The following is a 56917-nucleotide window of genomic DNA, read 5'->3' on the forward strand; positions in this document are numbered from 1 at the left end:
GTGGCCATTCTGGGCACAACCATCAGCCCCTATCTTTTCTTCTGGCAGGCCTCGCAGGAGGTGGAAGACGAAAGGGAGAGCGCGTCCCGCCAGCCTCTCGTTGATGCACCGGAACAGTCGAAGGGTGCCATCCATCGCATTCGCTGGGATACCTATGTCGGCATGGGCTTCTCGAGCCTGGTCGCCCTGGCCATCATGGTGACGACCGCTGCAACCCTGCATGTGGCGGGGAAAACAGACATACAAACATCGGCTCAGGCAGCAGAGGCGCTCAAACCGATTGCCGGCCAGTTTGCCTTCACAATCTTTGCGCTGGGCATTATTGGAACCGGCCTGCTCGCAATCCCTGTCCTGGCGGGATCGGCAGCATATGCCTTGGGTGAAGCCCGCAAATGGCCGATTGGGCTTGCGCGCAAGCCGAAGGAAGCAAAAGCGTTTTACGCAACCATTGCAGCGGCGACACTCATTGGCATTCTCGTTGATTTTTCGCCCATCGACCCCATCAAGGCATTGTTCTGGAGCGCCGTCATCAATGGCATCGTATCCGTCCCGGTCATGGTGATGATGATGTTGATGACGGCCAGAACCGACATCATGAAGAAGAACACCGTAAAGGGTCCGCTTTGCTGGATAGGCTGGCTCGCCACGGTCGTTATGGCTGCTGCCGTGATTGGCATGGTTTTGACTTCGTTCTTGTGATTGGTTTAGCGCATGCGGTGACTTATTCCAAACTTGAAAAGCGGAATGCCTCCGCACAAATTGCTGCGGAGGCACTCGTTTACGTCAAGGCAACATCATAAATTATTTAGCGGAATGCTTATGGGCTTCCGTTGTTGACTTATGCGCTTTTTCGCTGTGATCATGCGCCGCCGTTGAGTGATGCTTGGCCTCTTCGTTCTTGCCATGGGTGTGGGCATGTGCGGCTTCACGGTGATGGTGGGCAGCAGCAGCATGATGCCCTGCTGCGGTATGATGATGTTCATTTGAGGGATGGTTGGTAGGCATATTATCCTCCTTGGTTTCCCTTGGTCATGCCAAGGCATGACTCAACCCCTCAATCAGATGGTAGTTCCATCACTTTCTCGCAGCGACGCTCAACGCGACTGAATTGCGCGAATGGTAATCGCACCTTTGAGCCAACGTTTTCCCTATTTGCTCTGTCAAGAATGAATGGCTGGATAGAAGGCAAACGATCGGATAGGGGGTCGACCGCCGAAAAAATGTTCGGGTGAACGCAACATCTAACAATGTAGACCTTTGAGATAATCTTCCAGATCAATCCCGGAAGAATAACCTCGCTTCTCGCGCTGACTTTGTTACCACCCGCCATCAACGTAAACGCCACGTCATTTGCGTGGTTATGGCAAAGGTGATCTGCTGCTTCCAGTTCTCCCTTGAAAAACCGAGATATCGGGGAAATACCACGACGTAGCTTGGTAAGTTTTTACGCGGCCTGTGGCAGCCGCGACGTAAAGGTTGCCCGCGTGATCGCGACAGTCGTCCCGTTAGGACTGCTGTCGATGTTCATTTGAGCATCAAGCTGCTTCACCAGGGCTTGCACAATAGCCGTTCCCAATCCACCAACACTTTCAGCTTCGAAAATTGTGTTCTTGCCGATCCCATTGTCGGAGACGGTCAGTTTCCAGTCGGCCTTTGCGATCTCGTAGGTGACCATGATGGCATCCCCATCTTTGCTTATTGGGAAGGCATATTTGATGGCGTTGATAACCAGTTCAGTCACGATCAATCCAAGACTGACAGCCTTGTCTGATCCAATCGAAGCCTTGTCCGATGTCGACTCAACGCTGATAGGCTTAGTCTCTCCGATCATCGAAGAAGCCAGACTACTGCACAGTTTTGACAGATACGAGCTGACTTCGATCTGGTCGATGCCATTGAACGTGTGCAAATGGCGTTGAACCTCGGCCACCGACATCACCCGTTGATGTGCATCCTCAAGATGCAATCGCGTCTCGTCCGACGTGACGGCCCGCGCTTTCAGCAGCAATATGCTTGCTATGATCTGCAAGCTGTTGGCGACACGGTGCTGCATTTCCTGAAGCAGCATGTCTTTTTGCCGTAAGAGCTCTTCGGTCTGTTTTAGAAGATCGTCCTTCTCCCGCTCAATCACACGGCGTTCTGTCACATCGGTAAAGGCAAGCAGGATCGTTGAAATGCTCGTATCGTCGTAAAGTACTTTGCGGGCATTGAGGAGCATGGTCCTCCTGCCGATATGAGGAAAGTCATGCTCCACCTCGAAACCATCCATCGCTGTTTTCTCGGGGATGATGGTTTCCAGAAGAATTCGTAGGGCAGGGATGTCCCATTGCCCGTCGCCGAGTGAGTAGAGCAACTTTCCATGCGTATGTTCAGGATTAACCATGAACGCAGCGTAAAATGAGCGGCTCGCAGCCAAGACATGAAAGTGATCGTCGAGAACGACAAACGGTTCAGGAATCGTATTGACGATTGCCTGGGCGAGTTTCTGCGCATCTTCAATATTCTGAAGGTTGATCATGAAACAAAGTCGAACCGATCTGGATGAAATAGCGCGTGTCAAATTCTCTGCCTATATGATCCCTAGGGATGATAGACCGTTCCTCTCCCGATGTCGCGAAAGCATTTCAATGGAATGATCACTCTTTCACCGCGGCGGCAAACTGGCGATTATGGGAGCGAGGCCTGGGAGTATCGAAGGATGAAGTTCGACGATGGCTCAACCAGACCTCTGCCACGAGTAAGAACTCCCAAATCTCACTCCCGGTACTATATAAACTAAAGTATTCGCTAAACGTTCCAATACCCAGGTGCGATGGAAGCTGAAGTCTTCGGCATCGGATGTGAGGTCGGAATTCCTCGAAGAAGGCATGTCGAAGTTTGTCACATGTTGCGGGTCGTCATACTGGCTTGATGGTGACGTTGAAAAACGGCTTCTGGAACAAGACTTTTCAAGCCCACTGTGTCTTATCTTAGTGCTTGTTTTCTCGTTCGGAACAAAACTACGGCAAAGGCATTCAGCTACATAAGTGAAAGGAGCGTTCCCATGCCGCGTGCCAATTGGAAGGGATACCTGAAGATTGCAGAACTGACCTGTCCAGTTGCGCTTTATACAGCTGCATCCACGTCGGATCGTATTGCTTTTCATACATTGAACCGTTCAACGGGCCATCGCGTCCGACGACAATATATTGACAGTGAAACGGGAAAACCCGTCGAAACGGAGGACCAGGTCAAAGGTTACGAGGTTGGAAATGATGATTACGTTGTGCTCGAGCCGGATGAAGTTGCGTCGGCAGTTCCAGCCAGCGACAAAACGTTGCTGATTGATGTTTTTGTCAAATCCGATGGCATTGATGATGTTTATTTGGACAAGCCCTATTATTTGTCACCGTCTGACACGTCCGCGATGGAAGTCTTCGATTTGATCCGGGAAGGGATGAAATCAGCAAAGTCTGCTGCTTTGGCATGCACGGTGCTATTCCGGCGAATGCGCACCATACTCATTCAGCCTCACGGGCGTGCACTAATCGCCACGACCCTTAATTTTGAATACGAGGTTCGTTCGGCCAAAGAAGCTTTCGGCGTCATTCCCGAGATGGAAATCAGCAGTGAGATGCTGGATTTGGCTATACACATTATCGAGACAAAAAAAGGCACGTTCGATCCGCACAGATTTGATGACCGCTACGAGGCTGCGCTTGGCGAAATGATCAAGTCGAAGCTGGAGGGCAAAACGATCAAGCCTCCAAAAGCGGCCAGCGAAGGCAAGGTGGTTGATCTCATGGAAGCCCTGCGACAGAGCGCCGGCATGAAAAAAGCCGGATCAGCGCGCGCGAAGTCCGCAAAGCCAACAGCGTCGGGGCGAAAGAAGGCGAGCTGACCCATGGCCGTATTGGAAACATACCGCCAGAAACGTGATTTTGCGAAGACACGTGAACCGAAGGGTTCAAAGGCAAGAAAGTCCGGCAACAGTTTTGTCATTCAGAAACATGACGCTACTCGTCTTCACTATGATTTGCGGCTGGAGATGGATGGTGTGATGAAAAGCTGGGCTATTACGCGCGGTCCCAGTCTTATGCCGAGCGAAAAGCGTCTTGCCGTGCATGTGGAAGATCATCCGATCGAGTACAATACATTTGAGGGCACCATCCCCAAGGGCGAGTATGGCGGCGGCACGGTCATCATCTGGGACAAGGGATATTGGACACCTGTCGATGACGCGGCCAAGGGGTATCGGAAAGGCCATCTCGAATTCGAGCTGCACGGCGAGAAACTGCATGGACGATGGCACCTTGTGCGGATGCAGCGCAGGCCAAAGGAAAAACGGGAAAACTGGCTGCTTATCAAGTCAGACGACGATGCCGCGCGAAAAGGAGGTGAGCCGGATATACTCGAGGAGCGTCCAGAATCGGTAAAATCTGGCAGGGAGATTGATGACGTGGCCGGACAAGCGCCGGGCTGGTCATCCAAAACAGGAAAGATCAACAAAAAGAAGAAAGAAACAATCTCGAAAAAACCACGGAAGTCAAAGATTGAAAATATCGATCTGGATCCGTCCAAGCTGAACGGAGCCAAAACGGGTTCTCTGCCCCGTTTTGTAGTGCCTGCACTGGCTACGCTGTCGCAAAAGCCGCCTGTCGGCGACCAATGGATTCACGAAATCAAGTTCGATGGCTATCGGTTGCAGGCGCATATCCAGGCAGGAAACGTGAAGCTGTTCACCCGAAGCGGGCTGGATTGGACTGCGAAATTCGGCAAGCAACTGACAGCGGCGTTCCAGGCACTGCCAATCGGGAACGCTCTCATCGATGGCGAACTCATTGTCGAGACCGCATCTGGAGCGTCAGATTTTTCCGCTTTGCAGGTGGCACTCAGCAATGGGGAAACCGACCACTTTCGCTTCTATGCCTTCGATCTGCTTTATCTCGATGGCTATAATATTAAATCCGTCCCGCTCATCGGACGAAAAGCGCTTCTGCAGCGGATCATCGGCGTAGATGCTGGCCTGATCAACTACAGTGACCACTTTGACGAGGCGGGCCATCTTGTTCTGTCGCATGCCTGCCGTCTCAGTCTTGAAGGCATTGTCTCCAAACTGCGCGATGCACCCTATCCATCCGGTAGGGGGAAAACATGGATCAAATCCAAATGCTCGTTGCGGCAGGAATTTGTTATTGCAGGGTTTACGTCGTCATCAACGTCGCGCAAGGCAATTGGCTCGCTCGTGCTTGGGGTCTATGCAAAAGGCAAATTGCAGCACGTGGGGCGTGTTGGAACCGGTTTTACCACACGTTTGGCAGAGGAGCTCTTTCGCCAGCTGAGCGGGCTTCGTATTGATAAGAGTCCGTTTGCTGAAAGGCTCGATGCCCTTGAAAGCAGAAATCTCCGCTTCATCAGACCGGTCCTCGTGGCGGACGTCGAGTTTCGTGGATGGACCGCTGATGGAAGTCTACGCCACGCTTCGTTCCGCGGACTGCGGGAGGACAAGCGTGCAAAGGACGTCGTGAGGGAAACACCCAAAATGTATGGCACATCAAAGCAACCGAAACGCACCGTGACACTCACACATCCTGACCGCATCTACTGGCCGGATGCGGGTGTGACCAAGGAAGGTCTTGCCGACTATTATACGGAAGTATGGCGCTACATCGAACCTTTCGTTGTTGGCAGACCGTTGGCGCTATTGCGCGGGCCTTCCGGCACCGACAGCCAGCTATTCTTCCAAAAGCACGCATGGAAAGGTTTGAACGAGCATATCGATCTGATCAAGGATCCGAAGGAAAAGTCAGGGGAGCCGCTGATCAGCATCAATGACCTCGATGGGCTGATTGCCCTCGTTCAGTCGGCGGTCCTTGAAATCCATCCATGGGGCTCGACAGTCAAGGATTGGGAACACCCCGATATGATTGTCATGGATCTTGATCCCGGTCCTGAGGTTGAATGGCAGGCCGTCATTGACGCCGCCCTTGAAACCAAAACCCGACTGGAACAATTCGGGCTTGCACCGTTCGTCAAGACTTCAGGGGGAAAGGGTCTGCATGTGGTTGCGCCACTCCTGCCGAAGGCGACATGGCCAGCTGTAAAGACTTTCACCAAAGCAGTTGCCGAAGCCATGGCAACTGATGCTCCAGATCGTTATGTCGCAACAGTTACCAAATCCAAACGGCAGGGTAAAATCCTGATCGATTACCTGCGCAACCAAAGAGGCGCGACAGCGGTGGCACCCTATTCGACGCGAGCACGTTCTGGCGCTCCTGTTTCCATGCCGCTCGACTGGGGGGAACTTGATCTTTCAATTGGGCCTGCCTATTTCACCGTCAATAACGCCGTTGCACGCATCGGCGCCTTGTCCAGCGATCCATGGCAGGATTTTCGTAAATCCGCCAAACCGCTGCCCGCGGCAAAAACAATGCGCATGAAGGGCTGATACTCCTCTAGATCCCAATATGCGATCAACGTTTCTTCGAGCCCTTGCTTTCGGATGCCAGACTTTTCTTCAGCGCATCCATGATATTCACCACATTGCTCGCCTGTTGGGGCTCTGCCTGAGCTTTTGGATACTTCTTTCGTCCCTTCTTTCTTGCGCTGATGATGTCGAGCAAGCGCTCCTGGACGGGATCACTGAGCAGGGAAGCATCCCAGGATCTGGTCCGCTCCTTGATGAGCTCGGTCATCAGTCCTAAAGATTTTGCCTCGATTTTCCGGCTTTTCACGGCATCGAAATAGTCCTGCTCGTTGCGGACTTCGTCGCCATAGCGAAGGGTCCAGACGACAATGCCCCTGTCACGCGGCTCCAGCATGACAGCACGTTCGCGGCGATAAAGCACAAGGCGTGAGATGCCGACTGTCTTCGTAGCGGCCATGGCATCTCTGATAACCGAGAAAGCTTCTTCGCCGACGGGATCATCGGGCAGGAGGTAATGAGGTTTGTCGAGCCATATCCACTCAAGGCTACCGTGGGGCACAAACATATCGATGTTTATCGTGCGTGTGCTTTCCAGGCCGATCGCCTGCAACTCCTCGTCTTCCAGTATGATATATTCGTCTTCGCCGCGCTGATACCCTTTGACCTGCTCGTCATCGTCGACAGTTTTCCCGCTGACTGAATCGATATATTCACTGACGACGCGGTTCCCGGTTTTGCGATTGAGCGTGTGAAAACGGACTTTCTCATTGTCGGTCGTTGCCGGCATCATCGTCACCGGACACGTGACAAGCGAAAGCTTCAGATAGCCTTTCCAGAAAGTGTGCGTGGCCATAGCGGTACTCCGGCAATTATCAAAAACGACTAGGTATCCGATCGGTTCCAAAACCACTTGGTAATCAGCGCGACGCGATCGGCCATGCCCACGTCCTGGGCTGACTTGTTCATAGCCAGTAGATAGACGCAATATCAACCCAATTGAGACCGACGAACGTTCCTGCCACCGCGACACATTTCGCAATGATACAGATTCGTCCGTTTTATTGCGTCGACTTCAAATCGGATTTTCGCGCAAAGATTGGCACCAATCCACATCTTGCCTATCCTGTATCAAGGGTAGGTTCAGTATCCCTTCATGACTACATTCTTTTGATTTCCTCCGCAATTTAAAACATACTCGGCTCATCTCTCGAACGACTGTGGGCATCCTCTGGTTCGAGAGCTTTCATGCCAAGTTACGTACCTTTGGTTCACGAGCCCAATAACGTTTGGATGCAGCCTCCACGAAGCCCTTACTTGTCTCCACAACGCCTTCATCAGGTGTTATGCCCGCCTTATCAAGTAGTGGCTTGGAGTCGGCCACGTATCCAATAGCTTTCAGATGACTGAAGGCGTCCCTCACCCATTGAACTGCTGCTCCGTCCCTTAATAGAGTTTCCGTTGCGGCTTCCGTAGTCAGAACCGCTACTGCATCAAACAATTGCGAGGGTGAACCCTGCAGCTGGCCGTCAACTTTGATTTTCTTGCCATCCGATAGCGTTGGTCCACCGATCTTCGGAGCGATCAACACCAAGGTGGCTCCGGCTTTCTCGACTGTTTTCCTGAGGGTCGTCAGAGCTGCTGCGTCTGTTCCATCCGCTATAAGTACCGCGATCGTTCGACCAATCAAAGTCTCCTTCATATTGCCGTGGATACTCAGGGCAGGTGAGGAGCCCATGTCGATAGGCGCTCGTGCTGCCGCGTTTTTTTGAGGGAGCTTTATGCCCAGACCGTCCGCGACGCGTTTCGCCAAATCCTCGTCGACGTTGCGCAAATTGGCCACCATCCGTGGCGGAACCTGCTCTAGAGCCACCTTCGACAACTCGAAGACAAATGACGACGCAATATGAGCTTGTTCCGAGGGCTGTTGTGAATGCCAGAATAGCCTGGGCTGGCTGTAATGATCGGCGAATAGTTCGGCGCGAACGCGCAGTTTATCACCCTGTTCGTCATGCTCTGAACGTCCTTCGAACGTGCTGAATCCCGTTACCGGACATTCGCGGGGCCCGCCGTCCTCATTGTGGTTGGCAAGACTATTGGGCTCATAATTTGCGCGTCCCTTTGGAACGTTCATTTGCATCTGTCCATCGCGTTGAAAATTCATGACCGGACATTTCGGCGCATTGATTGGCAACTGATGGAAGTTTGCAGTCCCGAGGCGGGATTTTTGCGTATCCAAATAACTGAATAACCTGCCTTGCAGGAGCGGATCATTGGAGAAATCAATACCGGGAACAATGTTGGCCGGGCAATACGCGACCTGTTCGGTTTCCGCGAAGAAATTGTCAGGATTCCGGTCGAGAACCATCTTCCCGACGAGCTTGATCGGGACGACTTCCTCCGGAATGAGCTTTGTTGCATCTAACACATCATAAGGCTGAGCGTCAGCAAACTCCTGATCAAACAGCTGCAGCCCGAGTTCCCATTCCGGATAGTTGCCGGAATGGATGGACGCCCAAAGATCGCGGCGATGATAGTCATTGTCTGCCGCCTGAAGTTTCAGTGCTTCGTCCCAGACGGTCGACTGAAGGCCAAGCTTCGGCTTCCAATGGAATTTGACAAAAGTGGATTTTCCCGACGCGTTGACAAGCCGGAACGTATGGATGCCGAATCCTTCCATCATGCGCAATGACCGAGGGATGGTGCGATCGGACATGGCCCACATCAGCATGTGTGTGGTCTCCGGCATAAGCGACGCCCAATCCCAAAATGTGTCGTGTGCGCTGCCAGCTTGCGGGAACGCACGATCAGCTTCCATCTTTACCGCATGAACAAGATCCGGAAACTTGATTGCATCCTGAATGAAGAATACGGGAATGTTATTGCCAACGAGATCCCAGTTTCCCTCCTTGGTGTAGAATTTGACGGCAAATCCTCTAACGTCACGCGGGGTGTCAACTGAACCCGCGCCGCCGGCGACTGTGGAGAATCGGGTGAATAGTGGTGTTTTTTCACCTACGCGCTGAAACAGGTCGGCTTTCGTAATGTCAGCCAATGACTCATAGAGTTCGAAGTATCCGTGTGCAGCAGAGCCTCGGGCATGGACAATGCGTTCTGGAATACGCTCGTGATCAAAGTGAAAGATCTTTTCGCGAAGGACGAAATCCTCCAGCAGCGTTGGCCCGCGTTCGCCGGATCTGAGACTATTCTGATTGTCAGTGACGCGAATGCCCTGATTTGTCGTCAGATGATCCGCGGCCTCGTGAGGGCCTTTCTCCGGAACATGCTGATGTGTCTCGCCGCCATTGCCTTTATCCGTGTCGAATGTGCTGGTCATGGGAAAATCCTCCGCGCTTGATCGAATACAATCTAACGACGGATGGAGGGGATGGTTCCTGATGGTGAACACAAAGAGAGAGCGACATATCACTGCACAGTTCGGCGAACAATCTCGCCTTCCACGGGTATCTCACAAACCGGAAGCGAGGATTGTCCTCTTGGTAACCCCGCATCAACATAGAGATTGGTATGATTTGAAAAAAGAGGGCCGGATGGGGCTATACGGGGAACGAATATCTGTGGGCCGCTTGTTGCACGGGAGAGTAATAACTTAGAAAATGTGACCCGGATATGGCTTTTCAAGAAGAGGCATGGCAGTTGCCTTCATCTTCACCTGCCAGGTCTCGTGCTGCACTTAATGCGGCCGTTTGGCTTATGATTAACGCAATGGTAACGGTCAAATCACGAATGTTGTTTTCGATCATCTATTCGTAATAAGTATGATCCTATGCAAACGTCGTTGAGACCGGCCGGAGGCGGGCAATCGCATCGCGTGGTAACGTCCCGATAACGACGGTCTTCTTCAGCTTTTCAGCAAGATTAATGACGTGCTAACCGGCACGACACGTCCTCCCTGTGAATGTCGCATGACAATTTATTCTGACTTGGTTTCAAATGGTTGAACAGCAGTGGATGAGGTGGGGCATAGACTGCTTGTCGAGGTAGGGATTAACCGAGCCTCGCGCCGAATCCGACGACAATCCGGTATGGTTCATCTGTACAATGCGCATTGTCATAATCAAGCCGCTTGCGCGTTGGGAGGCGCGCTCTACTTGCATTCAGAAATGAAAAACCCCGCCGAAGCGGGGTCGATGGCAATCCTCGATATTTTTACCGATGCTTGCGGTATCCACCTACGTAGTGGCTACCCTTACCATGGCTATTATAGCCGCCGACGCGGTGGCTTCCTTTTCTGTTTGCTGCTTCCGCGGCACTAGCCAATACCATAGCTGAGATGGCCAATGCAGTTGCAGCAACAAACATCATTTTTGCAGTTTTCAATTTGTATCTCTCCGACTCTTTACTGAGTGCGAAATTAAGCTCGCATGTTTATAGGGAGGGATTCAAGTATCCGGATTGCCGCAAATTAAGAGTTAAACCCGTTCCAGTCGTTTACAGTGCCCTTGCTGCGCTCGACGTTACGGTGGCAAACGCGGTTTAGCCGCGTGTCCTGAACGTTGCAGCTGGCTTACAGTCTTGGAACCCTCGTGTCTCCCCAACGTTACAGGGCAGGAGGAAATAACAATGATGCATGTAGCTATTGTCGGTCCGCTGACGGACTACGAATATGAAACTCCGGAATTGCGCCATGCACATTGCATGGAGACCATGCGGGAAAGGTTTCTGGATGAGGTGTCGACGAGCGATATCCGTGTGATTGCCGATGAGGCAGAATTGGCCGGCTGGACTTATCGAGAGGTGCAGCGGGCAATAGATGCGCTTGTTGCAGAGAAATCAAAGCAGGCTGGCGCGGAACCGTGCTGATGCGAAAGTTTCCGTTTGAATCGGTCACGGTTGAAACCAAGAAAATTGGTGCCTATCGGAACATCACCTCAGTTGAAGAAGCTGCGGAGTTTCTGCTGACCGATTGGCCAGCTCGCCACGGTCCGACATATTTGGCTGCAAGACAAGTGAGCCTCGATACAATGGAAGGCACACGTACAATTGACGAGGCAAGGGCGGCTTTTATAGAAGCAGCGAAGGCCGCGGATATTTTCATCCGGGAAGGGAATTAGAGTTCAGAGCGCGTTCGTGTTAGACACTGTTTCTGAGGTTACTACTTCGGCGGCATGAAATACCGTGAGCAAACGATCATGTTCTTCGACGAAGTTCATAATGTCTCCATCGTCGTAGTTTTTCTCAATCAGATCGCCGATTTTGTTGGCGGCAAAATTGCGAACCATCCGAATCTTTTCTTCGCGAGTAGCCGTGCTTTTCACCTATGCTTGTGGGTAAAAGACAATTTCCATAGGTGAGTTTGATTTTCAAGTGACATTTGAGGCCACAGCCTAAATCCGGACCAACCGCTGTCGTGTCTTTGCAAACACCTTCCATATTAACTGTCAGATTTATGTAGATCACCATAGCAACGTGTTTTTCAATTTGCCCTGCGAACGGCAGGGTGACTATTCTGCCCGGTCGAAATTACAGCGGATTGTAAGAAGGGCAGACTCTACCGAGTAATGGAATGCCAGTTGCCAAAGGCTGTCGCGCAGTGCAAGCCGTTCAGCGTTGCCATCGGCTCAGACGAAGACACGATCTACGTGGCGAAGACGCACGAAGGTGAATTGCTAGCTGTGAAGGTCAGCCAGTTCGATTGAACCATTAATTTGCTCAATTCGCACCAATCGCCTAATCGGTTTATACAAGCTGAAATTGTGAAGAGCTTGGTCTGGCCCTGTAAGTGGTCCTTTCTGAAGTGCGGCTTTGAAGCGATAAAGAATCTTGAGAATGCCAAGCAAAGGACGCAAGCTCAAAGAGCTTGTCAGGAAACTGCCTCAGGTAGACGTGTCTGTACCTCGGGCTAACGGCTCCGCTCCTCGGCGGCGAGCTCAAATACATAATCCTGCAAGGATATTGATCCACGTTCCACTTCATCCAAAACCGGGAAACTTCCATCCATGGTCAATGCTGTCATGCCAACGTAGGACTTGGCGGCAGTTTTTGAGAACCCTATGGTTTCGAAAGATTTTGTCCATTGGTCGCGTGGGGTGGTCACAACATTGATTGGTTTTGCAAGCGCATTTGCAAAAGTTGCAGCAACGTCGGCCGGGGTGTAGCGTTTGGGACCCTCTACATAATGAGGCCCGGTCCGCTCTGCGGTCTGGATCAGAAGACCTGCTGCAATCCGACCGATATCCTGGGGAGCCACCATCGGTAGCTCAAAATCTGAAGGAAAAAGAGTGTGGATCACACCTTGCTCGCGAGCAGTTTGCAAAGAAGCGTCCCAATTGCTCATGTAATAGGCGGCCCGAATGATGCTGACGGGAATTTGCTTCGTCTTCAAACCTTGCTCGAGATCAAAAAGCGTACCCAAATCGCCGATGTGTTCCCCGGCCTGTGCACCGTAGGTTGATTCAGCCACGATCTTTTCGAGGCCAGAATCGTCCAGTGCAGCCAGAATGGCTGATATCGTTCTTCTCTCTTCAAAATCCGTATTGGTTGCTGGATCAGCCGGTGGGTTTAGGAGAAAAAGACGTTTGCCGTTGCGAAAGATATTCCGCAAACCGTCGACATCATGGATGTCAGCAACCGCTATTTTGGCACCTTTTCTGCGGAGGCCATCCGCTTTGGCAGGATCACGCGCCACCACTGTGACGGACTTTTTGCTCTCCAACAGAGTTTCGGCAACTGCAGACCCAATGTGACCGGTTCCACCAAGGACGATGTACATGTGTTCTCTCCGACATGAATAAAGACCGTTAAAGCATAACCAATAGATCGCATGGAGGTTCCTGTGATTTGGGCTGTAAGAACCAATTCATTGAATGGACCTATATGGCCGGCCAGGCATTCACGGTGAGGGCGATCACCACAGGTTCTTCCCATCGATGACAGTCACTGGCCACTCAGCGGCTTCAAAATTGTCGAAAAGACGCGCGTTGACACAGATTCGTCTTGTCTTCCCGTCCCAGCTTCCGTCCTTTTTGAACGCGGGGCTGTCGGCATACAGATCACAGCCGCACGCGCTACAGAAATGGTTTGCCACTTTCTTCGAATTCCAGCGATAGACAGCGTCGCTGTCGGCCTGTACGACCTTGAACTTGTCGGGCGTGTAATAGGCATAGAAATGCCCTCGCTTCGAGCAGAACGAGCAGGTGCAGCGCGTCAGCGCCTCGGGCAGTTCGCCGTCGATTTCGAATGCATTGCGTCCGCAATGGCAGTGCCCGATCAGGGTCATCATACTCTCCTCGTCGCGTTCGATGCGCTATCCACGCGCTTTGCTACCCGGTCGCAAAGCGGCAGCCACTTGCCGTCGCGCCACCATTCCCATGTGATCGTCTGGGTGCTGCCACCCGCGTCGAATACGGTGCGGGCACGCTCAGTCGCGCCTTCCAGCAGCCAAGTTCGGCTATCGGTAGATAGAGCATAATGCCGATAGAACCCGTGATTCTCGAAGGTTCGCGCGAAATAACCTTCAGTGCCGGGTTCGATGCCCACGATGCTCATGGTGTCGAAGCCCGCCCCGCCGATCTGCGCGCGCTCATCCTGAATGAGAAAGAAATCGCCTGTATGCCAGCGCGCGGTATGGGTGCTGATCCAAGGGACGCCATTGGCTTTGGGCTCGGCACCCGATTGATCGGTTCCGCCGAACGACGTACCTTCGGCGTGCCATTCGCCCAGAAAGACCGAGAGCGCATCATGCGCGCTCCCACGGACCGGTGTCACTTCGCGGTCTTCGTTTGTCATTATTCGCTTCCTTTCGAAACGGTCGTCGTCAAATCTCCCGAATCCCGTCAGGCGCGGCGAAAAGCTTGGAAGCATGTCCGCAACTCCTCGGTGAAGAGCTGCGGAACTTCGAGCGCGGCGAAATGCCCGCCCCGATCCAGCTCGTGCCAGTAGAACAGCTTGGGATAGACTAGGGGCGCCCAGCTACGTGCCGCCGGAAGATCGTTCGGGAATACGCTGACCCCCACGGGCAACTCGACGCGGCCCGGATTGTTGTGCATGCCCATAAGCGCTGCCTGCTCAAGGTAGATTCTTGCCGACGACGCGGCGGTATTTGTCAGCCAGTATAGGGTAATTTCGTCGAGCATCGCATCACGGTTCAGCGCATTCTCGGGTCGCCCGGTATTGCCGGTTCCCCAGTTGAAGATGTCGTAAATCCAGGCGCATTGTCCAACAGGCGTGTCGGCGAGCGCGGAACCGATTGTCTGCGGGCGAGTCGATTGAAGTTGCAGGTAGGCTGAATTTCGCTCGCGGAATATTTTCCAGGCTTCGAGGGCGCGCTTCTGGTCATGCAGCAGCTTCGCCGGGATCTCGTCGGGAATAGTCTGCGCAAAGTTGAGGTGAATCGCGGAGAGTCCGGGCGGACTCTGCTGCGCCATCGCGGTCGAGACGAACGCGCCGAAGTCGCCCCCTTGCGCGACGTAATGTGAATAGCCGAGGCGCTGCATCAGCTCGACCCACGCACTTGCAATGCGCTCGACGTTCCAGCCGTGCTCCGTCGGCTTGTCGGAGAAGCCAAAGCCAGGCAGCGAAGGGATGATGACATCGAACGCGTCCGCCGCCGTGCCGCCATGCGCGGTTGGATCGGTCAAAGGGCCAATCACGTCACGGAATAATAAAATCGTGCTCGGCCAACCGTGCGTAAGGATGATGGGCAGGGCATTCTCATGACGGGATTTGACGTGAATGAAATGAATTCCAAGTCCATCGATCGATGTCTTGAACTGCGGCCATGCGGCGAGGTCTGCCTCGCACTGCCGCTAATCATAGGCAGTGCCCCAGTAGTCGACCAGTTCTTGTAAAACTTCGAGCGGGACGCCTTGATCCCATCCTGCGCCAGTCTCCCGGTCAGGAAAACGAGTTCGAGTGAGACGCGCGCGCAAATCGTCCAGCGCCGATTGCGGCGCATGATAAGTGAAGGGAACAATGCCAGCAGCACTCTGTGCAAAAACAGGGGTAAACGACAGAAGACTCGTCGCTGCAATCCCGAACAACACATCCCGGCGCGTCACCCATGCCGCCTTCACTGCACGTATTCCAGTTTCGGATACCAGTCTGTCCCGCGCCCGCCGGGCGTCAGATCGAGTATGGTCCATAAGGGTGTGGGGTCGGGCGCGCCGTGTGCGTCCTCTCCGGGATCGGCTGTGTCGCCGGACTCGCCCGCCCAGAAATGGCGCACCTTGTTGCCGTCCTTCTTCCACACATCAAGCGCCGGCCATTCGCTGCCGTCGGGAGCCAGACCGCGATAGTCCTTGGCAAAGTCATCGCCGACACACTGGTAGAACTTGAGATTGCGCCATCCCCGCTCGCGCGCAAAAGCAAGCTGTCGGGCAACAGGCGAGCGTCCGATGACCACCAGTGCGACGCGCTGTTCAAGATCGACTGCAGGTATATCCCATGAACCGAGCAACGATGTGCACATTGGGCAGGGTCGATCGCGCTCCGGCCCGTACATCCAAAAATAGGTGACGAGGGTATCATGTCGACCGAACATTTCGGCCAGCCCGGACGTCGTTCCTTGCTCGTCGAGGAATTCATAAGAGCGCGCCTCACCACCAAGCGGCAGCGCCCTACGTTGCTTTGCAACCCGTTCGATATGACGTCTGAGTTCGATTTCTTCGACGAGCAACGCCATGCGTGCCCTACGGTACTCAGCGCTGTCGTAGGGATATGGCTTCGCTGATTTCTCCGCGAGTTCTATAGCGGATGTGAAGCCCGCTACGTTTGGGCGCTCATCAACGCTGGGTGTTGAAACGTCTACCACAATAAGTTCCTCCCTGCGGTGAACGACAAACCTGACTGCGCGCATTTAGCTTAAATGCCGCGCCTGCAACACGGAGGCAAAAAACGTGTTCAGTGTATCGCTTGCACAGGAAACGCGATGTACGAACTTTCGTTCCGCATTTGCGCTCTTAATGAAAGAAGCGGACCGTCGTGGCATTACCCATGCTGGATATGGCCGCGTATACATCAAGTTTCGCTGTCACTGTCCGTCTGCTTGGCTGGAACAACTAGCAACACATCGAATGCGCCCCTCCCGACGGCAGGGCGCTTTTTCGATGTCGACGACAACAGTGGAAGAGAGGGAGAGATCCGACGGGACGGAATGAGTCCGGACTGATCAGGAGAGAGTTCCGTCCGAAGCAGGGCCCGATGTAATAAGGTTTCAATTTTTTGGGTGTTAAACCCAGAACACCAAAACCCTGCTAAAGTATTTCGTCGGTTCGATCGAATAATCCGGTATGTCAAACAAGGCGAATGGCGCAGGGCTGCGAAGCAATTTACAGCATTCACGAGAAAGAAGGCAGCTATGCAGCCTTCTTTCTGGTCGGAATGACAGGCAAGCATGATTATTACCAATCCAGAAGACCTAAATGCACACTACAACGAGCTATTTAGGCTTGGTGACATCGAAGCTTTAATTCACTTGTATGAGCCAAGTGCGGTCCTGTGCCCTTGTCCAGGGCATCCACTCACCGGTCATTCCGAGATCAGGAAACAGATGAATGCCTTGCTGAGCTTACACGGTGCGTTGTCTGCCACCCAGCTATCATGCGTTCAACAAGACGGCGTCGCGCTGATTCATGCCAGTTGGTCTTTCAAAGGCAAAGACGCAAAGGGCAACCCGATAGAAATGGGAGGGATTTCCTCGAAAGTGGCTCGACGAGGATCGGACGGCACCTGGCGTTATGTCATTGATATGGGGGCTCTCATTTAGCGGCGGTCTGGTAAATGAATTTCTTTGAAACGCCCCATCGAAGATCATGGTCTTCACCGTAGCGAATTGGTCGATTGTGTAGGGAGTGTATGCTGATCGCAATTTGTTGACATGCCTGCCCCTATTTGCAGGGGCAGGCAATTTCCAACTATTTTTTCCAACGGCCTTCATATTTGAATTCTGGCGCGGCCTTTAGCTGATCTGCCGTCGCCGCCATTGTCGCTGTCCATTTTTTGTCGTTTTCCGAATATGAGACTTTAACGGCTGCCGGCGCCACGATGACATATTTTTCACCCAAGCTCAGAATGCCGCCCACGGAAACGATGTACCCCCCCAACTTGCCTTCCGAAAGGATAAGATCCTTGATTTCACCGATGGTTTTGTTCTGCCCATCCACAATATTCAATCCCAAAAGGTTATACGATAGAATATCAGTCGGCTGGGCTGTAACAAACGTTTCGGTGGCGGTTGTCGTTGCCGTTTGGGCACCTGCCATGGAAATCATCGAGGTGGCCAATGCCATTGCAATCAAAATACGGCGCATAGTTTTCTCCTGCTTATTACGAAGGTTCATGCCTTCGCAGGAACTAACGGCACTACCGCCATTAGGTTCCCCGTATGATCGGTAGCTTTGAGATGCAGAAATGGATGAGGTAGTTTATGCTTCCCCTTCGTCGCGGTCTGCAGTGTCTCGTCACACCGAGCAATATTGGCGCCACGTTTGTCGCAAATGCTGAACGAATTTATTCTTCTTCTATTTATTGAACGGTCCAAATTTTCTATGCAAGAGAAATGCAAAAAAGCCCCAGGAGAAAACCAGGCCGACGAGAATTAAAAGAATGATGAAGCTCATGAACAACATAGAATGACCAACTATAATTTGAAGAGCTGCGGAAAACTAGGGTCAGGACCCATGAATATGATCCTTCGCGAGAGGAAAACATCGGACTTTCAACCCTAAAAAAGCCGGATGCAATCGCGGTCATCCATACGATCATGAAAAGGCTTATTTCTTGATGCGGCCCCAGGGGCCCTACAGTTTCGTCAGGCAAGCAGGTTGTTCAGGAAAAGGGTTTTCGGCCTTCAACGATCGGGGTAATCTGGCCATCTTCCATGTGAAACACTCCGCTTTGGCCACCTTGACGGGCAAAATCTGTTTCAAGCTCGCCCCATCTGCCCAGGAAGATTCCACAGGTACTGCAGTGGATCGGAGTATCGGAATTGGCATTGGACGGAATATCCAGATAGATCGTACCACAGTCCTTGCAATCAAGCTTGTGGTCAAGGTTCAATACCATAACAACCTCCAACAATGAACGGTTGGCAACGACTGTATTCCGAACCATTGAATTTTCAATATTCTTTTGAAAACCAGGTAACCGGAGAAAGAATGAGACGGAGTGAGGCTCGACCAGGGGTGTGTGGGGACTGCTGTGTCGAGCCTCACGTTGTACACTGGAGAGTGACAACACCATAGTGTTGCCGCGAAGATATGGATTTTTAAAGGATAGCAATGTTGGCAAAATAAAAGCCAAGTGCGCTGTGTCGACAGTTGTCGTGCCTGATTCACCTTCTCGAGCGAATGTGCTGACTTCCGACAGGAGTGATATTCGGCTTAACTCTCCGGAACAACTCTTTCGGTTATTCATTTAACGCGTATGGAAAAGCTGTCATTTGACCATGTGACAATAAAATCATGGCGCACCGGGCAGATTGTCGTCGTTAGCAACGCACCTGATGCACTTGCCTCGCTTGAGCATTGGCCAAGCTGCACCGGTGATAATTATGCAATTGCTTGTGATGCGTGCCGAAAGTCAATTAACGGCGAACTCTCTGCTGATAGCGTGCGGCGTGCTTTTGTCGAAGCTGCCCAGGAAGCTCAAATTATCGTGCTGGAACAGACAGGAGCTCAACTCATAGAGATTGCCATTGCACATAAGATTTCATCACACAAACCAAATGAGCAGCCGTGAATGCCCTGGGATGGATAAGATATTTAACCTGAACGCATTTTAGGATTGTCGGGAATTGCGACTTTTTGCATTGAATCTTTTGCAATCTGGTACATCCATGCAACACGGCAAAGAAGCAACGAGGCTTCACAGACGGAAAAGGGACAGCGTAACCATCCATATTGAGGAACCGTTGCAAGGCCGATACGTTTCTGTGAGAACGCTTAGGAGCACATTAGATGAAGCATTCCATCGGACCCGAGGGAATCCGCGACGTGGTTCACCACCGGCCTTTCTGAAGGCTTTCAAAGCGCCAACACAGAAGATGAACAGACGTGAAGGGAATAAGATTGCAGAACGCATAAGTCTGCATCGCACCAACCTGAAAATGCAGGTTGCAGGATGACGCCTGCCCGATTCAGTGATTGCCTTGCAAGACTTGGCGTGGATATTGATGATATCGTCAAAAATCTGGAATGCGATCCGGCGCTGATTCAGACTTGGATCAATGCCGAGCGAAGGATTCCGCTGGCAATATCGGCTTGGCTGGAGACCAGTGTCCGGCGAGGCCGCCTGACAAATCCGCCGCGCTTTTGGAACAGGGGCGGCTACTCCCACCGCGTCAGCTGATCAATTTGCACAGAAAGGGGACTATATAAGTCGTGGGGTAAGCATGGCATGAGCGTTATGACACGCCACTCCAATGGCTAGTACTGCCCGGAATAAAAGGACATTTGCGTGAGTGCCCCACAATTTTATATAGTCCCCACAGAAGGACATTGCCTCCATGACGAATTCTCATCCCAACGTTTTACTTGAAACGCCCCGCCTGAGGATGCGGCTTTGGCGTCTCGAAGATCGAGAGGCATTTCACGCATTGAACGTCGAGCCCGATGTGCAACGATATCTGTCCCCTTTGACACGTGCAGGATCGGATCAGATGCTGGATCGTATAGATCGGCAGTTTGATGACTGCGGATGGGGCTTTTGGGCGCTGGAGGAAAAGAGTGCAGGTCAACTCATAGGCATGTGCGGGATCGCACCCGTCACATGGGAAGCGCCATTTGGACCGGCCGTCGAATTAAGCTGGAGACTTTCATCGAAGTGGCAAGGCAAAGGGCTCGCCAGGGAGGCTGCGGAGGCGTCGGTGCATTTCGGATTGGTGATGCTGAAGCTCGAAAGATTAGTCGCCTTCACCGCTCCAGCTAACACCGCATCCTGGGGGTTGATGGAGCGCCTTGGCATGCAGAAAGTTGGCAGTTTTGACAACGCCCCACTCCCTGAGGGGCACCCGTTGAAGACGCAGGTCCTTTACGAGATCAAACGGGTTATTTGAACCTGAAGTTGAAAGAGGCAAGGACGCTGCGACCGTCGCATGCGAAAGATCTGCTCGAACTCTGGAGCTGGCATCTCTCGGCGACGGCAGCTTGGACGACTGAGTTGATTCAACGATTTGAGGCAGGGGACCATAAAAAGTTGTGGGGCAATTGCCGCGTCAGGTACGGTTCTGTTGGATCCGGCACGTAGGAACGTCAGTGCTGTCATTTTAAAAAGCGGTGTTTAGGCGACACCCTACTCTCAATCATCTATTGCCCCACAACTTTTTATGGTCCCCTAACTGCGAGCACATTAAACCGGAAAGGTCAGCGCGCCCTGTCGAGAAACACACGGACCATCTTAGTCGTGGCTTCGGGGTTTTCTTCCATGATCCAGTGACCGGAATCGGGGATAATGCCCTCAGTCACGTCGGTTGCCGCTGCGCGCATCACGGTTGCCATCATCGGGCCGAACGACTTCTCGCCACCAATCGCCAGGATCGGCATGGACAGCTTGCCGCCGGCAGCGAGGAGGGCCCGGTTGTCGGCCGCATCCTGATCGAAGGCGGCGAACTGGGCGAAGCCCGAATGCATGGCGCCCGGAAGGGCGTACAGCTTGGCATAGTGCTCACGCGAAGCCTCGGTAAAGTGGCTCGGAGTGGCCGAGAATTCGTTCCAGAAGCGATCGAGATAAATGCGTTCGCGGCCAGCAACGAGGCGTTCCATATCCGGTCCGCCGAAGCGGAAGTGCCACAGCAACGGGTTTTTCAAGATCTCCTCCCACGGCCCAACGCCAGGCACGGGCGCATCGATCAGCACGAAGCGATTGACCCGCTCGGGATACTGGGCTGCGAAGGCAAAGCCGACCATGTTGCCGATATCGTGCGCGACCAGATCGGCGCGATCGATCTTGAGCGCATCGAGCACGCCGGCCACGTCGCCGGCCTGGGTCTTCTTGTCGAAACCGGCTTCCGGTTTAGAGGAGAGGCCAAGCCCACGCAGATCGGGAACGATGACTTTGTGATCGCGGGCAAGGTCACTCGCCATCGGCGCCCACATATCGCCGGTCTCACCATAACCATGCAGCAGAACCACTGCCGGTCCGTCACCACCGACGCGAACATGGATGGTCGCGCCGTTGGTCGTGATCTCCTGTGTCTTGAAAGTATCCGGAAAGTCCGGAACCTGAGCGCTGGCGGGCACTGCGAGAGCGAGTATTCCCAGAGCAAAGACGAATTTCAGCATTGTCTTATCTCCCACCTGGCGGGAAGGCGGTCGGTGCGACCGTCGCTATCAACCCCGTTGGTCAGTTATGACTATCACCGGCATGACGTTCGGAATAGACATTCAAAGATGGGCCTAAATTCCGGAAATTCCGAACTGGCCTGCCCCCGAGTGGCGATCCGGGTTCAATGCTAGTGCAGATTTGGTCTGATTGCCATCACTGGCGTTGCTAAGTGTGCATCGCGTTTCAAAAGCCCTCTACGCCCACGAACGTAAACGCGCCGTCTACTTTCATGAGCGTGGTGAGATCCGTGATCGATCACTCGACAATTAACATCAGTACTGGTCCCTTTACTCAATGTGTCCTAATATGCCGGATATATGACATTTAAGACACGAATTTCTTACTCTATCTTCAGGGCTCCACACTCAAAAGGTACGGCGCTGATCACAGGCGCATCGTCTGGCATCGGTGCGATCTACGCCGACCGCTTGGCGCGCCAAGGCTACGATCTGATCCTCGTGTGTCGCACGGCAGTTAACCGTAAGAATGAGCCGGTAAATTGGGAGGCGGCCCGCAGTTTGCGAAGGTACAAACCAAATGGTTGAACTCGTAGAGGATCAGAATTGGTCGGTTATCGTCTAGGGATAAATCTGGCCAGTTTGAACTATGCCAACGGCAATTTTCTTTCAAAAGTTGCATCGCATCCGTCCTGGTAACCAGCTCGCCATTCCGACCAATCCTCTGTATGGGGAAAATATGGATTTGGAGCAGATAAATCGCTGCTGTCAGGGTACCGCATCAACCCCGAATTATAGCCGATCGAATAAGCGCAGGACCCGCGAACGCCACCCGTTCCGAATGCCCATTTGAAAAACTCACGCACCTGGATTATCTGCACAGCGATCCACATCTTACAGCCATTTGTCAAATTGGAACGTGTCATGCTTTCGTGACGCATCTTGCGGCGCTCGAGGCGCCATCAAAAGTCCGTTCCTCTTGCAATAACACAGGACGAAGTGTTTGGTTCCTTTGGGTGGCGAGTTGATATCAACATCTATTCAGCACTGTTGGTTCGGCTAATTTCATTTATTTTTCTGATAGCGATCAATCGCCTAACCCCTGACGAGCATCGCGCCATAGTGGTTAAACCGGCATCCGACTTAAGATTTGATAGTCGGGATCGATTTTGCAGCACTCGCGTTCCGGTAGGGCGCCAATGAAGTAGTTCGCTTCATTATTTGTAACCCTCTACCAAAGGACATTCGTAGTCATGAAGGAAGCATTGATTACAGTTCTCGTTGTCGAAGACGAGATCCTTATTCGTATGGACATTTCAGAAGCGTTGGAGAGGGCAGGATTTGGTGTATTGGAGGCGGGTAATGCAGATGAGGCGATTGCGATATTAAATCAACGCGATGATATTCGTGTTCTCTTTACGGATATTGACATGCCGGGAAGCATGGACGGCCTTAGACTCGCGGCGGCCGTACGGGATAAGTGGCCGCCTATAGAGATTATTGTCACTTCCGGCCATCAGCAAATGACTGATGACAACCTCCCAGTGGATGGTCGTTTTTTCGGCAAGCCTTATCGACCTGGGCAAATCATAACGGCGGTACGTGAGTTGTTGAGAATGGAATAGATATCGAACTTTACATCGCTTACTATTCCCTATCGATCCTATATGGATGTTGACGGTGGCCATCGCGAAATATAAATCGGAGACTGGTGTAGCTTGAGCGGTCCGGTGTTTCCGTCCGGCTTGATTTCCAAGAAATGGATCGATTGAGATGGTCACGCGTAAAAAACCGTCGGTTGTCAAAACTGGGATTGCCGGATTAGATGAAATCCTTCGCGGTGGATTGCCTTCATCCAATTTCTACATTTTGCAAGGTGCTCCGGGGTCTGGTAAAACCACGGCCGCATTGCAGTTCTTGCTTGCCGGCGTTGAGAATGGTGAGCGCTGCCTGTACGTCAGCCTTTCCCAGACAACCGCCGAACTTAAATCAATAGCTGTTTCTCATGGCTGGTCACTCGATGGCATCCAGATCGAGGAGTTATCGGCATCTGATGCTGTGAATGGTGCATTGGATCAGTCAATCTTTCAAACCACAGAGCTTCGCCTTGACGAGACACGATCAGCCGTCGAAAAAGCTATCGAAGAACACAAACCCCATAGGCTGGTCTACGATTCACTCCTGGAAATCCGCTTGATAACAGGTGACTCCCCGCGTTTCCGTCGGGAACTGCTGGCTTTCAAATCGTTCCTTGCTCGCCATAGTGTAGTTGCCATGCTTCTGGACACCCAGACAAATGGCTCGGTTGAACGCAGCGGCGAAGAAGTGGAAGGTATCGCCCATGGGGTGATCCGGTTCGACAAATCGCTTGAAGAATATGGCGGAGTGCGTCGCCAGGTTGAAGTCAGCAAAATGCGTGGAGTTCCAGTCGCCGATGGCTATCACGATATGGCAATTCGCGAGGGCGAGGGGGTAATTGTCTATCCAAGGATCATTCCGGGAACGGCCTCCGAAAACGGCAAACCGCAACTCATCAAATCGGGTGTCACTTCGCTTGATGAGATGTTCGGCGGTGGACAGGAGGCGGGGACCACTACGCTCGTGATCGGCCAGTCGGGTACGGGCAAATCCACGATGTCCTCCCTGTACGCTACCGCGGCCCTGAAGCGCGGCGAAAGCGTAGCGCTCTTTCTGTTTGAGGAACGCCTCGAAACTTTTTTTCGGCGCTCCGAAGGGCTGGGCATGGATCTGCGCCAGTTTCACAAGGACGGCCAGCTGATCATTCGGGATTTCAATCCCAACGAGATTTCGCCAGGCGAATTTGGCAAGATCGCGCAAGACGTGGTTACGCGTGAAAAATCTCGCGTGGTGGTAATAGACAGCTTCACGGGCTACTTGAATTCACTCCCGCATCGCGAGAAAGCCGTGCGAGACATTCAATCCTTGTTGAAATATCTCGCCCGATCAGGTGTTTTGACCATGTTGATCGTCGCGCAACATGGATTGCTGGGTCAAAACGTCGGGATTGATGTTGACGTCAGTTTTCTCGGTGACACCGTGCTTCTGTTGAGAATTTCGGAACACGAGGGAAAACTTAGACGCAGTATTACGGTGGTGAAGAAACGCCATGGTCCGCATGACCTCGATGTCAGAGAACTCCTGATCGAGAGTTCCGGTGTTAGCGTCGTGTCCTACAATCCCCTGCCAGAGGCATAATGAACGCCAATACTCACGGCGAGCTGGATTGGGTGCTTGTTCTCGCGCCCTATAGGAAGGATGCGGCCTATATCGAGATGCTGCTCGTCGAGCACGGGATAAATACAAGAATCTGCGCCAAAACGGATGATCTCACCGATCTCCTGAACGGGGTACCCGCCGTTATTCTGGTTACTCACGAGTCACTCACATCTCAGACAATCGATACCATAGCAAGCCATTTGTCGCTTCAGCCTAATTGGTCTGACCTGCCGATCTTTATTCTGCTTGATCGAAAAGCACCGCAACCCCGCATCCGAGCTGAACTCGAGAAGCGATGGCCACAGGCAAGACAACTGTTCTTTCAAAGGCCAGTGGTGGCCCTCGAACTGGTGAGCGGTGTCCAGTCCGCACTTCTTGTCCGGTTGCGTCAGCGGGACGTCAGAGACTTTATCGCGCGCGAGAGGGAACTGCGTTTCGAACTTAACCATCGCGTCAAGAATATTCTTGCCAGCGTGACGTCCATATTTCGCATGACCAGCCGTGGTGCTGATACGATCGATGCCCTCACCAAGGATTTCGAAGGTCGCTTGGCAGCTTTGGCTAACGTTCACTCCGCAGTTTTCGAACAGGGAGGCGACACCGTCGCCCTGAGAGGGATCGTTGACCTCACTTTGAAGCCTTACAGCACTGACACGATCAAGAGGTTTCGCGCCGAAGGTCCTGATCTCATGCTCACTCGAGATGCAGGTACGACACTAGCACTTTGTCTGCATGAACTCGTCACTAATGCCATCAAGTATGGGGCGCTGTCGACCGCGGAAGGGCGAATAAGCATAATTTGGGAAATTACCGCCTCTCAACCGCAGATGTTAAGGTTGGAGTGGAGCGAGAGTGGTGGACCTACGGTGAAAGAACCAACCAGAGCAGGTTACGGCACCCGGTATATCCGCTCGGCTCTTGCCGCTGTTTTCGGAGAAAAACCCGTTGTAACGTTTGAATCACATGGACTGCGGTGTATTGTAGCCGGGCCGGTTTCAAACGTCATGGCAAAGGGCTGAAACTCACTTTTGGACTATCGGCGCCTGGGTTTGTTCCCACGTTTCATGTCTCGAATATTGAGAAAATCTGATCCTGAAGGCGGTTGGCGCAGATTTCCGGTTTTATCCTTACGCGGCGGCCCCATATAAACTTTTCTGACGGCCGTCGAAGATGCCGAACAAGGCTCATGCTCCGAGAAGCGACAGGGAACAAGTTGTACTTCCAAACATTCCTGTGCATGGAAAAGCTGTTGTTTGACCATATCACTGTCAAATCGCCGCGTACCGGTCGAATTGTAGTCGTTCGGGACGTGAAACACGCACTGACATTGCTGTCGGAACATTGGTTCAGGCATCGCAGTGAAACGCACGGTATTGCCTGTGAGGCCTGTCGCGAGGCCATGGAAGGGAAGACAGCTGCTGAGAATGCCCGCTTCGCTTTTATCCAAGCCGCTCAGGAAGCGCAGATTCTGGTTTTAGAGCGGACCGGTCCGCAATTGGTCGACACAGCGATTGCACACATGATTTCGGCACACAAACCCAATGAGCAGCCCTGAGGGGATGTGGAAAACGTATATTTATGGATGCCGCTTGCCAAGCTGGTGCTCTAAATTATCAGGCTACGGGTAACTTCGAGGCGATTCCATTCATGAATGAAAATACTGATCCGGAACGGAGCCGCCGATTCTCCCACGTAGAACTCCTGGTTTGTCGGAGGCTGTACCCGCATTTTTTAACAATGAAACAAGCCCTGCCGCACCGATCGATGATCGCCATAAAAAGCAGTGTTATCAATTGGGCTTGACCAGGTCGCGCCACAAATGGACCGATACTGAAATAGACCGACTGGGTGTGTTATATCCGGCAACGCCCATAGGCGAAATCAACAAGGAGTTTCCCTTTGCAAACGAGTCCATGTTGCGAAGTCAAGCCAACAGGAACGGGATCTACAGATCTTCCACGCGGTGGGAGTGATATGTGCCGTTTCATATATTAGGTCAGAATTTTTTACCCCGGATGCCAAATATTCCCCCCGAACGTATAAAAGCGATCTTCCTCCATTGAGTGAGCAGCGCCGAAGCAATCTCCATCGCTTGGCCTTCTTCAGAAGGGTGGGGCGATACGGGATCTTTCCCCGGACGCACCCGAGGGTGCGCCCGGGGGTATCCCTGCAAAGATTTAGTGCTTGTTGTTGATGGCTATCCGTTTAGCGGATGCCCGCGCTTTGGCAGATTTGGGCACTAAAATGGTTAGAACACCATTGGCGTATGATGCTTCGATTTTGTCTTCCTCAATTTCATGACCAACCGTTATACGCCGTTCGAATAGCCCGTAATGACGTTCGCTGAAGTGCCTGCGCGCATCGTGGTCTTCGGACTTACGTTCGCCCCTGATACAAAGAACACCATTTTCGAGGAGAACGTCGATATCCTGTTCCTCAAGACCGGGAACCTCGGCGACTATACGCAGATCCTTATCTGTCTCATTGACCTCAATTGACGGCCAGACATCGTTTCTGCCAGGCAGACGGCCCAACAGGGACGGCGCATCAAATCCATGAAAAACCTCGTCAAACAGACGATTCACGTTTCGATGCAGGGCAAGAAACGGATCCAGACCTTCATTCCGGTAAGGATCGGGAGCCTGATTGTTTCCACGGCTCCATGGCATGAGATCACGTACACTCATCATCTATTCCTTTCCTCGTGATATATGTCGGGTCAAACGCATCTTTCTATGCGTTGGGTGTGGACCTGACAGCCTTTGTCGCGGGCGCAGTGCTTCGGGATGAGGTACCGATGGCAATCCGCCGCGGTTTCATATCTTCCGGAACTTCTTTTTTCAGGTCGATGGCAAGCAGACCCTTGTCCAGTACCGCACTTGTGACAGTTACATGGTCGGCAAGCTCGAAGCGATGCACAAAAGGCCTGAGTGCAAGACCGTGATGGAGATAATTGAGGTTTTCGGTTTCTGCACGTGCACCATTCACCACAAGCATGTTCGGCTCATGCGTGATGGTAAGGTCGACATCGGCAAAGCCGGCAACCGCAATGACAATACGATATGTTTGGTCACTCAGCTTGATGATGTCGTATGGGGGCCATTTGTCGGAGCCTTGCGGCTGCCCCGAATTCTCCAGCAGGTTGAAAATGCGGTCAAAGCCAATGCTCGACCGATAAAAGGGAGAAAAATCGACGTTGCTTCTCATGACTATATCCTCCTTTTGAGCAACATAGAAATGAGGGAGCGCCAAGAAGCAGCGCTCCCTGACTAACCCGGCCCTGATTCAGCGGCCAGGAAAAAATATGGGAATGACGGCGATACCAATCAAGAGCCCTTTTCAATTTACTCATTCGATGAACATGGAGAGCCACATCATCGTGAAGAGTACGCCAATGGCAATGACCAGAGTTACCTGAAGGTCGCTCATGTTGACCTCCAAACATGTTCAGCTTTTTGCGGATCGAAATCGATGGTGCGTGAATCCGCCTTTGCCGCGCCTTAAAAGCTCCGCCAAACGTGGCGACTTGTCACCTTGCGGCGAAATTGGCGCGGATACCTGACTCCTTATCTGTTTAAAAAGTTCAGGGCTTGCCGGTTTTTCGATTTGCGTTTGAAATTCTTGTCCTCTCATTATTGTTACTCCCTTGAGAATAACGGCAGCGTCTCGTGGGCAAAAGCCAGAAACGGTTTCTGCACGGATTGGATTGCAAAAAATATAATTTGCGCGCTGAGAATTTCAAGTTTGTTGTAAGCAAGTACCTAGACGAGAGGTTGTTGCGCTGAATGGAATGCTTCCAGGGGACGCTGTAGTCCCGTTCGTCTTTCGGGACGGTGCATCGCGTGCGACTATAATAAGTCACTACTGCTCGTTGCGGCGATCCAGGAATGTCCTGTGACGGAATACAGCTAATATGAGGGTTAAGGCGTGTTACGTCTTCGGCTTTACTACCTGGGTATGGTGTTGTAATCTCTATTGCTACCGAATCTGGCGATCTTTTTTATCGCACTTTTGAACAGTTGAGTGTCTTATACCCTCAGTGGTGCCTTCTAACTCGGCTATTATCTAATGTGCCGAGATGGGTTCTCTATATGCCGGATCCTCCATGCTTTTTATAAGTTTGATCACACTGTTAATTCTCGTTGGGCTGATTTTCGTCTGCGGATTTTTTGTATTCCTCTGGCACAGACATTTTGGGCCTTTCGTCAGGCAGAAGGCGCTCTCTGTGGGACCCGGTCAAAAAGCTTCCTTGGTCCCCAAGCAACCATATCACCCATGATGATTATAGCGATGAACGAGTCGTCACGTCAGGGAATCCGGCCAGACGTGTTGGCCAAAACTGGAACCTATTGCCGCCATTCCCGTTAGGAACTGCGAAGGCAAGAACCTTCGTCATGAACAGGAGAATACTATGCGTCGTATTTTGATTGCAATGGCATTGGCCACGTCGATGATTTCCGTTGCGAGCGCCCAGACAGCCACGGCAACTGCCACCGAAACCTTCGTAACGGCGCAGCCAACTGACGTTCTTTCCTACAATCTCATTGGATTGAATATTGTCGATGCCCAGAACAAAACCATCGGCGAAATCAAGGATTTGATCCTTTCGGAAGGCAAGTTGGCGGGTTACATCGTTTCTGTGGGCGGCGTTCTCGGTCTAGGTGAAAAATATGTCATCGTGGCGCCGTCAGCAGTTAAAGTTTCCTATTCTGAAAACGACAAGAAGTGGACCGCCGGGATGGCCGCGACGGAAGACCAGCTGAAGGCCGCACCCGAATTCAAGTATGAAGGCCGTTGGAAGAAATAGTCAAATTTTGTCTCCCCCGCACCGGCGCGGGGGAGACCATTTGATGGTTGGTGTTGGTTTATCTCATCCGTTTGACTGGGGGATGGGTCTTTTTAAACAATTGGGTTCCTGAATGTGTTTCCGGCCACGACAAATGGGATTCATTGAGAATATGTTAAAGCCATTGCTGAACCTGCAGACGCAGTAGCGTACATGTTACAAATCTGGCTGCATTTAAGCAATTTTATTGTCTTTGAACCGGACGTTGAATTTAGCTCAGGAATGCGTAAAGTCCAACAACTTTTGCGGCACAACGGGCGCAAAGTCGACCGAAACGCTCGATACAAATCAACTTTAAGGTTGAATATTCTTTATGCCGATTACCAGCAACGCATTTGTCCGCTCGACAACGATCTTCCTTCTCGCAGGCGCAATAGCCCTGATAGCAATCGTCGGCGCCAGTGTTTGGCTCGCGCAAAGAACACAGCAAAATGCTGATGCAATCCTGGCAGTAAGGGAGATGCGCGCCGCGTTCGGAGATCTGCGCACCAATGTGCAGGAACTCGAAACGGGACAGCGCGGATTTCTTCTGACAAATGATGAGCAATATCTGGCCCCATATAGCGCTGCGCGCGACAGAATCTTGCCCGCGCTGCAGAATGCCCGGCAACTGGCTGCGGCATATCCGGCCATGGACGCACCACTGCAAGACCTTTCTGGGATAATCGATGGAAAACTAAAGGAGCTGGACGCGACTGTCGCCATGCAAAAGCAGGGGCGTGGTACGGACGCACTTGCGATCGTTCGTTCGAACGAGGGAAAAGTGCTGATGGATCACGCGAGAGCAGGTTTCAACGTGCTTTTCGCACAGGCAGATCAGCGTCTCAATGAACTTGGCGACGAACTGCGAGCCAGCGCTTTGGCACTGCGTTGGGTGACAATTGTAGCAGCCATAGTCATTCTGCTGATGGCGGGCGGATCGGTCTGGACTGTCGTAAATTATACCAAAGATCTTGCGACCTCGCGCAATGAGGTCGATCTTTTGAACGCCAGTCTTGAAGTACGTGTGCGCGAACGCACGCAGGATCTCAGACGCGCGAACGAAGAGATTCAAAGATTTGCTTATATCGTTACACATGACCTACGTGCACCTCTGGTGAATATCATGGGCTTCACAAGCGAATTGGAAGCGAGCCTTCCTCCCATTCATCGCCTGATCGAGCGGGTGGAAAAGGAGGGCGATCCGGAACTGACGCGGGAAGCCAAAGCCGTTGCTGTAGAGGACCTGCCGGAAGCAATTGGTTTCATCAAGACATCGACCAGAAAAATGGATGCTCTTATCAATGCGATTTTGAAACTCTCCCGAGCGGGGCAGCGGCCCTTGAAGCCAGAAGTGATTGAATTGAATTCCTTGTTGAGATCGTCAACCGAGGCGATTCAGCATCAAATTGCCGAGGCCAGCGGAGCGATCGATTGGGACATTCACTCACCGCCGTTAGTATCGGATCGCCTCTCGTTGGAGCAGGTGTTCGGCAATCTTTTTGACAACGCAATCAAATACCGCGATCAAACAAGACCCTTGCGCCTACGGGTAAAGGCGTCCGCTGCCCAACATAATCGCATCTTGATCGAAGTCGCCGATAACGGCCGTGGGATACAAAAGCAGGATCATGAGCGCATCTTCGAACTTTTTCGACGTTCCGGATCGCAGGATCAGACAGGCGAGGGGATCGGACTAGCCCACGTCCGTTCAGCCATTCGCAATCTTGGCGGTGACATCACCCTCGAATCCATGCTTGGTCAAGGTACGAAATTTTTCATAACTCTCTTCCCCGCGATCTTGCGACCGTCATCAGGAGCACTGCAGCGTGAGCAACAAACCAGAAGCTGTAACCATCATCATGATCGAAGATGATGAGGGCCACGCCCGCCTTATCGAAAAGAATATTCGGCGCGCGGGTGTCAACAACGAGATCCTGCCATTTTCGAACGGTACTGACGCACTTGCCTTTCTCCTGGGGCCCGAAGGGTCCGGCGAGACAAAAGCCGGCCGGTCATTCCTCGTCCTGTTGGACCTTAATCTCCCGGACATGACCGGGATCGACATCCTGGAACGTTTGAAGACCAATACGCATCTGAAGAGATCACCTGTCATTGTTCTCACGACCACTGACGATCAGCGGGAGATCCAGCGCTGCTATGATCTTGGCGCCAATGTTTACATCACCAAGCCGGTTGATTATGATGGTTTTGCCCATGCGATCCGCCAGCTTGGCCTGTTCTTTTCAGTCATGCAGGTTCCCGGAACCGCTTGATATGCTTAATCATCAACACCGAATACTTTATATTGACGATGACGTAACGCTTGTGCGTCTCCTTCAGAAGGCGGCTACACGTCGCGGCTATGAATTTGTTCACGCCGCCAACGCTGAAGAGGGTATTGCCCTGCTCGAGCAAGGTAATATCGATGTGATTGCGCTCGACCATCACCTTCCAACCGGAACAGGTCTTGAATTGCTCTCGTCACTCAACAAACGTAACCACGCACCACCTGTTGTCTATGTTACCGGGTCCGCGGAAATGTCGGTTGCAGTGAGCGCGCTCAAGGCCGGTGCCTCTGATTATGTGGCCAAAACAGTTTCCGAGGACTTTTCTGAGCTGTTCTTCAGCGCCATTGAACAAGCACTGGTGCGCGCACGCCTGACCAGAGAAAAGGACCGCGCGGAACAGGAGGTGCGGGAAGCACGGGATAGGGCCGAATTATTGCTGAGCGAAGTCAACCATCGCGTCGGCAACAGCCTGTCGTTGGTGGCAGCTTTAGTCAGAATGCAAATGACGACCGTGACCGATCCGGCGGCGATCGACGCTCTTGCCGAGACGCAGGCGCGCATCATTGCCATAGCCGGGGTCCACCGACGTTTGTACACTTCAAATAATGTGGGATCGGTCAATGCTGACGAATACCTTGCGGCGCTGGTTGAGGAGTTGGACACCACAATGAGATCTGCCGGACACACTGCCGTCGTGCGTCTGCAGGCAGATCACATGATGATAAACACGGACAAGGCCGTGTCGCTTGGCGTTGCCGTAACCGAGCTTGTCACCAATGCATTCATATATGCTTACGAAACCTGTGCTTTTGGCGAGATTCGGGTCAGACTCGTTCGCGCCGCGGAGAGCACAGCAGTTCTGGTGGTGGAGGACGACGGGATAGGCTGGAACGGAGAGGGGGCTGCGAAGGGAACAGGACTTGGCAGCAAAATAATCAAAGCCATGGCAACGACCCTGGGCAGTCGCATTCAATACGAAACCATGACACCCGGCACGCGAGCCAGTCTGGAATTTCGCCTCTAGCATTATTGTGCGCACGCTCCCAGTGGATGACGCTATAATCTTTGCCTTGGCAAAGTGCCCGGTTCACCAAGGTCGCGAACCGGGCTGGAAGCTCCGGGATGAAGGTCCAAAGCTAACGAACTAAGGGAGAAAGCCAAAACTACCTTCGTTCGTTGAAATAACTCCAAATCTCTGAAATGGTTCCCCAGCCAGTCAAGTGCTTGGCGCGGGTGGCGGGGCGACCGCGAGACGGAGTGGGTTATTCGTCGAGTCGCGCCAAGCAACTGACGGGGTGTCAGCCCAACTATAAAACGGATCAAACACTGAATTGTTCCGCCGCCTCGCAACAGTCAACGCCCCTCAACTTTGTCGTTGTCCCTTGCCGGCTCCAAGCCAGGCGCTGCAAATAGGTTTAGGGAGGATTAAAACTCTGCGCAGTATTGCCTCCACTTTGGACCTTGTGGGAACCGGCAACGCGTCTTCATTGCATTACCGGAATGCTCACGCGGTTTCAACGCGGTTTCGTCCGCCGCTTTTCGCGCGATAGAGTGCTTTGTCCGAAGCCTTCATGACGGCATCAATGTGATACACACTTACGCACAGGACTGCCACGCTGGCGTTTACCGTTACACTGATTCTGTCGTTTCTTAACTTGTGTTCCGCTGAAGCGATCTGGGATCGGATCCGTTCGGCATAATCGACGGCTGTGCTCAGCGGCGTGTTGGGCAGAAGAAGATAAGGTATATGCCAACTATATCCTCCAGACCTACCAGCGTCGAAATGTCGGTAGCACTCTCTTCGGAAAAGTTGTCGATGACCTTGAGGAAACCGGCCGAATAGGATTGATCCTTCTTGCCTTAGGCAACAATCCCAATCGCGGTTTCTACGAACATCAAGGCGGCAGGCAACTCCCTGCTGAACCTCTGACGCACGGGTCTGTGACCGTGGATCAGGTCGCGTACGTTTGGGATGGCAGGCCACACTTTCGGGAGGAGAGAGCGATGGCACTCACCAGCAAAATTGGTCCGCATGATCGCCGATGACCTGACCAATTCTCCGTTGAGAAGAAGCGTATAGCGCAGAGTTTCGGGACGGAGCTTGGGGACATTCATCATGTTGGGAGCTCGGGACGAATGTTGGAATGCATCGCGCGTAAACGGAGCGCTTCGACAATTGGGGGTGTCGGTGGCTCGGAAGATCAGATGATCCGGCCGCGCTTGGCGAGAAGGGCAGCTGCCGCTGCCAGGCGATCCTGTAATTCCTTTGCCTCACGGGCTACGCGCAGCCGAAGGGTTTTCGCGTCGCGATCCTGCAAAGCGGAATCATGCTCTACAACGGCATGGATTCGGGCCGTATACTGCGATTGAGCATTGCCGAAGGCAATCTCCGCCTGCTGGCGGGATTTGCTATATGTCTGTGTCATTTTGGTCCTGGAGTGGGGCGCGCTCAGCGCGCGATAATAAAAAAGGCCAGGCAATTTGCCTGACCTTGCTTGATATCATGCTCTCGGCAGTGCCAGTACATCCGTGGTCAAAGGAAAGCAGATATCAGTTAAGCAGCCTGCAGGTTACAAGCAGACATTTTGCCCGACTTGTTGTCGCGCTCAAGATCGTACCCGAGCTTCTGGCCTTCGACGATTTCACGCATTCCGGCGCGCTCAACAGCGGAAATGTGAACGAAAGCATCAGCGCCGCCGTTGTCAGGCTGAATGAAGCCGAAGCCTTTTGTGGAATTAAACCATTTAACTGTGCCAGTGGTCATAATGAACCCTTTCATAGCATATTGAATGACCGCAACGCGAAACGCTGCGGATGACGGTTGCGATTTTTGAAAGGAAAGTTCGTTCAGGGCGCGGTGCCAAACGCGCGGTAACCAAAGCTCAGCAAGCAAATATCGATGTCACAGGAGTACAGAGAAGCCGCACGATTGTCAACCTTTGGGTTTCGATATGTTGGCGTCCGCTTGCGAGATTCCAGAGCGGACGGCATAAAAACACAATTGCAACCCCGTTTCGGCAGACCCATCCAGGAACCATGACAACAATCTTAACAGCCGCATTCCGCCACCCTATAAAGCTTGCTCCAAGCGACATCGACATGATGGTCACGTAAACAATGCCATCGTGCCTTTTCTGGGCGCAGCAGGCCGTCGTGCACGATTGGCAGCACGCATCTCCCATAGAGGCGCTAACCCGGCTGCTTTGGGTCGCTCTCAAGCATGAGAGTATCTATCGCATGCCCCCTCTACATTGAGGACAGGGTTGAGGCACTGGTCACAGCGACGGGAACGCGGGTCGTGTGAGGCATTCACGCCCTCGTTCAGATGGCGGAGACGATCTGGCGGCAGAAGTACGCCCTTCGTAGGGTTGCGTCGACACGGTTACCCGACGAACCGGTCGGATCGCTGGGGATATCGCGTGCGTATTTCTGCCAGCATAGGCTTGGCAATAGGCAAATTATGGGATCGGGCGCAAAAAAGTAACGAAGAGACTCAAACGAGGCGAGAGTGGCGATCATCGCATTGGCCGCATTCTTTAGGCTGGTGCCAATCAATCAACCATCACCAGGAAAGCCGGCTCCGCAAGCACTTGATGAGTCAGCTGGACAGTGATGGAAAATTTTCTATGGGTTCTGATCCTTATAGGCGGTTCCATTCTCTTGGGCGCTGACAGTGCCGCTGCAATGCAGCTGCGTCGCGTAAGGCCAACTGACTCGCAGATGCGCAATCGGACGAATAGCCGCCGAGACACCAACAGATGTTTCTAGGACACGCGGCTTCTCCATTGGCTCACCGACGCTCAGCTTGCCGCGTTCAAGGCTGCGTCTTCCCGACGCCCGTTCTCGCCCAGCGCTATCGCGGATCAGGCTAAGGGCACACAATTCCTCGACAAATCACAGAAATCCGGTTGCTAAAATAGTGGACAGTGCAAACTCCCGGCAGTGAGCCAGGTAGGCTACTTCGTGTAATCCCACCAGAGCAGAAACGCTCTTCCAGAGCCAGTCTGCCCCACCATTTCCACGTAGGCTCGGAGCATTCAACGTTTTGAGCCAGTCGTTGCGTTGTTTCGCAGTTAACTGCCGCGCATGACTTTTCCCGATTATGAAGGCTAAATAACCAGCAATATCGGTCGCTTCATCTCGGGTAAGCTTGTCTATTTGTATTTTGAGGTCTTGAGGGCGTAACTCTCTCACAAAAACCGCCTTCCTCAATAGGGACGTGCTTAGCATTCGATCCCCCAAATATGGGGAAAGATGCCTGGCACCCTCTACAACCCGATCCGCATGACTTTTGCCGCTCTGGCAATGAACTGTTTGAGGTGCGTTCGGTGCAACAGCTTCCTTGATATCAATAAGGCAAAAGTGACGATTTTTACCTTTTCCTACCTTCACCAGTGCGGCTACCCTCAACAACCCCAGGGAACTGCAACCTTTTCGCCAATACGCCGCGTCCAACAGTTCGATGGCGTCATCGTCTGGCCGTGAACTGATCAGGGTAACCAGTTTCCGCAAATCCTCTCCTTCGAACATAAGCGCGAGCGCGGTACGTTCGTCTTCTGACAGTGGCCAAAACCTTGGCCCTAAGGGTAATACCCGTTGTTTGCCTTCCATTTGATCTGAGACCAAATTCTTCCAGGTTCGACGAGATGCCTGATGCATTATCTTTGCTATTGCGTCAGGCCTAAAGGATACTTTGCTGGAGCGCGGCAAAAAGGCAGTTTGGTAATCGTCCAGAATTCGGGCCAACATAACCGTGGTGGTAACGCCGGACAAATCTGAACCGCGGGCGGCCATTACGAAAGACAGAGCAAGGCGAATTATATCATAAGCGGCATTGCCAATGACCGTTTGATCGAAGTCGCGTATCAAGATTGCCAAGTCACCATTTTTGCTGACCGTCGGTCCCAGGTTGCCATAGTGACAATCGCCGCAAATCCAGATGGGTGGGCTCTTCGGCAGTTGATTATCTTTGAGGTTCCGGAGCCAATTATAGAAAGACAATGTGCTGCCTCTAACGTAACTCTCGGCGGAAACAGCCATCTTTTTTTCCTGGATACGTTTCAGACATTCTGACCGTTCTGTTGGTTGAACAGCGGAATCCATTTGAGACATGGCAAAAATATTCCTCTCTCTATTCCCGCCAATAACCTGCATGTAGCAACTATGTTCCAATGGGAGCGAGCCGCGTGCGAAAGGTTTCTATCAATTGAACTGATATTGCCCCGCCAAGCCGTGAAAGTTCCGATTTTAGTTCGGCCAACAGTGTGCCGGAGCACTCTCTCTCTCACCATATAATGAAAACCCAACCTCGGAATAAAAGGCGTGCTGCATCATTTAAAACGCGGTAAAAGGAGCGTTCCAGGGCCGCGAGCCAATTGGAAAGTATACCTCCAAGTCGCAGTGTTATCGTGCCTTTCGCGCGGCAGCAAAACTGCTTTAGCGTCCCTATCGTAAAAACAGTGAAATTTTTAAATATCCTACGGCGCGTTCATTTAGATTGCTCTTAACCATCTCATTTTACGTATATTCGACGCTTCGGACCCCTGGATAAGGTGGTGACGCCTTTAATCGACGCAGGTCCGCAGCCTCTGGTTAGGCCAGTCGTTAGAAGACGTACCACACAATGCTTTGCTCGGGACACAGTTTCGTGATCAGGCGCGGCAGAATTTACCACGTCTCTCTCCTGTAATTTTTAATTATAACAGATGCAAAGCCCATAAAGTTCCGAGTGACAGATCGCCGGGCAAATTTATCATGCATTCATGAGGGCAGTGCCTGAAGATGAGCTTGGTTCCATATCTGGCCCTCCAAACAACCGGTCGGCACCAGATTTCATCGGAACCAATTTCATCTCGCGGGGTTAATTTATTGGACCGCGCTGATTTTCGCGACGTTACAAGCCGCTATTCCAAAACCGTTCAGGAGGATGAAATGGGATTTTTCTCAAAAGACATCAAATCGATGGACGATCTATTCGTGCATACGCTGCGCGATATATACTATGCGGAAAACCAGATCGTCAAAGCCCTGCCGAAGATGGTGGACAAGGTATCAAACATGGAGCTCAAAAAGGGCTTTGAAAAACACTTGCAAGAGACCAAGGGGCACATAGAGCGCCTGGAACAGGTTTTTGAAATGCATGGAATAGAAATCAGCGGCGTCAATTGCCCTGCCATCGATGGCATTTTGGAAGAGGCCGATGATGTAAGTGGCGAAATCGACGACAAGCGCGTTTTGGACGCAGCGCTGATTGCTTCGGCGCAAGCGGTAGAGCATTATGAAATTACGCGTTATGGCACATTGATAGCATGGGCGAAGCAGTTGGGACGCGACGATTGCGCAGGCCTGCTAGACCTGAATCTCCAGGAGGAAATCAGAACAGACAGAGCCCTAACGGGAGTGGCCGAATCCCATGTAAACGCCGCTGCAAACTAAAGGGGGGCGGGGCGACGTTTCGCTGCAGAACGTCGTCTCCCTTTTCCTTGGAAACCGCTGAGGAGAGGTTTTATGAATATTATCGATGCGATTGTGATTCCTTCAATTATTATCAAAAACAGATATGATGTTGAATTTGTCGCAGACACCGGTAATCGGGTTTCGGTGCAGATTGACGATAGTGAAAACGCTCCATATGACGAATTGAAAATCATTCAGAGCGCGGTGGATCTGTTGCAGCAAACGTCTTCTGTCGAAGGAACAGCCATAGCATTTTCAGGACGAGCGGCCCGTATTCTCGAACCGATGGATGCACATCAAGCGGACCATACTCCGAGCCGGCCTACGGGTCCGACACCGCCGAAAAATCCCTTGGTCGACGATGCCGATGAAGAGGCTATTATTATACCTGTGAAGGGAGAAGGTATGATTGATCCCTAGCAGTACTTCCTACGGGTTTTTTTTGATACGAATTACTATGGGAACAAGCGCCTTTCTCTCGCGTTTATGGCGAATGAAAAACATACATTTTCCGGTCGTTAGCGTAGGCAACCCTAAAATGCCAAGACATATTACCTCAATGACGGAAGCCGCCGCCTTTTTACTGAATGATTGGCCGGCTGCCCGTGGTCCCAAGCACGCCCGTGCCCGCATCGCGTGTGTTGATGCAATTGAAGGCAGGTTGTCCGGGTATAAGGCGCGGGCATTTTTCATTGATGCTGCCAAAGAGGCCCACATTTTTTTGAGTGCCGCAGCATGGTTTTTTCCCAATACCGACAGGTAAAATGGACTTCATGGTTCATCTGGAGTGAGCGGCTGTCTCTCCATGCTTTGACTGTTTTTCCATTGGATTAATTGCTATTTACCGCGTAACTGTGGGCGACGTCAGCGGCTAACTCCCCATGTGATCGACATAAAGGTCACCGACAAAGGAGGTTCCAATGAAACGGTTTTTAATCGCGCTCGGCGCCCTTTCTATCCTTTCTGCTGCTCACGCTCAAGAAGCACCCAAGGCATCTTCTGATTCCCAGACGCCTGCAATCGGAACTCCCGATGCCGCCAATCCTGCGGCCCCTGTTGTGGGCAAGAACAGTTTTACCGAAGGCCAGGCGAAAAAACGCTTTGAAGCTAGAGGTTATTCAGATGTGACATCGCTCAATAAGGGCCACGATGGAATCTGGGTAGAGTCTGCTATGAAAGATGGCAAGCCAGTCGCAGTGAAACTCGATTACCAGGGAAATATCACCGAGGCGAGTAAGTAGAATTGATCAAACTCACGTCAAAAGGAGATACCCCATGAAAACGATTACAGGACTTTATGACAGCTACGAGGACGCACGCTCAGTCGTCGGCGAACTGGAAAATGCTGGCATTCCTTCGTCCGATATCAGCATTGTCGGCCGTGAAGGTGAAACCACGGAAACCTACGCAGGCGAGGGCGCCGCAACAGGAGCCGGCGTGGGTGCCGTAGTCGGCGGTACCGGCGGTCTGCTCGCAGGACTGGGGCTATTCGCCATTCCAGGTGTCGGCCCGGTGGTTGCTGCAGGATGGCTTGCCGCAACGGCAGCAGGCATTGCGGCCGGTGCAACAGCAGGCGTGCTGCAGGCGGGATCATTGGTTCGCTGACGAGGGCTGGCATTTCGCATGATAATGCGCATGTTTATACGCGGGGCTGCGCACTCGTCTCAGTCCACACATAAGATGCCCAGGCTGATTTGGCCCGGTCGATTATCAATAGTTCGATGAATCACGTCCTGAGTATAGTGAAGAACAGGCCGCGAGGGAACGCGACAGACTTCGCAATACGCGCAATCTCAGGCCTTAACAACTCACGCAATGAAACGAAGGAGCTCGCCCGATGTGGGCGGGCACTTTTTCTTTGTCGCTTTTGACGTTTGGAGACACAATTGCCGTTGCAAACAGATCTCTCATGTATCGGGAAACTTTCAAACTCGCCGCTCAAGGAGGCGCATCAACCCGGTCTCTGCGGCATAGAGCCCTTTGCGCAAGGGCTCGCGGCACAAGGCAGGCTTAAGAGTATCACTGAGAAAGGCATCGGTGACCAAAGGGTGGACATAACTCGAGCGCGCCACGGCGGGTGTGTTTCTGAGAAATTTGCTGACATCCCGCATCGCAGATGCGATGGCGCGCTTTTTTGCAGATTCAGTCTTCGCTTCAATCTTGACTAAGAATTCGAGTGCGCGCGCAGAACCATGAAATGTGCGAAAATCCTTTGCGCTGATTTTGGAACCTGACACGTCACGTAAGTAATTATTCAGGTCCGAGGCGCGAAGAGGTTGCCAGCAATGCTCCTTCTTGTACTGGAACAGGCGGCCGCGTCACGAAAGTGCTTTCAAACGCGTCACCAGACGCTTGTCCTTGATGGTAACCTCATTTTTCTTTTTTGATTTACCGGCAAAAATGAAACTCGCAACGTTGCCTTCAATTTTGAGGTCGCTCTTCTTTAAAGTGGCAATCCCCCGTCCACCATCTTTGGCATATTTTTCGTGACCCGCTCGAAAGACCTTCACATCAATCAATCTAACGGCAAGTGCTGCAATCGATTTGTTAGTTTGACCCCCTCGTGCTATCTCGCGCGATACTCTTTTCCGGATTCTTGGGAGTGCATTGCCAAAGGTGAGAAGGCGATCGGTCTTGATTTTATCTCTGACCGCCACCCATTCTGGATGATAGATATATTGCTGTCGTCCAAGTGCATCCCGCCCTACGACCTGGATATGGCCGTTATCATCGCTGCAACAAAAAACGTTTGTCCATGCCGGTGGAATCACCAGGGATTCCAATCGATCTCGAATAGATTTCGAGACCGGCTTCTTGCCATTCATGTAACTGGCAGCATCTTTTTTAATTTTACGCTCAATTGTAAATGATTCAGGATCAACAGGTTTCAATCCTATGGCAGCTGCGTGATCCTTGTATTCGGACTGCATGATTTTTCCCTTATAATCGTTGCAGCAAAACGATTACAGGCTGCTCTTGTTCCCCTGGTTTTCGGCGTAACTCGCGAATTCAGCGGCGTGGCGGCCCCGCCGAAATTCTCAGAAAAGCCAAAAATGAATCACCTCAGCGCCCGTTTCAGAAACTCAGTCTTTAGGAATTTGTAAACTGCGCATAGGACTTCCGCATCGCTTCGTCAGAACTGGTAACTTAGTACCAGATGGCAAAGAGATATGAGGGTTGGAAATCTGATTTTGTTTGTATATCCCGATATTCATCGCCGATCGTGTGGAGCGGAAACGGCCTGAGTCAGTGCGTCTGATAAATTTAAACGATCATTCCCACCCGGATTACGCCAGAAATCTTCAGGAAAGAAGAAAGTAGAAAACCCTCCACGCACCCAGGTGCGTGGAGGGTTTTGTAACTTTGTTCTTGCGGATTGTTCTACTGGTTCGCTGTCCGCATGTTCGAGCGATAAAGCTCTTCCTCATCGTCCCGTTGTCTACCACCCAAAGCGGCAGCCACACATGCGATAAATGCTCCGATCAGCAGAGAAAATGCTCCCATAAAGGCGGTCGTTGCCCCCACTTTGCGTGCCTTGTCAGCAGCTTCCTTGGCCGAGGTTTTTGCAGTCTCGATACGAGACAAAATCGCATCCACACGCGCTTTCGCGTCTGCTTCTGACAATCCGCTACGTGCAGTAACGACCTGATCAAGATAAGCGCGATCCTCACTAGGGAGAGTTCCTGTCGCGGCCGCGTTGAGGAGAATGCGTGATACCTGCGATGTCACAGATTCAGATCCTTCAGCGCTACCGGCCCGTATTGCTGCTGGCCTCAAAAGGCTGTCAACGTAATAGGACGGGGATGTATCGGTGGAGGCTTTGGCCGCACCTGTGGTTGCCGCGCTCGTTGCTCCCGATGTGACTGTCGCTACGGTCTTAATACCGCCACTTATGGTTGAGGTTATTGCCGAACCAAGGATTGCTACGACGAACAAAGTCGACAACGCCCAGGCCATAAAACCATGTGCAGTATCGCGAAAATACACCTCGTCATTGTGGACACCGGACCATTTGGTCCTCAAGCGCCCTGTTAGATAACCACCAACACCAGACGAAATCCACTGAATAACAATAAGGCCGATCGCCGTGGATACCGCAAATGATGTCGCCGACGCTCCTTCAGAGGACCAGGGAGAAACCATCGTCAGTCCAAACCCTGATCCCAACAAAGTAAGGAGTATGGTGATCGACACAGCAGCGACAGCTCCGGCAATGATCGGTCCCCAGCTGACAGCACTTATACTTGATTCAGTGCCGGCACTTATTCCAGTATTCAATTCGGTGAGGGACATATCGCTCTCCTATCGCATGAACAGAAAGAGGATAAGAATGATTGGAAGTGGAACTCCAAGTAGCCAAAGAAGAATGCCGCGTCCCATAGAAACCTCCTGTACTGATCCAAGCTTCAAACAAAAGGAGCAGAAATTCTTCTCCTTTTGTTGGTATATAAAGTCTGAAGGGGTGCAATTTGTTCCATGCGATGCCCATGAGCCGCTTCAAGGATTTGATAGGCGTGAACTCTGACCCTCTATTCTTTTCGTGAGCAATCTGTCGAAGCGCTTTTTGCCCGATGCCGGGAACCATCACTCCTTTGTGTCGTTGATGACCCGTTCGTTGCATAAAGCGACGATAAAAATGGAGAATGGATATGACAGACAAAACACTGGATAAACTTTTCCACGAAACACTGAAGGACGTATATTACGCCGAGCGGAAAATCTTGAAGGCTCTTCCCAAAATGGCAAAGGGCGCCGTTACGCCCGAACTTAAGGCAGCGTTCGAAAAGCATCGGGATGAAACAGAAATGCACGTCGAGCGGTTGCAGCAGGTGTTCGAAATTCTCGGAAAACGTGCTCAGGGAAAAACCTGCGAAGCAATTGAAGGGATTCTTGCTGAAGGCGAGGAAATTCTCGATGAGTTCAAGGACGAACCCGCGCTGGATGCCGGCCTGGTTTCGTCCGCACAGGCAGTCGAACACTATGAAATTGCACGATATGGCACGCTTGCCAGGTGGGCTGACGAATTGGGCATGAAGGACGCCGTGGCTCTTCTGGTCCAAACCTTGGAAGAAGAAAAAGCAACCGATGCTGCACTGACGAAGCTTGCAGAAGGCGGTGTTAATCGCAAGGCGCAGCAGGCCGCGGCATAAAGCTCGCGCTGGCTGAGGAGGTCATACTATGCAGATTCTTGACACGCGCATTACTCCCCGCACTGCAGGAATGGGAACTTATTTGGTGGAGTTTCTGGGTGAGGGCGGTCAGGCTATTAGGGTTACATTGCATGATAACCGGTCTGATTTCGATCCCGATGGTCTGATTGTTAAAGCTAAGGCAGTCATGGTTCAGGTGGCAAATGTACCGGCCGAAGGTGAGAGTACATCGCAGCGCCATATGGGGGGCGTCCCGAAGACCTGGCAGTTTTAGATAAACAGTTGGATGACGGACTGGAGCAGAGTTCTCGCGGGAGAGATCCGGTTTCTGTGACGTCTACTGCTGTCCAGGGTCAGCCAAAAGACCAGAACCGTTGAATTTCCGCTGGCACAGGGAACCGATTGACTGCAGTAAGGTTTCTGTATGCTGGGTTTTTTCAGCTGACCATAGGAGGAAACAATGCCAAAAACAGAGAGCAAATCAGCCGCGAAGGGTGGGGCAAAAACGTCAGACAACAAATCGGCTAAAAGCAGTTCAACCGCTAGCAGCGCTGACAAATCGCCAAAATCAGGACAAAGCGGTAAAAGCCGCTAACTTGTCTGGAGGTGTAAGGGGTGGTCAAACAGACCACCCCTTTGTCGTGATCAGAGATCGAGAGTTTTAACACATCGGATGCGAACGTCATCTGTTGGCATCATAGTTTGTTTGCCGTACGCTGGATAGAAGGGCAAGATCAGCGATATCCTTTGCCACAGTAAGCGCCGGCCGTCTCAATCCGTGGGAGATCTCGTATTCGCATCCATTTATGGAGACACTGATCAGAAACAGATCAGTTTCTGAATTAGTCGTTCGTTCAATCAGACGCAGGTACAAGCCATTTATCTCATCTGGCCGAATGATTACAGACTGAGGTCGCCGGTCTTTTGTGACAGGGAGCTAGATGAGATTGTCGACTGGAGGTTTTTGGATTTTCCGCGCCATGCCCCTGCTGCCTATCGCCTTTCCGTTTTTTAATGAGCCACTACAAAAAAGAAGTAATTCCCATGCCAATGACAGCAGTACCCATCACTGCAGTGGCAAGCCATCCGACCCATTGTAAGGGTCCCCTTACAGTATTCTCCTTCATGATATCTTTTCTTGCTGTCATCAACATCATCATGACCATCACTGGTACTGAAACTACACCATTAATCACCGCACTCCAAAACAGAGCCTTGATGGGATCTATGGGGGAAAAATCGACGGCCGTGCCGATGAGAGTAGCCGCAGCAAGAGTTGCGTAAAATGCCTTGGCTTCCAGAGGCTTTCGGGCCAAACCGACTGGCCAACGTCTTGCTTCGCCCAGCGCATAGGCTGCGGAACCAGCCAGAACCGGGATAGCCAAAAGCCCGGTACCAATGATACCCAATGCGAAGATTGCAAAGGCAAATTCACCCGCGATCGGCTTTAGTGCTTCGGCAGCCTGTGCAGACGTTTCAATGTCGGTTTGACCTGCGGCGTGCAATGTAGCCGCTGTGGTTACCATAATAGCCAGGGCGACCAGACTGGAAAAACCCATGCCAACATATGTATCAATACGAATACGCCTGATTGCCCCTTTGGCCTGATCCGGGGCTTTTATCAAAGGTTGGCGCGTGGGACGGGTCTTCTCATCCTCGACCTCTTGGGAGGCTTGCCAAAAGAAGAGGTAAGGACTGATGGTGGTTCCCAGGATGGCCACGACTGTTGTCCAGAATGCCTTATCCGATGACAGTGTTGGGATAAAAAATCCGCGGGCTAGCTCCCCGTACGGTATTTGGACAAAGATCACCGTGCCAAAATAGGCGAACAGCGAAAAAGTCAACCATTTCAATACCGAGACATATTGCGTGTATTGGAGAAATATTTGAAGAAAAGTACTGACAATGGCAAAGGCGATCACGTAGAGCCAAACCTTGCCGCCAATCAAAAGAGCCACAGCTTCCCCCATTGCACCAAGATCTGCACCAATATTGATCGCATTGGCGATAAACAGCAGTGCAACGATAACGGGTAGAATCCAGGGTGGATAATAGGTTCGCAAATTCGTTGCAATCCCGTTGCCCGTCGTTCGGCCTATGCGGGCGCTGATTTCCTGAATGGCTGCCATCAGGGGATAGCTGAACAGCATCGTCCATGTGATGGCGAACCCCAGCTGAGCACCGGCTTGTGAATAGGTCGCAATGCCGCTTGGATCATCATCGGCAGCGCCAGTTATGAGACCAGGCCCTAACACCGCGAGCAGTCGGGGCTTGGAAGTTCCTACCACTGGATCTTTTTCAGGATCGGGTGTGTTATCCATGACGCTTTTCCTCCCGTTATGAAGCACAAGTGCAAAGAAACGAAGAGAAAGGTCATTCGTTCCGTCGTACCGGGATCAGATTTCCCGGATGACGAAATCTGAAAACAGGACGACGCCGACGATCATGTCAGGATTTTTTTCATTATAGATGCGGATGATCCAGTTTGATCTGTCAAATCCTTCAAGAATCCCATCCACCATCAACTCCTTGGCGGTTCGAACTGCTTCGCTTTGCGCTGTGGCATCATCAGCAAGCTCTATTTCAGAGACGATGTCTGACTTCAGGTCCTCATGGAACTCAAATTTATAGAGGGGCATTTGCAATCCTATCCATAGGCAGTCATTTTCAGACAGTGGCAACTGACATGACCTTAAACGGCGCAATGAACGAACAGTTCCTCAGAGTCTCGAAGTAGGCAGTATGGTGGGATAGTATAGTTCACCGATTGATCTCTAACCAAACAGGTGCGTGGACACTCGCGTGCGCCCATCCACGTGCGGCTCTGTCCACGTTTGCCTGTTTCAGGCGACTTGCGATGGCGGGACTTACCAGGAAATGATCAATCCGCAGTCCCGAACGGCCGAAAGCATTTCGGAAATATATCCAGAACGTGAAAATTCGTTCATCAGGATTGCGTCAATCCAGCCTTGAGTGATTAATTCCTGGAAGGCCGATCGCACTTCGGGGCGAAACAGTGCATCATGCCGCCATCGCTCCGGTGCATACACATCCCGATCCTTGAGTATGACGTTATAATCGCCGGTGAGTATGGTCGGCAGATCAAGTGCCAATAATTCGGCGGCGTAGGCGGGAGACGGTGAAACCAACTGAGTTTAAAGTCAAATTTTGGGCCCCGGGCAGGGTTGCCATTGGTGAGATAGACGCAGCCGATGACTACTCCACCATCGATGGCCGCCTCGATATAGCGACTGTGTTTATCGTCGGCATCACCGGGTAAGCCGCGACGGGTTGCAATAGGAACCATGTCGCGGGCAAGAATGGCAAGGCCATTCCAGCTTTTTTGTCCATGCCAGTTTGCGCCAAATCTCGCCCGCTCAAGCGCGCTTTCCGGAAAGTTTTCGTTGGGAGCTTTCAGTTCCTGCAGGCACACAACGTCTGGCTCGCACTGTGCGAGCCATCCAAGCAGAACCGTGCTGCCAAATTGTTGGGCCTGCCGCTCATTTGGATCAGGCGCTACGCTTGCACAGAACGAGCAGATTGATTTTGCTCTACTCGATGTGAATTTGAAGCAAGCCACAAGTTTTCCGGTCGCTAACTTTTTGCGAGAGAGGCAAATTCCGTTTATGTTTCCGACCGGTGATCCATCGTCGATTACAACGGAATATGCCGATATCTCCGTGCTGGATAAACCTGTGTCGCACCTTCAGCTTCAAATTTTTCTAGCGATACGTCGATATCGCGTTATGAATTCTGCTCGACGGTGGAAAGCGGAATGGATACATGGATGGTCACACCATCTGGTTTCCAACTGCGATCGATCCGGCCGCACAACTGGCTTTCGATAATGGCCTTTTCAAGCGTGGCACCAAAACCCCGATGATCGGTTGGATCGGAGATTGCTGGCCCACCACTTTCAATCCATTCCAAACTTAGATCATTATCATCGTCGCAAATATTAATACGAAGATGGCCATCTGGCGTAGACAGTGCGCCATATTTCGCCGCGTTGGTTGCGAACTCATGCAACACAAGTGAAAGTCCGGTAAGTGCACTACTTTGAATAGTGATGTTATCTCCCGAGATTTCTATCCGAGTGAGATCAGCGAGGTCGCGATACGGAGCAAGCATGGCTTCCAGCAACTGATGGAGCGACGTAGAAGCCGGGGCTTCCAGATGTTCGTCACTAAGATTAGGCAGGGTCATAATATGGGCCGTGGCGAGCGCCGCCAGCCGTTCCCGGATGGATGCGACCAGACTTTCTATAGAGGAGGCGTTGCGGCCACTCAACGCAACGACGCCGCTGGCCACAGCGAAGAGGTTTTTAACTCGGTGATTCATTTCCCGTAAGAGCAGATTTTGACGTTCATGCGCTTTTCGTCGTTCAGTGACATCGCGAGCGATTTTGGAAGCACCATATACCTTACCGGTCGCGTCCCGAAGAGGCGATACTGACAGGGATATATCAACAAAGGAGCCATCTTTGCGTTTACGAATCGTCTCGTAATGATCAATGCGCTCGCCGTTGCGCAGTCTTCGCAAAATACTGGGCTCTTCATCGACCATCTCTTCTGGTATGAGAGTTGTAACATTCATCCCGACGGCTTCGACCTCGGTATAACCGAACAGCTTTTCCGCACCCCGATTCCAGCTTGTAATAATACCGTCCAAGGTCTTGGTCAAAATCGCGTCATCCGAGGACTCGACAATGGCCGCAAGCCTTTGTGCTGCTTGTTCACTATTGCGTCGCTCCGAAAGCTCTAAGCGTGCAGACAGCAGCAGACGGGCATTGTCGATTGCGACCGCAGCCTGGGCTGCGATAGCAGCGACGATTGTTTCCACTTCAGGGGTAAAAATGTCGGGCCGATCATGCCCAAAGAACAGGCCCCCATGAACTTCTCCAGTACGGGAAATAACGGGAACGGCGAGATAACTTACGAGCGGAGGGTGTCCTTTCGACGTACCCATGCCCTGTGTGCTTTTTCCATAGCGAGGATCGCTGCGGACATCATTGGAGCGGATGATCGAAATGTCCCGGAATATCGGATCAAATAGCGCGGGGTTGCGAGGCAGATCCAATTTCTCAAATGTCTCTTGGGGGATTCCCGACAGTGAGTAGGGAGAATAGCTTTCGCCCTCTTCGCTCGGCGCGTTATAAAAGGCCCCAAACTGAGCCCCTGTAAGGTCGGTAGCAACTTCGGTCACAGTCTGAATGATCCGATCAAGATCGAGATCACTGGAAATCACCTTGGAAATCCTGTTCAGGGTTTCCATTCGCTGCTTTTGCCGGATTAATGTTTCCTCTGCCTGTTTACGGGAGCTGATATCCACAAGCAAGTTTATGGCGCCAGTTAATGTGCCGTATTCATCAAAGAGTGGGGTCGGAAAGGGTAAAAATGGCACACGCGATCCATCCGGTCGTTCGGCAATGGCCTCGACGCCACGGACCGGTCGTTGAAGCTTTAATGCGAGCGCCATGGGACATTCGGCATGCGGAAGGGGTGTGCCGTCGGGCCAGAAGATTTTCCAGGATCCGCAAAACTCTGATTTTCCAAGCTCAGGACGTTGCCCCCAAAGCTCCGCAGCGGCTTCGTTGAAGAAAGTGATCCTGCCGGACGCGTCCGTTACGTAAATGGCGGCCGGCAGACACTCCAAAAGATAATCAGGGGTAAAGCTATCCCAAGGAAGCGTATTGCCTGCATTCTCCATCAAGATTTCTATTTTATTGGAAGCTAAATCCTTGCCGTTCATGTTGGTCTTGACTCCCAATAAAGCCGCACGGAACAGAAACAGAAAAATACAATGCTACCATTTTTATGATCGTCAAGAAAAAGTTTGCCTTGCGGATCAGTGAGCTCATTTCCACCGCTGGAGCAATGGTTGTGGATTGAGCTGTGGAATTGAGATCGTCCCTGAAGCTCAATGAATGATGATATTAACACCACCGATCGTACAGGAGATCTGTGTTGGCTGCTAAAGGACGGCTTTTGCGCCGAGGAGCGCCAAGCGGGCACTCGCGGAGCGAGACGTTCGAAGACGGCGGCTTCTGTCGTCGAGCTTCCGGTTTTCATCGCCCGGCAGCTTTGCGTGTCCCTGGAACGCCCACCGTCGGCGAAGGGATGGATCCACGAGATTAAATTCGATGGCTATCGCATTCAGATGCGCGTGCTGGGTGGCGACGTCACATTGAAGACCCGCAACCGTCTCGACTGGACGGCCAAATATTCGGCGATCGCGCGCACTGGCACCAGGCTGCCCGATGCCATCATCGACGGCGAGATCTGCGCACTCGACGAAAGCGGCGCGCCGGACTTCGCCGCGCTCCAGGAAGCGCTTTCGGAAGGCAAGACTGATGCGCTCGTCTATTTCGCCTTCGACCTTCTGGTCGAGGATGACGAAGATTTGCGGCCTCTACCGCTAACCAAGCGCAAGGAGCGATTGCAGCAACTCTTGGCAGATGCTGGCGATGACACCCGTTTACGCTTCGTCGAGCATTTCGAGACCGGCGGCGAGGCGGTTCTGCGTTCGGCTTGCCGCTTGTCGCTGGAAGGCATCGGATCGAGCGACAGGTCGGGTTCCCTTGAATCGCGTTCGCGCAGCGGACGGGACGGAAGCGCTGGCTCTGATGTCGCCAGCGGTGAAACTGCCGGTTTCCCGGATCGCCTGGTATCAGTTCCTAGCGCTTGCCCCGACGGTTTTCACTTTCGACGGACTTTCGCAGAGCATCCATGATATTGATGACACTATTCGGCGTGGCTTTCGGTTCAGACGATTTCCCCCTCGCCGGACGCTTCGACTTCTTCCGCTTGGCCTCGATGATTTCGAACAGCTTATCCTGCACCGGATCGGAAACCAGCTTGCTGTCCCAATGACTGGTTTGTTTATTGATCAGCTGCCGGATGAGCGGCATGACTTCCGAATCGGAGGGTTTATCGTCGATCGCCAAAATAGGCATTCTCGTCGCGAACCTCGTCGCCGTAGCGCAGGGTCCATAGCACGATGCCCTTGCCGCGCGTTTCGAGCATCACCGCGCGTTCGCGCCGCGAGATCACCAGGCGCGAAATTCCCACCATGTCTTCCTCGGCCATTGCATCACGGATTGCCGAGAACGCCTCCTGGCCGACCGGATCGTCCGGCGACAGAAAACAGGGCGTGTCGAGCCATATCCCTTCGATGGAATCGCGCGGGGGAGAAGATGTCGATATCGATGGTCTTGGGACTGTCGAGCGCCACGTTTTCCAGTTCCTCGTCTTCAAGGATCACGTAGTCGTTCTCGCCCCGCTGATAGCCTTTCACCTCGTCGTCTTCCTTGACTTCCTTGCCGGTGATGGCGTCGACGTAGTGACTGACGACGCGGTTGTCCCAATTTCAATCATGACAGTCAGCGTTTGCTGATGTTTTGGATGCTTGAACAGTGCCGGGTGTTCAAGCGGGTTGGCATTTCGTCGCCAGAAATCGCCCGGTTTCTGATGATTTCCGATATGTCAAAGCAGCAAAAGACCATGGGCGAGCCGCTGCGCGGACAGCTCTATGCGCTGCGCGCACCAAGCCTGCCAAAGCGCAGGCTTGTCCCATTCGGGTGACGATCTTCTCGCTGCCGGCATAAACGCTGCAGCATGACTTTCCTTCATAGCGCCAGGCGAGACCTTGTCCTGTCCCAGTACCTTCCAGATCCTGTGCAGTACAGGCCCCGACGCACAAACACCTGCTGAGATTGGCCTGAAGAAACCGACCAGCTCGGTCCGCTATCCAAGCGGCCGATAGGGTGATGGCTGCCGCCATGATTGTATTTGCGAAGGAGAAGGGGACAAAAGAGGCTCGGCCTCTTTCCCCTCACAAGCAGAAAACCGGCATTCCCCAATCTTCCTCTCTGCGCTTTGCTCCGCTCGTGCAGACCTGCGGCCGTTCCGGCCTTGTCCTCGCCAGCGCTCGGATGGGGATACCCCTTGCCGGTTTTCAGCTTGCCACCCCGTATCTCCGGTCTCGGCGACGCCAGAAGGGCAGGCGAGGGCCTTCCCTTCAGCCTGACAAAGAAACCCAACCCCGCCGGAACGGCAACAGGCCGACCGGCAACCAAGACAGGAAAGACAAATGAACATGAAATCCTTGAACCTTCTTTTCGCTGCCGCCGTCATTTCTGCAGGCGCACTTGCCCTTCCGATGACCGCTCACGCCGAAGCAAACAATGATGGCGACGGCGGTGCCGGAACACGCGGCGAATGGCGCGCGGAAACATTCCCGGTTGACGAGAGCAAGGGACCATTTGCCAATGCGCCCCTGACGGCTGAGCAGCTCGAGAATTGGCGCGCCGGGGCCGCCGCCTCGGTTGCATCCGTGAAATCGGTCGCAAAGTAGACCGCGATTGACAGCAAGACCGGACTGGAGCGTGCGCGCTCCGGTCCGGGCATCGCCCACTTATCCCATTCACAAAACCAGCAACAATCCTCAGCCGGGCAGGGCTCTTGCCTGCGCACCGAAACATTCCGTTTTCGGAAATCATGGAGATGGAAATGACCGTATATGCACATACTGCCCGATTTGATGCCGCCCGCGCCATGACCGACGATGAATTGCGCAAGGCAGCACCGTCGATCTTTGCAACCGCTGCCCATGAAAGCCGGTCAGACCGCTTTCAGCCGATTCCGACCATCGATATTCTGCGCGCATTGCAAGCAGAAGGTTTCATGCCGGTTGGCGCGCGCCAGTCTGGCACCCGCGATCCGGGCAAGGCACCCTTCACCAAGCACCTGATCCGCCTGCGCCGCATCGATGACGGCAAGGTCTATCGTGTCGGTGATACGGTCTGCGAAATCCTTCTCAAAAACGCCAATGATGGCACAAGCGCCTATGACCTGATGGCCGGTTTGTTTCGTATCCGCTGCGAGAATTCACTCGTGGCGCAGACCGGCACCATCGACAGCGTGAAGGTCCGCCATAGCGGCGATGTTGGCGCCAAAGTCATCGAAGGGACTTACCGGGTATTGCAGGAAGCAGAAGCGACGCTCGCAGCGCCGCAGGACTGGAGCACGGTCAAGCTTGCACCCGCCGAACAGATGGCATTCGCGGAAAGTGCGCACATCATCCGTTTCGGCATTGCCGAGGATGGCGAGGCCGCAACGCCGATCCAGCCGAAACAACTTCTGAACCCGCGCCGCTATGACGACAAGGCAAACGATCTTTGGACCGTCTTCAATGTGGTTCAGGAAAACGCCATTCGGGGCGGTCTGCGCGGACCGTTCCGCGATGCCGAGGGCAATCGAATTCGCCGGGTGCGAACCCGCGCCGTCAACGGTATCGATCAGGATATCAAGCTCAACAAAGCGCTCTGGCTGCTCAGCCAGACAATGGCCAACCTCAAAGGCGTCAAAGCCGCTGCCTGATTTTAACGGGCGGCGAGAGCCGCCCACTCGTCCACTCTTGAACGGAATAAAACAATGGGTGACCGTTGCTATCTGACACTGACACTCCACGGGCGCATCGAAACCGTGGCCGCGCTCGAACTGATTGTGCTTTCCCTGCGAACGCACGGTATGCGCAATGAAACAGTCGACGGTGACCACTGCCAAGAGTTTGCCGCTGCCTTAAGGAACGCCAGCAATCCGGTATTTTCATTCGAGGAATGTTTTGCCGATGATGTGGCACCCATTGAAGATGTTCTGCAAAGCATTTCGTTGCCCTATCGCGTCGAACATGGCGGGGGAGACGACTATCCGGCAACACGATGGTCATGGACACGCGAACTGGGGCGCGTCTTTGCAATTCAGGCGTCCGGATATGGCGATGTAGTTGAATCTTCCGCCTTGCATGCTGCCCTCGACGAGCCCGATCCGCTCGGTGCCGTCCGGAGCCTCTTCGACAAGAGTGTCGTTGCCTCGGGGTTTTACCTTCCGGACTTCTCGGCCGCTCCCTCAGTTTTACATCATCTTGGTGTTCTTGAAGGGGCAGGGACATGCTGACGCTGGAAGAGTTTCGCGCAACGCGCACCAGAGTTAAGGACCTTGCGCCTTACTTTGGTGTCGATCCTGACGGCAGCGCACCAACACCGGGTTTTGTCTATACGCAGGATTGTTATCTCGTCATCCTCGCCGGCAGCAGGGTCGAGCGCACCAATCTTGGCATTGGACCCAAGGAATGGACGACGAGCGATCTTGGCGCCCAGGAAGAACGGCTCTACTCCAGTTGGTACAGACTGGAGCATGCAGGCGAAGGCCAAGTCTCGTGAAAAGGCCAAAGCCCGCCAAACCCGCCGAAATGGCCCGCTATTCACTCATCTGGCGACTGCCGCACGTTACTTGCCCCGGCGAGCCCGTGTTGATTTCTGTCGACGTCGAACGTGGGGCCAAATGTCCGCCCGAGGTTTTGGCACTCTGGGTCCCCGGAGGCGGATACGCAGTGACATGGCAATTATTGAACCCTGCACCACCCCGGCGCTGGAGCATCGAGGCCAAAGGCCGAGTGCGTGAACTGAACCTGAAACGACGCCTTGAAAAGAAACTGCCCCTTTTTGCCAGCATGTTCGCAGAGCAGGAACTGGCACGGCGTCCGGACTATTTCGCGGGAAAAGACACACCAACTCCAGTAGAGAAAGCAAACCCGTCATGAATGCGATTATGCCCCGTGCCACCATTGAGGACATCGTGCGTTATCGCGATCAGGCAATGGCACTCTATGAAGCAGCCTACGCCAAGATTTCCGATGCGGCCGAAGCCATCAAGGCTGCACATGCAATGGCGCGCAACTGTCATCCTGGAACCAATAGCTACAACTATTCCGAAGTCCGAGAAATCGAAGCCTTCCGGAACGCAGTTTGCCTGCCGGAGCGGGCGCAATATCTGCGCACCGCGCGCCGTCTCACCGATCTGGACGCATGGAGCTGGATTGTCGAGCGCACCGACCTGCAACGCCTGATGGATACACAGGCGAAGGAGCAGCTCAGCAGTCAGATGCGCTACATCCCTGATCGCGTGGACCGCGACGGCCAGCTGATCAATGAGGAAGAGATTGCCAAAGGCATGCCGCCGCTTACCGTCGACAACATCATGGCAACGCTGGAACAGTTTGCGCTTGATGCCGATACGATTTTCCGGCGCGGCATTGCCAATGCATTTTCGAAACTGGATCGCCGCTTCCGTTCGCATGACGGTTTCAAGATCGGTTCGCGCTTGATCCTGACACGGGTGTTCAATGAATGGGGAGGCCTCAGCTATTCGAGCATTCGCGATACGCTTATTGATATCGAGCGCGTCTTTGCCGTGCTCGATGGACATTCGGAAAAGTCATTCACATCAGCCCTTTATGCACTCGAAAAGGACCGGCGTAACACATGGGCCAAGAAGCAGAGCGAGGTTGAAACCGAGTATTTCAAAATACGCAGTTTCATGAACGGCAATGCGCATTTGTGGTTTCAGCGCGCCGACCTGGTTGCGAAGGTCAACAAGCTCTTGGCCGAGTATTATGGCGAAGTCATCGGCGACGGGAGCCAAGCGGAAGAGGACCCTTTTGCCAACATCAAGAACCTGCCCGCCAAGCGGTTCGGCTTCTATCCGACGCCCGACGGCGCTTGCGACCGGGTATTCCGGAACATTTCAACGCTGCAGCGCGCGGACGCACCGCAGCTTCGCATTCTTGAGCCTTCGGCGGGCACCGGCAATCTTGCCCGCCGCTGTGTCCATTCCATCGAAGAACTGGACAATTGGTCCGGCGGCAGATCGCACTATCTGGAAAAATACCGCTTCGACAATCTCGTCGATTGCGTCGAGATCCAGCCCGCACTTGCAGAAAACTTGCAGGCTGAAGGCATCTATAACCGTGTCTACGCGAAAGACTTCCTGCAGCTGACACCCGATGTAACCGGGCTCTATGACATTGTCATCATGAACCCGCCATTCGACCGCGAGCGCGACATCGATCATGTCTTCCATGCACTGAAGTTCCTGAAGGACGACGGCTGGCTTGTGGCCATCATGTCTGCTGGAACTGAGTTCCGCGAGACGAAGAAGTCAGCGGCCTTCCGAGCGCTCATGCAGAAGATGAGCGCGCAATGGGAAGATCTTCCCGCAGGTTCGTTCTCCGCGTCCGGAACGAACGTCAACACGCTTTTCGTCAAAGTCTGGAAGAACGGCACCCGGTACGGCCGTTAGGTCGGCTGCGTGTCTCTCCGGTCGTCCCCTCCAACGGAAAAAGGCAGAACGTCATGAAACTAGAATTGCAGAGCATTCAGTACAACGCCGCTCTCAGCGAGGAAACCTACGCCTACAGTGCGAAGCTTTATGCAGACGGCAAGCATGTTGCCGATGTAGCCAATCGCGGGCATGGTGGCTGGGATGAACAATATTGGCGCGACCATAGCGCCCGGCAGGCCATTGAGGCATACTTTGCTACCCTGCCAAAACACGACACAGGCTATCAACTCAAGGGAGAGCCGTTCATGACTCAGCCCGATCTCGAAAGCTGGTCAAATGAACAAGTTGAACGCTTCGTGCTTCTCAAAACCATCAAAGCCGCCTGTCGCAAAAAGGTTGTCGGCATTATCGGCACCGATCAGTACACGTTCAAATTCGACCCGGACAAGCTCGATACGCCTTATTCCGACGGCCAGACCGCGCGGCAACTGTTCATCAAGCGCAATCCTGGACTGACCATACTCAACGGTCTCACCGATGATGAAATGATGGAGGCGATCCGGCCGCAAAGTGGCGCCGAACAATCGCGATGACAGCAGATGTTAGCGTTTTGGTAAGCGACTCGATCTGATAAGATGAAAGACTGATTTGAGTTTTGAATGGCGAAGCAGCCGCACCGAGCCAACCGGTGCATCGGGGCCATGGGGCTCCCGACTGTGGCAGAGGCCCTGCCGTTCGAACTTGGAGGTGCACTATGTGGTTTCTACCGCTTAGCGTCACCCTAGAAGTGAAAAAGAACCGGACGAGTTGGTCGCTCGTGGTCCGGTTCTCCATTTCACTGGGCTAGGAAAAGGGAGGCGGACTTCGGTCTGCCTCCTGCTCCAAGGCCAATATATACACTTTCCAGTGAAATTCCAAGCGCATGCTACGACCTGGCTGAGAACCGGGCGAGGGGAACCGTTCCTTTTCCCCTCGCGACCCCTTTCCCTGCGCTTGCCGTTAAATTGAAAGCGGCCTACGTCGCTTGGATCGCTTTTCTCACACGCCAAAGCGAATTCCGACATCGCCTGCAGCATCTCGCACAATTCACCGTCATGTTGGTCCGGGACTGCCCTAGGCCGCGCGGCTGCATCCTTTCATTTTCGGTTGATGCGATCCTGGAAAGTCCCCTGCAGGATTTTCATGCCAAGCATT

Annotated in this window: 54 protein-coding genes and 7 pseudogenes; 35 read left to right on the forward strand and 26 right to left on the reverse strand. The window is 52.7% G+C overall.

Annotation, left to right across the window (positions count from 1 at the left end; translation table 11 throughout):
* A partial coding sequence (locus ACIQWS_RS23645) for an NRAMP family divalent metal transporter (protein ID WP_403184878.1) occupies window positions 1-699 on the forward strand: 699 nt, incomplete at its 5' end.
* A gap of 102 nt (window positions 700-801) precedes the next feature.
* Here the strand turns inward: ACIQWS_RS23645 and ACIQWS_RS23650 are convergent.
* Together ACIQWS_RS23650 and ACIQWS_RS23655 are read right to left on the reverse strand one after the other, a co-directional pair.
* Complete coding sequence (locus ACIQWS_RS23650; RefSeq protein ID WP_223615546.1) at window positions 802-1005, reverse strand: hypothetical protein; 204 nt, start codon at window positions 1003-1005, stop codon at window positions 802-804.
* 439 nt (window positions 1006-1444) lie between these two features.
* On the reverse strand, window positions 1445-2518 hold the full coding sequence (locus ACIQWS_RS23655) for a sensor histidine kinase (protein ID WP_223615545.1): 1074 nt from the start codon (window positions 2516-2518) through the stop codon (window positions 1445-1447).
* Window positions 2519-3043: 525 nt separating this feature from the next.
* On the opposite strand from ACIQWS_RS23655, the gene ACIQWS_RS23660 reads away from it, so the two are divergent.
* A complete protein-coding gene (locus tag ACIQWS_RS23660; RefSeq protein WP_223615544.1) occupies window positions 3044-3880 on the forward strand; it encodes a Ku protein in 837 nt (278 codons plus the stop codon).
* Window positions 3881-3883: 3 nt separating this feature from the next.
* Window positions 3884-6427, forward strand: a complete 2544-nt coding sequence (gene ligD, locus ACIQWS_RS23665; RefSeq protein WP_223615543.1) for a DNA ligase D — start codon at window positions 3884-3886, stop codon at window positions 6425-6427.
* 25 nt (window positions 6428-6452) lie between these two features.
* Here the strand turns inward: ligD and ACIQWS_RS23670 are convergent, their stop codons facing one another.
* A complete protein-coding gene (locus ACIQWS_RS23670; RefSeq protein WP_223615542.1) occupies window positions 6453-7259 on the reverse strand; it encodes a Ku protein in 807 nt (268 codons plus the stop codon).
* A 390-nt stretch (window positions 7260-7649) separates the two neighbouring features.
* On the reverse strand, window positions 7650-9740 hold the full coding sequence (locus ACIQWS_RS23675) for a catalase (RefSeq protein ID WP_223615541.1): 2091 nt from the start codon (window positions 9738-9740) through the stop codon (window positions 7650-7652).
* Between the two features lie 1247 nt (window positions 9741-10987).
* Between ACIQWS_RS23675 and ACIQWS_RS23680 the strand changes: the two genes are divergently transcribed.
* Window positions 10988-11227 carry a hypothetical protein gene (locus ACIQWS_RS23680; RefSeq protein ID WP_223615540.1) on the forward strand — a complete coding sequence of 80 codons (240 nt, stop codon included), beginning with the start codon at window positions 10988-10990 and terminating at the stop codon, window positions 11225-11227.
* Window positions 11227-11478 (forward strand): DUF982 domain-containing protein, encoded by a 252-nt coding sequence (locus ACIQWS_RS23685; RefSeq protein ID WP_223615539.1) that lies wholly within the window; start codon window positions 11227-11229, stop codon window positions 11476-11478. Before ACIQWS_RS23680 ends, ACIQWS_RS23685 begins: the two co-directional genes overlap by 1 nt.
* Before the next feature lie 3 nt (window positions 11479-11481).
* Here the strand turns inward: ACIQWS_RS23685 and ACIQWS_RS23690 are convergent, their stop codons facing one another.
* A complete protein-coding gene (locus ACIQWS_RS23690; RefSeq protein WP_223615538.1) occupies window positions 11482-11682 on the reverse strand; it encodes a hypothetical protein in 201 nt (66 codons plus the stop codon).
* A 255-nt stretch (window positions 11683-11937) separates the two neighbouring features.
* On the opposite strand from ACIQWS_RS23690, the gene ACIQWS_RS23695 reads away from it, so the two are divergent.
* Entirely contained in the window at window positions 11938-12063 is a 126-nt protein-coding gene (locus tag ACIQWS_RS23695; protein WP_264319177.1) for a hypothetical protein, read from the forward strand.
* 203 nt (window positions 12064-12266) lie between these two features.
* Here ACIQWS_RS23695 and ACIQWS_RS23700 read toward each other — a convergent pair whose 3' ends face one another.
* From ACIQWS_RS23700 to ACIQWS_RS23720, 5 genes and pseudogenes are all read right to left on the reverse strand, one after another.
* Window positions 12267-13136, reverse strand: a complete 870-nt coding sequence (locus ACIQWS_RS23700; protein ID WP_223615537.1) for an NmrA family NAD(P)-binding protein — start codon at window positions 13134-13136, stop codon at window positions 12267-12269.
* A 135-nt stretch (window positions 13137-13271) separates the two neighbouring features.
* Window positions 13272-13643 carry a GFA family protein gene (locus ACIQWS_RS23705; protein WP_223615536.1) on the reverse strand — a complete coding sequence of 124 codons (372 nt, stop codon included), beginning with the start codon at window positions 13641-13643 and terminating at the stop codon, window positions 13272-13274.
* Window positions 13643-14152: a hypothetical protein gene (locus ACIQWS_RS23710; RefSeq protein WP_223615535.1), complete on the reverse strand. Its 510-nt coding sequence runs from the start codon at window positions 14150-14152 to the stop codon at window positions 13643-13645. Before ACIQWS_RS23710 ends, ACIQWS_RS23705 begins: the two co-directional genes overlap by 1 nt.
* A gap of 47 nt (window positions 14153-14199) precedes the next feature.
* A pseudogene (locus tag ACIQWS_RS23715) lies at window positions 14200-15507 on the reverse strand (epoxide hydrolase family protein).
* The gene (locus tag ACIQWS_RS23720) at window positions 15435-16046 is read right to left on the reverse strand and encodes a DUF899 family protein (protein ID WP_226904783.1); all 612 of its coding nucleotides are present in this window, start codon (window positions 16044-16046) and stop codon (window positions 15435-15437) included. The pseudogene ACIQWS_RS23715 and the gene ACIQWS_RS23720 overlap by 73 nt, the downstream one beginning before the upstream one ends.
* A gap of 711 nt (window positions 16047-16757) precedes the next feature.
* Here ACIQWS_RS23720 and ACIQWS_RS23725 point away from each other — a divergent pair.
* On the forward strand, window positions 16758-17129 hold the full coding sequence (locus ACIQWS_RS23725; protein ID WP_223615534.1) for a nuclear transport factor 2 family protein: 372 nt from the start codon (window positions 16758-16760) through the stop codon (window positions 17127-17129).
* A 148-nt stretch (window positions 17130-17277) separates the two neighbouring features.
* Here ACIQWS_RS23725 and ACIQWS_RS23730 read toward each other — a convergent pair whose 3' ends face one another.
* Both ACIQWS_RS23730 and ACIQWS_RS23735 read right to left on the reverse strand, forming a co-directional pair.
* Complete coding sequence (locus ACIQWS_RS23730; RefSeq protein ID WP_223615533.1) at window positions 17278-17673, reverse strand: PRC-barrel domain-containing protein; 396 nt, start codon at window positions 17671-17673, stop codon at window positions 17278-17280.
* Window positions 17674-18190: 517 nt separating this feature from the next.
* The gene (locus ACIQWS_RS23735) at window positions 18191-18427 is read right to left on the reverse strand and encodes a hypothetical protein (protein WP_223615532.1); all 237 of its coding nucleotides are present in this window, start codon (window positions 18425-18427) and stop codon (window positions 18191-18193) included.
* Between the two features lie 360 nt (window positions 18428-18787).
* Between ACIQWS_RS23735 and ACIQWS_RS23740 the strand changes: the two genes are divergently transcribed.
* The 3 genes from ACIQWS_RS23740 (at window position 18788) to ACIQWS_RS23750 (ending at window position 20417) form a co-directional block, all read left to right on the forward strand.
* Entirely contained in the window at window positions 18788-19102 is a 315-nt protein-coding gene (locus tag ACIQWS_RS23740) for a DUF982 domain-containing protein (protein WP_223615531.1), read from the forward strand.
* Window positions 19103-19525: 423 nt separating this feature from the next.
* Window positions 19526-19711 (forward strand): hypothetical protein, encoded by a 186-nt coding sequence (locus ACIQWS_RS23745; RefSeq protein ID WP_403184889.1) that lies wholly within the window; start codon window positions 19526-19528, stop codon window positions 19709-19711.
* A gap of 157 nt (window positions 19712-19868) precedes the next feature.
* Window positions 19869-20417 (forward strand): GNAT family N-acetyltransferase, encoded by a 549-nt coding sequence (locus ACIQWS_RS23750; protein ID WP_223615530.1) that lies wholly within the window; start codon window positions 19869-19871, stop codon window positions 20415-20417.
* 307 nt (window positions 20418-20724) lie between these two features.
* Here ACIQWS_RS23750 and ACIQWS_RS23755 read toward each other — a convergent pair whose 3' ends face one another.
* Window positions 20725-21642, reverse strand: a complete 918-nt coding sequence (locus ACIQWS_RS23755) for an alpha/beta fold hydrolase (protein WP_223615529.1) — start codon at window positions 21640-21642, stop codon at window positions 20725-20727.
* A gap of 360 nt (window positions 21643-22002) precedes the next feature.
* Here ACIQWS_RS23755 and ACIQWS_RS23760 point away from each other — a divergent pair.
* The 5 genes and pseudogenes from ACIQWS_RS23760 to ACIQWS_RS23780 form a co-directional block, all read left to right on the forward strand.
* Window positions 22003-22152: pseudogene (locus ACIQWS_RS23760) on the forward strand (hypothetical protein); the annotation flags it as partial.
* Between the two features lie 743 nt (window positions 22153-22895).
* Window positions 22896-23267 carry a response regulator gene (locus tag ACIQWS_RS23765; RefSeq protein ID WP_223615528.1) on the forward strand — a complete coding sequence of 124 codons (372 nt, stop codon included), beginning with the start codon at window positions 22896-22898 and terminating at the stop codon, window positions 23265-23267.
* 148 nt (window positions 23268-23415) lie between these two features.
* A complete protein-coding gene (locus ACIQWS_RS23770) occupies window positions 23416-24858 on the forward strand; it encodes an ATPase domain-containing protein (RefSeq protein WP_223615527.1) in 1443 nt (480 codons plus the stop codon).
* Complete coding sequence (locus tag ACIQWS_RS23775; RefSeq protein ID WP_223615526.1) at window positions 24858-25898, forward strand: sensor histidine kinase; 1041 nt, start codon at window positions 24858-24860, stop codon at window positions 25896-25898. The genes ACIQWS_RS23770 and ACIQWS_RS23775 overlap by 1 nt, the downstream gene beginning before the upstream one ends.
* 230 nt (window positions 25899-26128) lie before the next feature.
* Complete coding sequence (locus ACIQWS_RS23780; protein ID WP_223615525.1) at window positions 26129-26434, forward strand: DUF982 domain-containing protein; 306 nt, start codon at window positions 26129-26131, stop codon at window positions 26432-26434.
* Between the two features lie 622 nt (window positions 26435-27056).
* Here the strand turns inward: ACIQWS_RS23780 and ACIQWS_RS23785 are convergent.
* Together ACIQWS_RS23785 and ACIQWS_RS23790 are read right to left on the reverse strand one after the other, a co-directional pair.
* Entirely contained in the window at window positions 27057-27566 is a 510-nt protein-coding gene (locus ACIQWS_RS23785; RefSeq protein ID WP_223615524.1) for an Hsp20/alpha crystallin family protein, read from the reverse strand.
* A 46-nt stretch (window positions 27567-27612) separates the two neighbouring features.
* A complete protein-coding gene (locus tag ACIQWS_RS23790; RefSeq protein ID WP_223615523.1) occupies window positions 27613-28086 on the reverse strand; it encodes an Hsp20 family protein in 474 nt (157 codons plus the stop codon).
* A 1204-nt stretch (window positions 28087-29290) separates the two neighbouring features.
* Here ACIQWS_RS23790 and ACIQWS_RS23795 point away from each other — a divergent pair.
* The 4 genes from ACIQWS_RS23795 (at window position 29291) to ACIQWS_RS23810 (ending at window position 33019) form a co-directional block, all read left to right on the forward strand.
* Window positions 29291-29686, forward strand: coding sequence for a PRC-barrel domain-containing protein (locus ACIQWS_RS23795; RefSeq protein WP_223615522.1), 396 nt, complete (start codon window positions 29291-29293; stop codon window positions 29684-29686).
* Window positions 29687-30038: 352 nt separating this feature from the next.
* Window positions 30039-31580: a CHASE3 domain-containing protein gene (locus tag ACIQWS_RS23800; protein WP_223615521.1), complete on the forward strand. Its 1542-nt coding sequence runs from the start codon at window positions 30039-30041 to the stop codon at window positions 31578-31580.
* A complete protein-coding gene (locus tag ACIQWS_RS23805) occupies window positions 31567-31980 on the forward strand; it encodes a response regulator (RefSeq protein ID WP_223615653.1) in 414 nt (137 codons plus the stop codon). Before ACIQWS_RS23800 ends, ACIQWS_RS23805 begins: the two co-directional genes overlap by 14 nt.
* 1 nt (window position 31981) lies before the next feature.
* The gene (locus ACIQWS_RS23810) at window positions 31982-33019 is read left to right on the forward strand and encodes a response regulator (protein WP_403184896.1); all 1038 of its coding nucleotides are present in this window, start codon (window positions 31982-31984) and stop codon (window positions 33017-33019) included.
* A gap of 480 nt (window positions 33020-33499) precedes the next feature.
* Here the strand turns inward: ACIQWS_RS23810 and ACIQWS_RS23815 are convergent, their stop codons facing one another.
* The 4 genes from ACIQWS_RS23815 to ACIQWS_RS23830 all read right to left on the reverse strand — a co-directional run bounded on the left by ACIQWS_RS23815 (window position 33500) and on the right by ACIQWS_RS23830 (window position 37107).
* Window positions 33500-34006 (reverse strand): GGDEF domain-containing protein, encoded by a 507-nt coding sequence (locus ACIQWS_RS23815; protein WP_403184898.1) that lies wholly within the window; start codon window positions 34004-34006, stop codon window positions 33500-33502.
* Between the two features lie 190 nt (window positions 34007-34196).
* Complete coding sequence (locus ACIQWS_RS23820) at window positions 34197-34421, reverse strand: hypothetical protein (RefSeq protein WP_223615652.1); 225 nt, start codon at window positions 34419-34421, stop codon at window positions 34197-34199.
* Between the two features lie 128 nt (window positions 34422-34549).
* Window positions 34550-34759, reverse strand: coding sequence for a cold-shock protein (locus ACIQWS_RS23825; RefSeq protein ID WP_223615660.1), 210 nt, complete (start codon window positions 34757-34759; stop codon window positions 34550-34552).
* Window positions 34760-35889: 1130 nt separating this feature from the next.
* A complete protein-coding gene (locus ACIQWS_RS23830; RefSeq protein WP_403184900.1) occupies window positions 35890-37107 on the reverse strand; it encodes a DUF2252 family protein in 1218 nt (405 codons plus the stop codon).
* An 819-nt stretch (window positions 37108-37926) separates the two neighbouring features.
* Between ACIQWS_RS23830 and ACIQWS_RS23835 the strand changes: the two genes are divergently transcribed.
* The 5 genes and pseudogenes from ACIQWS_RS23835 to ACIQWS_RS23855 all read left to right on the forward strand — a co-directional run.
* On the forward strand, window positions 37927-38430 hold the full coding sequence (locus tag ACIQWS_RS23835; RefSeq protein ID WP_223615658.1) for a ferritin-like domain-containing protein: 504 nt from the start codon (window positions 37927-37929) through the stop codon (window positions 38428-38430).
* A 72-nt stretch (window positions 38431-38502) separates the two neighbouring features.
* Entirely contained in the window at window positions 38503-38871 is a 369-nt protein-coding gene (locus ACIQWS_RS23840) for a hypothetical protein (RefSeq protein WP_403184902.1), read from the forward strand.
* 118 nt (window positions 38872-38989) lie between these two features.
* Window positions 38990-39214: a DUF982 domain-containing protein gene (locus ACIQWS_RS23845; RefSeq protein WP_403184904.1), complete on the forward strand. Its 225-nt coding sequence runs from the start codon at window positions 38990-38992 to the stop codon at window positions 39212-39214.
* A gap of 157 nt (window positions 39215-39371) precedes the next feature.
* Window positions 39372-39692 (forward strand): PepSY domain-containing protein, encoded by a 321-nt coding sequence (locus ACIQWS_RS23850; RefSeq protein WP_223615650.1) that lies wholly within the window; start codon window positions 39372-39374, stop codon window positions 39690-39692.
* Window positions 39693-39726: 34 nt separating this feature from the next.
* A pseudogene (locus ACIQWS_RS23855) lies at window positions 39727-40103 on the forward strand (general stress protein); the annotation flags it as partial.
* 273 nt (window positions 40104-40376) lie between these two features.
* Here ACIQWS_RS23855 and ACIQWS_RS23860 read toward each other — a convergent pair.
* Together ACIQWS_RS23860 and ACIQWS_RS23865 are read right to left on the reverse strand one after the other, a co-directional pair.
* Window positions 40377-41381 (reverse strand): annotated as a pseudogene (locus ACIQWS_RS23860) (DNA topoisomerase IB).
* A gap of 451 nt (window positions 41382-41832) precedes the next feature.
* The gene (locus ACIQWS_RS23865; protein ID WP_223615649.1) at window positions 41833-42744 is read right to left on the reverse strand and encodes a hypothetical protein; all 912 of its coding nucleotides are present in this window, start codon (window positions 42742-42744) and stop codon (window positions 41833-41835) included.
* A 356-nt stretch (window positions 42745-43100) separates the two neighbouring features.
* On the opposite strand from ACIQWS_RS23865, the gene ACIQWS_RS23870 reads away from it, so the two are divergent.
* On the forward strand, window positions 43101-43601 hold the full coding sequence (locus ACIQWS_RS23870; protein ID WP_223615648.1) for a ferritin-like domain-containing protein: 501 nt from the start codon (window positions 43101-43103) through the stop codon (window positions 43599-43601).
* Window positions 43602-43629: 28 nt separating this feature from the next.
* Entirely contained in the window at window positions 43630-43875 is a 246-nt protein-coding gene (locus ACIQWS_RS23875; RefSeq protein ID WP_223615647.1) for a hypothetical protein, read from the forward strand.
* A gap of 748 nt (window positions 43876-44623) precedes the next feature.
* Here the strand turns inward: ACIQWS_RS23875 and ACIQWS_RS23880 are convergent.
* From ACIQWS_RS23880 to ACIQWS_RS23895, 4 genes and pseudogenes are all read right to left on the reverse strand, one after another.
* Window positions 44624-45922 carry an Nramp family divalent metal transporter gene (locus ACIQWS_RS23880; protein WP_223615646.1) on the reverse strand — a complete coding sequence of 433 codons (1299 nt, stop codon included), beginning with the start codon at window positions 45920-45922 and terminating at the stop codon, window positions 44624-44626.
* Between the two features lie 75 nt (window positions 45923-45997).
* Window positions 45998-46240, reverse strand: coding sequence for a DUF6894 family protein (locus ACIQWS_RS23885; RefSeq protein ID WP_223615645.1), 243 nt, complete (start codon window positions 46238-46240; stop codon window positions 45998-46000).
* A 121-nt stretch (window positions 46241-46361) separates the two neighbouring features.
* A pseudogene (locus ACIQWS_RS23890) lies at window positions 46362-47070 on the reverse strand (exodeoxyribonuclease III).
* A 275-nt stretch (window positions 47071-47345) separates the two neighbouring features.
* On the reverse strand, window positions 47346-49352 hold the full coding sequence (locus ACIQWS_RS23895; protein WP_223615644.1) for a PAS domain S-box protein: 2007 nt from the start codon (window positions 49350-49352) through the stop codon (window positions 47346-47348).
* 195 nt (window positions 49353-49547) lie between these two features.
* Between ACIQWS_RS23895 and ACIQWS_RS23900 the strand changes: the two are divergent.
* A pseudogene (locus ACIQWS_RS23900) lies at window positions 49548-50306 on the forward strand (ATP-dependent DNA ligase); the annotation flags it as partial.
* Here the strand turns inward: ACIQWS_RS23900 and ACIQWS_RS23905 are convergent.
* Window positions 50278-50960 (reverse strand): annotated as a pseudogene (locus ACIQWS_RS23905) (Ku protein); the annotation flags it as partial. The pseudogenes ACIQWS_RS23900 and ACIQWS_RS23905 overlap by 29 nt on opposite strands.
* Before the next feature lie 35 nt (window positions 50961-50995).
* Here ACIQWS_RS23905 and ACIQWS_RS23910 point away from each other — a divergent pair.
* From ACIQWS_RS23910 to ACIQWS_RS23945, 8 genes are all read left to right on the forward strand, one after another.
* Window positions 50996-51184: a hypothetical protein gene (locus tag ACIQWS_RS23910; protein WP_403184909.1), complete on the forward strand. Its 189-nt coding sequence runs from the start codon at window positions 50996-50998 to the stop codon at window positions 51182-51184.
* A gap of 508 nt (window positions 51185-51692) precedes the next feature.
* Window positions 51693-51956, forward strand: a complete 264-nt coding sequence (locus tag ACIQWS_RS23915) for a hypothetical protein (protein WP_223615642.1) — start codon at window positions 51693-51695, stop codon at window positions 51954-51956.
* A gap of 155 nt (window positions 51957-52111) precedes the next feature.
* Entirely contained in the window at window positions 52112-52981 is an 870-nt protein-coding gene (locus ACIQWS_RS23920) for a DUF932 domain-containing protein (protein ID WP_223615641.1), read from the forward strand.
* A 105-nt stretch (window positions 52982-53086) separates the two neighbouring features.
* Window positions 53087-53557, forward strand: coding sequence for a hypothetical protein (locus tag ACIQWS_RS23925; protein ID WP_403184911.1), 471 nt, complete (start codon window positions 53087-53089; stop codon window positions 53555-53557).
* Window positions 53551-53823: a hypothetical protein gene (locus ACIQWS_RS23930; RefSeq protein WP_403184913.1), complete on the forward strand. Its 273-nt coding sequence runs from the start codon at window positions 53551-53553 to the stop codon at window positions 53821-53823. The genes ACIQWS_RS23925 and ACIQWS_RS23930 overlap by 7 nt, the downstream gene beginning before the upstream one ends.
* Before the next feature lie 89 nt (window positions 53824-53912).
* Entirely contained in the window at window positions 53913-54203 is a 291-nt protein-coding gene (locus ACIQWS_RS23935; protein ID WP_403184915.1) for a hypothetical protein, read from the forward strand.
* Window positions 54200-55741 carry a DUF4942 domain-containing protein gene (locus ACIQWS_RS23940; protein WP_403184917.1) on the forward strand — a complete coding sequence of 514 codons (1542 nt, stop codon included), beginning with the start codon at window positions 54200-54202 and terminating at the stop codon, window positions 55739-55741. Before ACIQWS_RS23935 ends, ACIQWS_RS23940 begins: the two co-directional genes overlap by 4 nt.
* 53 nt (window positions 55742-55794) lie before the next feature.
* Entirely contained in the window at window positions 55795-56316 is a 522-nt protein-coding gene (locus ACIQWS_RS23945; protein ID WP_403184919.1) for a hypothetical protein, read from the forward strand.
* Window positions 56317-56917: the final 601 nt, after the last annotated feature.

Source organism: Phyllobacterium sp. NPDC097923 (genome assembly GCF_044760925.1).
Classification (GTDB): domain Bacteria; phylum Pseudomonadota; class Alphaproteobacteria; order Rhizobiales; family Rhizobiaceae; genus Phyllobacterium; species Phyllobacterium calauticae.

Excerpts from the sequence above, each read along its gene's own strand:
- ACIQWS_RS23650 (WP_223615546.1), bottom strand. The coding sequence starts at position 1,005 with ATGCCTACCAACCATCCCTCAAATGAACATCATCATACCGCAGCAGGG.
- ACIQWS_RS23655 (WP_223615545.1), bottom strand. The coding sequence starts at position 2,518 with ATGATCAACCTTCAGAATATTGAAGATGCGCAGAAACTCGCCCAGGCA.
- ACIQWS_RS23660 (WP_223615544.1), top strand. The coding sequence starts at position 3,044 with ATGCCGCGTGCCAATTGGAAGGGATACCTGAAGATTGCAGAACTGACC.
- ligD (WP_223615543.1), top strand. The coding sequence starts at position 3,884 with ATGGCCGTATTGGAAACATACCGCCAGAAACGTGATTTTGCGAAGACA.
- ACIQWS_RS23670 (WP_223615542.1), bottom strand. The coding sequence starts at position 7,259 with ATGGCCACGCACACTTTCTGGAAAGGCTATCTGAAGCTTTCGCTTGTC.
- ACIQWS_RS23675 (WP_223615541.1), bottom strand. The coding sequence starts at position 9,740 with ATGACCAGCACATTCGACACGGATAAAGGCAATGGCGGCGAGACACAT.
- ACIQWS_RS23680 (WP_223615540.1), top strand. The coding sequence starts at position 10,988 with ATGATGCATGTAGCTATTGTCGGTCCGCTGACGGACTACGAATATGAA.
- ACIQWS_RS23685 (WP_223615539.1), top strand. The coding sequence starts at position 11,227 with ATGCGAAAGTTTCCGTTTGAATCGGTCACGGTTGAAACCAAGAAAATT.
- ACIQWS_RS23700 (WP_223615537.1), bottom strand. The coding sequence starts at position 13,136 with ATGTACATCGTCCTTGGTGGAACCGGTCACATTGGGTCTGCAGTTGCC.
- ACIQWS_RS23705 (WP_223615536.1), bottom strand. The coding sequence starts at position 13,643 with ATGACCCTGATCGGGCACTGCCATTGCGGACGCAATGCATTCGAAATC.
- ACIQWS_RS23710 (WP_223615535.1), bottom strand. The coding sequence starts at position 14,152 with ATGACAAACGAAGACCGCGAAGTGACACCGGTCCGTGGGAGCGCGCAT.
- ACIQWS_RS23720 (WP_226904783.1), bottom strand. The coding sequence starts at position 16,046 with ATGGCGTTGCTCGTCGAAGAAATCGAACTCAGACGTCATATCGAACGG.
- ACIQWS_RS23725 (WP_223615534.1), top strand. The coding sequence starts at position 16,758 with ATGATTATTACCAATCCAGAAGACCTAAATGCACACTACAACGAGCTA.
- ACIQWS_RS23730 (WP_223615533.1), bottom strand. The coding sequence starts at position 17,673 with ATGCGCCGTATTTTGATTGCAATGGCATTGGCCACCTCGATGATTTCC.
- ACIQWS_RS23735 (WP_223615532.1), bottom strand. The coding sequence starts at position 18,427 with ATGGTATTGAACCTTGACCACAAGCTTGATTGCAAGGACTGTGGTACG.
- ACIQWS_RS23740 (WP_223615531.1), top strand. The coding sequence starts at position 18,788 with ATGGAAAAGCTGTCATTTGACCATGTGACAATAAAATCATGGCGCACC.
- ACIQWS_RS23750 (WP_223615530.1), top strand. The coding sequence starts at position 19,869 with ATGACGAATTCTCATCCCAACGTTTTACTTGAAACGCCCCGCCTGAGG.
- ACIQWS_RS23755 (WP_223615529.1), bottom strand. The coding sequence starts at position 21,642 with ATGCTGAAATTCGTCTTTGCTCTGGGAATACTCGCTCTCGCAGTGCCC.
- ACIQWS_RS23765 (WP_223615528.1), top strand. The coding sequence starts at position 22,896 with ATGAAGGAAGCATTGATTACAGTTCTCGTTGTCGAAGACGAGATCCTT.
- ACIQWS_RS23770 (WP_223615527.1), top strand. The coding sequence starts at position 23,416 with ATGGTCACGCGTAAAAAACCGTCGGTTGTCAAAACTGGGATTGCCGGA.
- ACIQWS_RS23775 (WP_223615526.1), top strand. The coding sequence starts at position 24,858 with ATGAACGCCAATACTCACGGCGAGCTGGATTGGGTGCTTGTTCTCGCG.
- ACIQWS_RS23785 (WP_223615524.1), bottom strand. The coding sequence starts at position 27,566 with ATGAGTGTACGTGATCTCATGCCATGGAGCCGTGGAAACAATCAGGCT.
- ACIQWS_RS23790 (WP_223615523.1), bottom strand. The coding sequence starts at position 28,086 with ATGAGAAGCAACGTCGATTTTTCTCCCTTTTATCGGTCGAGCATTGGC.
- ACIQWS_RS23795 (WP_223615522.1), top strand. The coding sequence starts at position 29,291 with ATGCGTCGTATTTTGATTGCAATGGCATTGGCCACGTCGATGATTTCC.
- ACIQWS_RS23800 (WP_223615521.1), top strand. The coding sequence starts at position 30,039 with ATGCCGATTACCAGCAACGCATTTGTCCGCTCGACAACGATCTTCCTT.
- ACIQWS_RS23805 (WP_223615653.1), top strand. The coding sequence starts at position 31,567 with ATGATCGAAGATGATGAGGGCCACGCCCGCCTTATCGAAAAGAATATT.
- ACIQWS_RS23810 (WP_403184896.1), top strand. The coding sequence starts at position 31,982 with ATGCTTAATCATCAACACCGAATACTTTATATTGACGATGACGTAACG.
- ACIQWS_RS23820 (WP_223615652.1), bottom strand. The coding sequence starts at position 34,421 with ATGACACAGACATATAGCAAATCCCGCCAGCAGGCGGAGATTGCCTTC.
- ACIQWS_RS23825 (WP_223615660.1), bottom strand. The coding sequence starts at position 34,759 with ATGACCACTGGCACAGTTAAATGGTTTAATTCCACAAAAGGCTTCGGC.
- ACIQWS_RS23830 (WP_403184900.1), bottom strand. The coding sequence starts at position 37,107 with ATGTCTCAAATGGATTCCGCTGTTCAACCAACAGAACGGTCAGAATGT.
- ACIQWS_RS23835 (WP_223615658.1), top strand. The coding sequence starts at position 37,927 with ATGGGATTTTTCTCAAAAGACATCAAATCGATGGACGATCTATTCGTG.
- ACIQWS_RS23840 (WP_403184902.1), top strand. The coding sequence starts at position 38,503 with ATGAATATTATCGATGCGATTGTGATTCCTTCAATTATTATCAAAAAC.
- ACIQWS_RS23845 (WP_403184904.1), top strand. The coding sequence starts at position 38,990 with ATGCCAAGACATATTACCTCAATGACGGAAGCCGCCGCCTTTTTACTG.
- ACIQWS_RS23850 (WP_223615650.1), top strand. The coding sequence starts at position 39,372 with ATGAAACGGTTTTTAATCGCGCTCGGCGCCCTTTCTATCCTTTCTGCT.
- ACIQWS_RS23865 (WP_223615649.1), bottom strand. The coding sequence starts at position 42,744 with ATGTCCCTCACCGAATTGAATACTGGAATAAGTGCCGGCACTGAATCA.
- ACIQWS_RS23870 (WP_223615648.1), top strand. The coding sequence starts at position 43,101 with ATGACAGACAAAACACTGGATAAACTTTTCCACGAAACACTGAAGGAC.
- ACIQWS_RS23875 (WP_223615647.1), top strand. The coding sequence starts at position 43,630 with ATGCAGATTCTTGACACGCGCATTACTCCCCGCACTGCAGGAATGGGA.
- ACIQWS_RS23880 (WP_223615646.1), bottom strand. The coding sequence starts at position 45,922 with ATGGATAACACACCCGATCCTGAAAAAGATCCAGTGGTAGGAACTTCC.
- ACIQWS_RS23885 (WP_223615645.1), bottom strand. The coding sequence starts at position 46,240 with ATGCCCCTCTATAAATTTGAGTTCCATGAGGACCTGAAGTCAGACATC.
- ACIQWS_RS23895 (WP_223615644.1), bottom strand. The coding sequence starts at position 49,352 with ATGAACGGCAAGGATTTAGCTTCCAATAAAATAGAAATCTTGATGGAG.
- ACIQWS_RS23910 (WP_403184909.1), top strand. The coding sequence starts at position 50,996 with ATGTTTTGGATGCTTGAACAGTGCCGGGTGTTCAAGCGGGTTGGCATT.
- ACIQWS_RS23915 (WP_223615642.1), top strand. The coding sequence starts at position 51,693 with ATGAACATGAAATCCTTGAACCTTCTTTTCGCTGCCGCCGTCATTTCT.
- ACIQWS_RS23920 (WP_223615641.1), top strand. The coding sequence starts at position 52,112 with ATGACCGTATATGCACATACTGCCCGATTTGATGCCGCCCGCGCCATG.
- ACIQWS_RS23930 (WP_403184913.1), top strand. The coding sequence starts at position 53,551 with ATGCTGACGCTGGAAGAGTTTCGCGCAACGCGCACCAGAGTTAAGGAC.
- ACIQWS_RS23940 (WP_403184917.1), top strand. The coding sequence starts at position 54,200 with ATGAATGCGATTATGCCCCGTGCCACCATTGAGGACATCGTGCGTTAT.
- ACIQWS_RS23945 (WP_403184919.1), top strand. The coding sequence starts at position 55,795 with ATGAAACTAGAATTGCAGAGCATTCAGTACAACGCCGCTCTCAGCGAG.